The following is a 56,362-nucleotide window of genomic DNA, read 5'->3' as shown; positions in this document are numbered from 1 at the left end:
TATTAAGCATCACTGTTATCTGCAAATCATTGCAGTAATTGCGGTATTTGACGCGTCTTAAGCCGGGCAATTCGTGCTTACCAAATTTTCATTCGACTCAACTAAGTCGATTTTATGGACGCGATTTACAAAATTGAGGTCGATCCGGTAAACAATATTCTCCGGCAGTATCTCGCTGGTTTCTTCGAACCGGCGGATGTCGAGCGCTTTGTCGCAGACCGCAATGCCGCCTTTGGCCAGCTGACCTGCGGGCCGAACCAGCATCTGGCGCTGGTCGACGCGCGTCACGTGAAAATCCAGCAGCAGGATGTCGTCCAGGCCTTTCAGGCGGTGCTGTCCAATCCGCCGCTCCGGTCACGCAAACTGGCATTTGTCGTCTCCCGCTCGCTCGTCCGCAAGCAGTTGCAGCGCGCCGCCGCAGGACGTGATGCGCGCTTCTTCTACTCCGTCGCGGAGGCAGAGGCCTGGCTGCTGGGCAGGGATGCCGCGCCGTCGCGCAGCATGGGGGCGACTGCGCCGGAGCGATATCTGGCCTAACGATAGCCGACCGCTTTTGGCTCTCCGCGATCGATTACCAAATTTTCACGACCACGGGATATCCAGCCGATATGGGGGCAATTTTTCGAATCACAGTCGATCCATCGACCAACATGGTGCGGCAATATCTCGCTGGCTTTTTCGAGGCTGCGGACGTCGAGCGGTTCGTTGCGGCGCGCAACGCGGCGCATGAGCGGCTGACCTGCGGTCCCAACGAGCATGTGACCCTGGTCGATGTGCGCGACATGAAGATCCAGCCGCAGGAGATCGTGCAGGCGTTCGGCGCCGTGCTCGCAGGGCCGCGCTACCGCTCGCGCAAGCTGGCCTTTGTCTTCTCGCAATCGCTCGCCCGGATGCAGCTGATGCGCGCGAGCGAAGGGCGCGATGCGCGGATGTTCACCGATATCGACGAGGCCGAGACTTGGCTGCTTGCCGCGGACGATGCAGAAAGCAGCATCGCGGCCTGAGATCTAGTTGCCGGCCAGGAACGCGCGCGCTTCGTTGTGCGCGGTCGGATTCTCCTCGGCTTCCTCCGGCAGTTCCAGCGCGCGCTGATACAGGCGGCCCGCCGTTGCCCGGTCGGTCGCGGCGCTGGCAGGGACGGCTTCGGCGCGCTCGAGATGGTTGCTGGCGGCAGACGCGCAGATTTCGGCGCTGGGTCTGGCCAGGTTGAGACAGGCCTGATCGAAGGTTTCGACCAGCTGCGCGAGCTCGGTGCTGCTCAGCTTCGCGGCAGGCTCGTACAGCCGCCAGCAATGCTCTTCGGCTTCGGCGAGGCAGGCCTTGATGTCGGCAAGGAAGAGGAGCCCGCTGTCGACCGAGCGGATCGGCGGCGCGGCCCGCATCAGATCAGCCAGGCCGCTGCAATAGCCGAACTGGATCGCGCAGGCACGATCGAGAAACTCGTAACGCCTGTCCCAGCCTTCCGCGCTGCTGTCGGTGCCGCGGACGAGATCGGCCGCCAGTGCGCAACCGTGCACGGCGCCGCCGCTGCACGCCTTGTCAGCCAGTGCAGCGATGCGGGCGGTGTCCTTGGGGCCGAGCCGGGCGAGCAGCCATTCGCCGAGCATCGCGCATGCTCCGACCCGCTCCTCATCACAGGCGCTCGTAAGGGCCGGATCGACGGCAGCCTCGAACCGCGCCGCCAGCGCCGGGTCATGGACCGCAGAGGTGGAAAGCCCGGTCAGCGCGGCGCCCTCGATGCAGGAGGGACCGTATTTCAGCTCGAAACAGGCCTTTGCGAGCAGCGTCACCGCGCGGGGCTTGTCGATCATCGCGCTGTTGTTGGCCAGCATGTCCGCCAGGCGATGGCACGCAAGCGGGTTGCCGGCCTCGCAGCCGCTGGTGAAGATCGTCCGTGCCCTGGTCCAGCGCTCGGCGGCTAGCCTCAGGTCCTGGCGCTTGTCGTGCCGCCGCGCAGCGATATCGGCCTGATGCTCGCATCCCATGCCCAGCCCACCTTCGCAGGCCGAGCGAAAGGCGGCAGCAGCCAGATTGATCTCGATGGGTTCGCCTATACCGCGTTCCAGCGCGATTCCGCGGACCAGACAGGCATCGGCCTTGCCCGCCTGGCAGGCCGCGGCCGCAGAATCGACCTTGTCTCGAGCTATGACCGATCCATCGGGCATGGTGACCTGCCCCAGGGCCTGCGCCGGTGCGCACCACGCCAGAACGGTCACTGCCAGCCAGGTCAGAATGCGCATGATGCCCCTTTCGCGTCCGCCCCAGGTCAAAGGCGAACGCGCGCGGTTCGTCAAGATCGCGGAACGTCCCCTAACCATATGTTTGCGCTTGGCCGTCATGCTCGCGCGCGATGACCGCAGAGCAATGGCTGACCCGGATATTCGCAGATCGCGCGCCGCGCCGCTTCGGCAGCGGCTGGTGGAGCGGTGTGCTTTCGATCGCGCTCGGTCTGCTCAGCGTGGCGGCGGTGCTGTGCCTTCATTTCCCGCAATGGCTGACCATGCCCGAATTGCGCGGACGCTATCCGCTGCCGCTGGTGCGCGGTGCGATCGACAGTGCAATCCTGGTGACGCTGGGGCTGGCGGGACTGTCGATGCTGCTGAGGCAGCGCAAGGCGCTGGGCCTGGCGGGACTGGGGCTGGCCGCGCTCGCGCTGGCGCTGGGGGCAGGCGGAGTCGCCATTCCCAACGCCCGCCCGACCCGGGTGCATATCGGGCTCGACTGGTTCGTGCTCGGCACGCTCACCACAGCCGCCCTGTTCGTCCCGCTCGAGCGGGCCTTCGCGCTGCGGCGCGAGCAGGGGCCGTTCCGCAAGGGATGGCTGACCGACGCGACCTATTTCTTCATGAGCCATGCGCTGGTGCAACTGATGTCCCTGCTGGTGCTGGTGCCAGCGACCTGGGCGGGGCAGAAGCTGGCCGTCGTGCCGGTCCAGACGATTGTCCAGGCGCTGCCGCTGGCGGTGCAGTTCGCGCTGATCGTGCTGGTCGCCGATCTGGCGCAATATGCGGTGCACCGCGCCTTTCATGCGGTGCCGCTGCTGTGGCGCTTTCACCGCGTGCACCACTCGGTCACGCAGATGGACTGGCTCGCCGGATCGCGGCTGCATCTGGTCGATGTCATCGTCACCCGAGGCCTTGTGCTGCTGCCGATCGTGATGCTCGGCTTCGATCCCGTTGCCGTCTTTGCCTATCTGGGCTTCGTCTCGGTGCACGCGGTGTTCATCCATGCCAATTTCGCGCCGCGCAGCCCCTTGCTGGAACGCTGGATCGCCATGCCGCGCTATCACCACTGGCACCATGCCATCGAACCTGCGGCATCGGACAAGAATTTCGCGGTCCATCTGCCAATGATCGACCGCTGGTTCGGAACGCATTACATGCCGGACCAGATATGGCCGAATGGCTATGGTGTTGCCGGACTTGTTCTGCCCGACGGCTATGGCAAACAGTTTCTTTCACCGCTTGCAAATCCGCGCCCGACGGATGGCATTTGATTAACATGGATCAATTTGCAGAATAATGTCCAGATTTCGGCAGAATAGCCTGGCTCTGGCCTTGGTCTGCGGCTGCACATTTCATTGGACGTCATGCCATTTGGACGCATAGACCAGAACTGGAACGAACGGCGCTGTCATTGTCAGGCTGGTGACTGACGAGCGATTCGTGGAAGCGGGAGCATCTGGTGGATCAGGTTCGGGCTTCACGCGTGCAGGAGGCAACCGATGCCGCCGAACTCGATGCACTTTACGCCCGGGCGCCGCTGGGCCTCGGGCTGATCGACCGGGAACTGCGCTTTGTGCGCGTCAATCCGGCACTGGCGGACATGAACGGGTTTTCGCCCGAAGAGCATGTCGGCAAGAAAGTGTGGGATCTGGTTCCCGATCTGCGCGCGATCGCAGAGCCGATGCTGCTCAAGGTGATCGAGACCGGCGAACCGCTGCGCAATGTCGCCATCACCGGCACCACGCTGGCCCATCCCGGCGAAATCCGCGAATGGCGCGAGCAATTCTATCCGATCTTTGTTGGTGAAGGGCAGGTCAGCGGCATCGGCATCATCTGCGAGGATGTGACCGATCGCCGCCGCCAGGATCGCGAAATTCGCGAGCGCGAGGACAAGCTGCGGCGCGTGCTCGACCAGCTGTTCGCCTTTGTCGGCGTGCTGACGCTCGAGGGCCATGTCGATTATGCCAATCGCGCGCCGCTCGACGCGGCCGGATTGCAGCTTGCAGATGTCGCAGGCAAGCCCTTTTGGGAAGCGCCCTGGTGGTCCTATGACGCCGAAGTGCAGGCGCGGCTCAAGCTCGCGATCGAAGCCGCCCGCGCGGGCGAGCTGGTGCGCTATGACGTGCCGGTGATGCTCGGCGATGCGCCGGTAACGATCGATTTCCAGCTCGCCCCCTTACGCGATTCCTCCGGCGCGATCACCGGACTGATCCCTTCGGGCACCATCATCGAGGAACGGGTGCAGGCGCAAAGGGCGCTGCGCGCCTTGGCGGATGATCTCGAAATCACCGTCGCGCGGCGCACGGCGGCGCTGCATGCAGCGAACGCGCAGCTGAAAGAGGAAATCGCCCAGCGCGAGGCGGCGCAGGAGGCGCTGATCCGCAGCCAGAAGATGGAGGCGATGGGCCGGCTGGTCGCGGGCGTCGCGCATGATTTCAACAACATCCTGGCGGCGGTGCTGAGCGGCTTGTCGCTGGTCGGGCGGCGCCTCGACGACCCCGAGGCGCTGAAGCTGGTCGACATGAGCACCAATGCCGCGATGCGCGGCACGGGGCTGGTCAAGCAATTGCTTGCCTTTGCGCGGCAGCAGCGACTCGATCCCGAGCGGATCGACGTGTCGGCCTTTCTCAAGGAACTTGAGCCGCTGCTCGGGGTCTCGGCGGGGTCGGGGATCAGCGTTGCGATCGAGGACGATGGCTCCTGCGGTACCATCATCGCCGATGCCGCACAGCTCCAGTCGGCGCTGCTCAATCTTGTCATCAACGCGCGCGATGCCATGCCCGATGGCGGGGCGGTGCGCCTTGTCGCCCGTGCGGTACACGCGCCGGGCGACGAGGCGCTGCCCGAGATTGCAGAGGGCGACTATGCCGCGATCAGCGTGATCGATAATGGAACCGGCATGGCTCCCGAGACGCTTGCGCGGGTGGCTGAACCGTTCTTCACCACAAAGCAGGTCGGCAAGGGGACCGGCCTTGGCGTGCCGATGGTGCATGGCTTCACGCATCAGTCGGGCGGTGGCCTCAAGATCGAGAGCGAGCTCGGCAAGGGCACAGCGATGACGCTGTTCCTACCCCGCGGGACCGATGCCGATGCACGAGCGGACTTCCATATGCAATCAGGCGCTGCCGGGCTCCCCGACAGCGCCTGACCGTTCCCTCCCTCCCGGAAGTCAGAAATCGAAGCGGAATGAGGCGGAGATCGTCCGTCCATTGATCGCCCTGGCAAAGCCGATGCCATTGGCGGGCACGCTTGCCTGATTCACCTCGAAAATGCCCAATGTGTTGAACACGTTGTTGGCGTTGACCTGCAGGCTTCCGCCGTTGAACAGCTTGACCTGGCCGAAAAGGTCGACCGTGGTGAAGCCGGGCATCACCAGCAGGTTCGAATCCTGCGCGAAGCTCTTGGTCACGCCGACGATGCTGGCACCGATAACGGCGCGGCCCAGATCGACCGAAGGCGTCGCAAAGAACGTCCAGTCGGGCTGATGGCGCGGTTCCTTCCCGGTCAGCGTGGGATCGAGCAGGTCTCGGGTGATCTTGGCCTTGGTGTAGGTCGCGCCGATCATCAGGCTGAACGGACCCTTGTGCACCCCGCCTTCCATCTCGATGCCGGTGGCGCGGTAGCGCCGGTCGGTTCGGTTGGCCGCGCCGTTGATCACATTATGGTCGGCCGCCGTGACGCGGAACGCCGTGGCGTTGAAGGTGAAGCCGTCCTTGCGGAACTTGAAGCCGCCTTCAAGCTGCTTCACGTTGTCCTGCTTGTCGATGTTGCTGCGGATGCCGCCGGTGGCATTGTTGATCAGCGGCGTGAACAGCACCTTGTCGGCATTGGCGCGCGCGCCCTTGCTGTAGCGCGCAAACAGCGAGAAAGGCTCTGCCGCGCGATAGTTGATCCCGCCCGAATAGCTGAGATAGCCGTAATTGTAGTTCACCGCTCCGGGCTGGGTGAACGGCAGGAAGGCCACCCGTCGTTCGGCCGGGTTGATCGTCCCGTCGCGGTTGATATCCTGGGTGATCAGACCGACGCTGCCGTTGTTGAGGTCCGCGCCGACCAGCGAACCGCGTACGCGACCGGTATCGTAGCGCAGGCTCCCGCCGATCGCGAACTTGCCGAACTGGTAGTTGACCGATCCATAAGGTGCGAACACCCTGTAGTTCACGTCAAACGCACGCCGGAACAGGCTGGTCGCGCGGGCAAAGGCGAAATAGCCGTTGAGCGTCTGCGGCTGACCTGCCGCATTGAAGATATCGACCTGTGCGGTGCCATTATTGCCGTTGGCATCGATGTTCATCGCGGTGTGGAGCCAGGTGGTGTTGAGGTCCTGGGTTGCCAGATAGGCCCCGAGCGTGGTGGTCAGCTTGCCGTCGGGCAGTTCCCACACCTTCGAAGCGCGGACATCGTTGGTGAAATTGTCGAGCGAGCGCGCCCGCACGAACGAGAAGAAATAGAGCGACAGCAGACCGTTGCCGTTGATCAGGCCATTCGGGTTGATCAGTTGGCCTGCCAGCGGGCCACTCGCATAGCGCGCAAACGCTCCGACCCCGCCCTGGCCAGCTGCAAAGGCCGACACGGTATTGGCGGTGTTGGGGAAGCCGCGGCTGAAATCGCCGCCATTGGCCGCATAGCGCATGCGCTCGGTGATCGTCCAGCCGGCCACCTCGAACTGCGCCTCAAGCCCGATCGATTTGGATTCGGCGCTCTGGCCAGTGGCCACCGGGAAGGCGGCAGGGCTGTTGTTCTGGTCCAGCGTGATCACCGGGCCCAGGAACGAGGACAGGATGGTATCGTCGCGCAGGTCGAAGCCCGGGAAGCTGCGGATACGCGGATTGGCGTTGGTGCCGGTGATATTGGCGAAATAGGGCGCGAAGGTCGGCGAGCGGTCGTCGAGATATTTCAGGTACAGCCGGACATAGCCGTTCTCGAACTCGCGGGTGATGTTGAACTTGACCTGGCCGCCCTTCCAGCCATCGAAGCCGTTGTTGCGCGGGCCTTCGCCCTGGCGATAGAAGCCGCCGATATGGAAGCGGGTGTTCTCGCCGAGCTTGCCGCCATAGGTGAAATCGACGCGCTTGGTGTCGAAGTCGACCCCTGTGGTGAGCTGAACCGAGCCGCCCTCGACATCGCCGGTGCGCGACAGGATGTTGATCAGGCCGCCGGGTGAGTTCGAGGCAAAGGTGGAGGCCGAGCCGCCGCGGATCGTCTCGATCGCGTTCACGGTCAGGTCGTTGCGCAGGTAGACATCCGCGCCGACGTTGAACAGATCGGCAAATTCGAGCAGCGGCAAGCCGTCTTCCTGGATCTGCATGTATTTCGATCCACCGGCGGCGAGCGGAAGCCCGCGCACGGTATAGTTGTTGTTGCCTTCGCCGATGCTGGTCGCGACGCGAAGGCCGGCCATGGTGCGCAGCACCTCGCCGATCGGGCGCGGGCCAAGCAGCGTGATGTCATCGCCGCGCAGCGCGCTGGTCGAGGTCGCGCTATCGAGCCGGTCGCGGCCCTTGGCGACGCCAGTGGAGAAAAGTTCCTGCGCGGGTTTTGCGGCAGCGCCCCCCGATTGCTGCGCAGCATCGGCCTCTGCTGCCTTGGTCGCGGCGCTATCGGTGATCGCGCTCTCGGAAGCCGTGGCGGAGGCCGTTGCCGCCCATGCCGGCGCGGCCAGCGCGCAGTAAGATGTAACCAGCAGCAATGCTGTCTTGGACATGATGTATTTCCCCTGCTCAAGCCAGCGCCCTCACGCCGGCATCCTCTTGTCAGGGCTGCTCCCTTGCCCCGACGCTTCAACGGCTATGCGGGGTTGGTAAATTTTGTGTTTACTCCAAAATTGAGGGGTTTGCGTTCAAAGCGTTGAAAAATATATCATTTTCTTTGGCGGCTTTTGGAGGCAAAAATACAATTTAACGGCTTTGGGCTTTCTCTTCTGTGCTCTCACCCGCACAAATAAGCCGCCGCCGCGCCATTGCGAATCGAAGCAATCACCTTGGTGGACAGTCGCGAGGATGGGTCAGGGAACAGGCGATTTTGATATCCGCTACCCGCCCAAGCACTCGCCGTCCTTTTGCCGCCAACTCACATTTGTGCTAATGTGCGTATACCAGCCCGGAGTCCGGATCATGAGCCGTCTCACTATCGACATCACCGATCAGCAGCACCAGAGCCTGAAGGCCATGGCTGCGCTGGAAGGCAAGACCATCAAGCAATATGCACTTGAACGTTTGTTTCCCGCTGGCGCCGACGACCAGGCCTGGAGAGAACTGCAAACCCTGTTGAATGAACGGATCGCCAATGGTTTGGCTGGCAAGCTTTCACCCAAGACGTTCGAGCAGATTGTCGATGACGAGATGACGATAGATCGCAAGGCGTGACCAGCTATGTGCTGACAGCGGATGCCGAGCGCGATCTTCGCGAGATCGTTCGTTACACGCGCAATCAATGGAGCGAGACGCAGGCCCGCCATTACGTTGCCAAATTGTCGTCAGGGATCGAGAAACTCTGCGCTGGGAAAGGGGCCATCAAGCATTTGAGCACCATTCACCCACATTTGCGGATGGCGCGATGCGAACACCATTACGTTTTCTGCCTGGCAAGGGAGGAAAAGGTGCCGCTGGTAATTGCAATTCTGCACGAAAGGATGGACGTGATGGCGCGCTTGGCTGAGCGCGGTTTACTGTGAGCCAGCTTTCAGCGTCCGGACTGCGCTTGCCGGGGCACCAAAGCTCTATGTGCATCCATACCAGCGGATAAAAGCTGTGTCCGCCGATAGCGAACTGCCTGAGCAGCGATCGCATTCTCGATGAAACTATCCATTTCCCGATCATCCAGAGGCCGGAGGTTAGATATCGATAATGTATCCAACTTGAGCCCAAGTTCGCCGGAAGGGATGCAGATAGTGATTTCACCGCTAATGTCTGCGCGGCCAATAGCCTCATCGATCGATCTGCGATTCACTTCAACTAAGGTGCTGTCTAACACCTTCTGCGCGGAAAGACTGGTCTGGACGATCGGGTAGATCTCATCCGAGGCACCGGCAACTACGTACGCGTTGCCTGATATCAAGTGAATGTCCGCATGGTCCAGATTCACCGCCGATCAGCGGAACACCCCATTTGCATCCGGGCACTGGTTCGAGCCGAGTTCTAAACCGCAACCGCTCAACAGTACGGAAAAGCCAACCATCCAATGCTTCAAGCTGACGAACCGAGCGAGTTTGATAGGACTCCGCAGCCATGGATTGGATTCCATGATGCGGAGCGCCACCCTCACTGATCCAGAAAACTCCGCATCTTGCGTGACCGGCTCGGGTGCTTGAGCTTGCGCAGCGCTTTCGCCTCGATCTGGCGGATGCGTTCGCGGGTCACCGAGAATTGCTGGCCCACCTCTTCGAGCGTGTGGTCGGTGTTCATGCCGATGCCGAAGCGCATGCGCAGCACGCGTTCCTCGCGCGGGGTGAGCGAGGCGAGGACGCGGGTGACCGTTTCCTTGAGGTTCGCCTGGATCGCCGCGTCCACCGGGATGATCGCGTTCTTGTCCTCGATGAAATCGCCCAGGTGCGAATCCTCCTCGTCGCCGATCGGCGTTTCGAGGCTGATCGGCTCCTTGGCGATCTTCATCACCTTGCGGACCTTTTCGAGCGGCATCGAAAGGCGCTCGGCCATCTCTTCCGGCGTCGGTTCGCGGCCCTGTTCGTGCAGGAACTGGCGGCTGGTGCGCACCAGCTTGTTGATCGTCTCGATCATGTGCACCGGAATGCGGATGGTGCGCGCCTGATCGGCGATCGAGCGCGTGATCGCCTGACGGATCCACCAGGTCGCATAGGTCGAGAATTTGTAGCCGCGGCGATACTCGAACTTGTCCACCGCCTTCATCAGGCCGATATTGCCTTCCTGGATCAGGTCGAGGAACTGCAACCCGCGATTGGTATATTTCTTCGCGATCGAGATCACGAGGCGGAGGTTCGCCTCGACCATTTCCTTCTTGGCGATGCGCGCCTCGCGCTCGCCTTTCTGCACCATGTTGACGATGCGGCGGAACTCACCGAGCGACATGCCGGTGGCTGCCGCGATGTCCGAAATCTCGGCGCGGATGCGATCGACCGCGCTCGCCTCGTTGGCGACGAAATTCGCCCATTTCTTGTCGATGCCGGCCATGGATTCGAGCCAGGCCTCGTCCATCTCGTGCCCGACATAGCGGTCGAGGAAATCCTTGCGCGGCACCTTGTGACGCTCGGCCAGGCGCAGCATCTGCCCGCCCAGGGCGGTGAGGCGACGGTTGAACGAATAGAGCTGGTCGACCAGATATTCGATCTTGTTGGCATGGAACTGCACCGATTCCACCTCGGCGGTCAGGTCCTCACGCAGTTTCTGATACTGCTTTTCCTTCGCCGCCGGGAAATCGTCGCCGATGCTGAGCGCGTTCAGGCGCTCGCCCTGGATCTTCTCGAACTTGCGGAAGAGGGCGGTAATCTGCGCGAACTTCTCGAGCGCCGCGGGCTTCAGCTGCGCTTCCATCTGCGCGAGGCTGAGCGTGTTGTCTTCCTCGTCATCCTCTTCGGGACGACGCGTGCGACGCTCGGTCAGCTCGTCTTCCTCGTCCTCCGAATCGGTGACTTCCTCGACCTCGTCCTCGTCCTTGAAGCTGGGGCCTGCGGTCTTCTCGCTGATCTCGCCATCATCCTCGCCGTCCTCGGACAGGCTTTCGGGCGCGGGATCCTTGGAGAGCATCGCATCGAGATCGAGAATCTCGCGCAGCTGCATCTCGCCATCGTTGAGCGCGGTCGACCATTCGATGATCGCGTGAAAGGTGATCGGGCTCTCGCACAGGCCCAGGATCATCGTGTCGCGGCCGGCCTCGATGCGCTTGGCGATCGCGATTTCGCCCTCGCGGCTGAGCAGCTCGACGGCGCCCATCTCGCGCAGATACATGCGCACCGGATCATCGGTGCGGTCCATCGTCTCCTTCTTCTTTTCGGGAGAGATGTTGAGCTGTTCCGAACCGTCATCGACCGCGTCGCTGTCGTCGACCGGCTGTTCTTCCGCGCCTTCCTCGTCATTCTCGACGATGTTGACGCCCATTTCGGAGATCGCGGACATCACGTCCTCGATCTGTTCGGACGACATCTGGTCCTGCGGCAGCGCCTCGTTCAGCTCGTCATAGGTGATGTAGCCGCGCTTCTTGGCGCGCGCGAGCAGCTTCTTGACCGACGCTTCGTTGAGGTCGATCAGCGGGGCATCGGTGCCGTCGGTCTTGGGGTCTTTCGGTTCCTTGGCCAATTTGCGTACTTCCTGTCACCTGTGCCGCCGCGGGCTGCGTCCAAGCCTGCGGAGAATTTGCTTTGTTATCAGACCCAAAGGGTCCGTTTCAAATATTTCGCGCTCGTCCCGTGTCCGCCTTGATCGCATGGGGTCTGAACCGCGGCGAGGGCATGCAGCCCGTCCCGTGTCAGCCTCGCTCCGTCAATTCGATCAGGCGCTGGTCAAACGCTTCCTTTCTTGCCCTTAGCTGCTGCTGCTCCAAAAACAAACCGTCTTGCATGTCATTTTCGAATCGGCGCGTCACATCCTGCAACGCCGCCTCCAGCCTGGGGCGGGTAATCATCACTTCGATCGCCTCGGCAAAGTCTTCCGCAATCCGGGCCTCGCGCAGTTGATCGGGTGGCTCGATCGCCGGGATGCAGAAGGAAAACGGCGGCTTTCCGCCCGATTTCAGCCTGTCCACCGCGTCTGCCAGCCCCCTGGACTGCAATATGGTCATCAGCGTGGGCGGATCAAGACCATCTGCACCGGGCCGGTGCGACGCATCGAGCAGCGCATCGAGCAGGTCGGCCCAGTGGTCGGCAAGCGTGACGAATTCGCTCAGCGTCTCGCTGTGCCGCGCGATCAGCGCCGGACGGTGGATCAGCCCGATCAGCACCCCGCGCACGATCAGGTCGCTCATCGGCTGGCGGCTGAACGCGCGCAGCTCCTCGCTCGGCGGCACGGGCTCGTCGCGCCGCTGCCAGGTTTTGCCCGAAGCACCGCGCTGTTGCGGCGCGCGGGCAGGCGAGGGCGCGCGTGCGGCGAAGAACAGGTCGGAAAAGCGCTGGCCGATCTCGCGGCGATAGAGCGCCTTGATGTCGCCATCGGCAATCGTGTCGGCATGCGCGTTCAATCGCGCCTTGAACCCCGCGCGTGCCTCCGGACTTGTCAGCGGCTGCGCGTTCAGCTCGTGCGACCAGAGGTGATCGAGCAGCCCCGTGGCCTGCTCGAGGCACGCGGCAAAGGCCTGCGGGCCCGAGGCACGCACCAGATCGTCCGGGTCCTGTCCGCCGGGCAGCGAGACGAAGCCCAGCGACAGGCCCGGCTTGAGCAGCGGAAGGGCGCGCGTCGCGGCGCGCATCGCCGCCTTCTGCCCGGCATTATCGCCGTCGAAGCACAGCAGCGGGCGGTCGACCATCTTCCACAGCCGCTCGATCTGATGCTCGGTGAGCGCAGTGCCGAGCGGCGCGACGCATTCGCCGAACCCCACCTGGGCGAGCGCGATCACGTCCATATAGCCTTCGACCACCACCACACGCCCGCTCTGGCGCGAAGCGGGGGCGGCGAGGTGCAGGTTGTAGAGCGTGCGGCCCTTGTCGAACAAAGGCGTGTCGGGTGAGTTCAAATATTTGGGCTCGCCTTGGCCCAGGATGCGGCCACCAAAGGCGATGACGCGCCCGCGCGGATCGCGGATCGGGATCATGATGCGCCCGCGAAACCGATCATAGGGCGGTTTGTCGTCGACCTTGATCAGCAGCCCCGCCTCGATCAGCAACTCCTCGTCGAGATGGCCGAGCGCCGACCTGATGCCGGTGCGGCTGTCGGGCGCAAAGCCGATGCCGAACCGGGCGATTGTCTCCGCCGTCAACCCCCGGTTCTTCAGATAGGCGCGCGCTTCCTCGCCGGCGGCGCTGCCGAGCTGCGCGACAAACCAGTCCTGCGCCGCCTGACAGACATCGTGCAGCGTTGCGCGCGCCTCGGCCTGGCGCGCAGCACGCGGATCGGGCGCGGGCACGCTCATCCCCGCTTCGGCGGCGAGCTCCTTGACCGCGTCCATGAAGCCCAGGCCCTGATGATCGGTCATGAACCGGATCGCATCGCCATGCGCCCCGCAACCGAAACAATGGTAGAAGCCCTTGTCGTCGTTGATCGTGAAGCTGGGCGTCTTCTCGTTATGGAAGGGGCAGCACGCCTTGTACTCCCGCCCCGCGCGCTGCACCTTCACGTGCCGCCCGATCAGCGTGGACAGCGTGATCCGCGATCTGAGTTCGTCCAGCCATTGCGGGGATAGGGTCATCCTGCCTGGATCAGCCCGCCAGGGCCTCCTTCACCCAGGCGCTGGCCTTGCTCATGTCGAGTTCGCTGCCGTGGCGCGATTTCACTTCGGCCATGACGCGCCCCATGTCCTTGAGGCTGGCCGCGCCCGTATCGGCGACCACCTTGGCGATCGCGGCCCTGGCGGCGGCCTCGTCCATCTGCGCGGGCAGGAATTCCTCGATGACCGCAACCTCGGCGGCTTCCTGCGCAGCGAGTTCGGCTCTTCCGCCCTGTTCGTACATGGCGATCGATTCGCGGCGCTGCTTGATCATCTTCTGCAGCACTTCGGTGACCATCGCATCGTCATCGGCAGGGGCTGCCTGGGTGCGCAGTTCGATATCGCGGTCCTTGATCTTGGCGAGGATCAGCCGGACGGCCGCCGTGCGCTCCTTGTCGCCCGCCTTCATGGCAGAAACCTGCGCAGCTTTCAGCGAATCGCGAATCATGCGCGCGAACCTTTCTTTTCCCGTGGATTTTGGAACAAGCGTTCAACCTAGCCGGATAAAAATGTTTTTCATAGATTGACCGTGCAAGCCCCGCGCGCCTAGTGACCCGCCAATTTGGCCGCTGTCCGGCAGGAAGCGTCTCGGGGCTATGGCCCGGCCTTGTCCTGCCATATCCTGCGGCCCGGCACATTCGCGACTCATACCGCAAGGCAAGGAACACGATCCATGGCGCACGCCACCACCTCCGCTCAACCCCAAGGCGCGACCGGCCTGTTGCTGCTGGCCGATGGCACCGCGATCTGGGGCAGGGGCTTCGGGGCCGCCGGGGCCAAGGCGGGCGAGGTGTGCTTCAACACCTCGATCACCGGCTATCAGGAAATCCTGACCGATCCCAGCTATGCCGGGCAGATCATCACCTTCACCTTCCCGCATATCGGCAATGTCGGCGCGAACCCCGAGGATATCGAGGCGGACGTGCCGCATGCGCTGGGCTGCATCGTGCGGCAGGACGTGACCAACCCCAGCAGCTTCCGCTCCGCGCAGCATTTCAGCGACTGGCTGAGTGCCAATAACCAGATCGGCATTTCGGGTGTCGATACCCGCGCGCTCACCCGCCGCATCCGCGAGGCCGGCGCGCCCAATGCCGTGATCGCGCACGCGCCCGATGGCGTGTTCGACATGCCCGCGCTGCTGGCACTGGCGCAGGGCTGGCCGGGGCTCGAGGGCATGGATCTCGCCATCGAGGTCACGGGTGCCGAGACGCGCGGCTGGGATGGCGGCAAATGGACTTTGGGCCATGGCTATGCCGCGATGGGTGAGGGGGCACGCCCCCATGTCGTCGCGATCGATTATGGCGCCAAGCACAATATCTTCCGCTCGCTGGTAGAGGCGGGCGCGAAGGTGACCGTGGTCCCGGCCAAGACCTCGCTGGAGGACATCCTGGCGCTGGAACCGGCGGGCGTGTTCCTGTCGAACGGCCCCGGCGATCCCGCCGCGACCGGCGTCTATGCCGTGCCGGTGATCCAGGGCCTGCTCGAACGCGACATTCCGATCTTCGGCATCTGTCTCGGCCATCAGCTGCTCGGCCTCGCAGCCGGCGCGCGCACGATGAAGATGCACCAGGGCCATAGAGGCGCGAACCATCCGGTCAAGCGGCTCGAGACCGGGGTGGTCGAGATCACCAGCATGAACCACGGCTTCGCGGTCGACGCCGCGACACTGCCCGCCAATGTCGTCGAGACGCACGTGTCTCTGTTCGACGGCAGCAACTGCGGCATCGCCTTCACCGACAAGAACGCATTCGGTGTGCAATATCACCCCGAAGCCTCGCCGGGACCGCAGGACAGCTTCTATCTGTTCGAGAAGTTCGTGAGCGGCCTCACCGCTCCGGCGACCGCCGCGTGACCCTCAAACTCCCCCCCGTTGACCCCGCCCGCATGGAGCAGGAATGGGCCGCCGATCAGGACGTGCTGCGCAATCTGGCCGCCAATGGCGATCAGGCGAGCATCCGCCGGTCGGTGGACGTGAGCTTTCGCGGGTCCGAGGAAAACCTCGAGCGGTTGTCCGAGGCGGCGGAGGAGCTGGGGCTGACCGAACTGGGCCATGAGGACGATGCCGATGGCGGCGATCCGTGGTTGTTCCTGGAGCGGGTGCAGGCGGTGGACGAGAAATCGATCCGCGCGCTCACCGAGCTCTGCCTGCAGATCGAACAGCTGTTCGACCTCGAATATGACGGCTGGGGCTGCGAAGCCCAGACCGGCACGGTGCATTGATGATGCGGTCAATCCTGCCAGGGATTGATCAGGCGGATGCCCGTCCAGGCGAAATCCGTCGTATTGCGCGTGGCGACGGGAATGTTGCGGACAATGGCCTGCGCGGCGATCTGCGCATCGAGCGTGTTGCCGCCCAATGTGCGCTGCGCCGCAAGCTGGCCAAAGACATGCGCGTCGTGGCGGTCGAACGCGATGATGCGATCGACATAGTCGGTTTCCAGTTGCGCCAGCCAGCGTTCCAGACGCGACCGGAACGATTGGGCGCTGGGCTTTTCGAAGCCCGCGCGGATTTCGGCAATGACGAGCACGGACAGCAACAGGCGCGCATCATTGTCGGCGAGCCAGGCGATGACGCCGGGCTCGCCATTGCGGGACACCATCTCGCTCCAGACGTTGGTATCGACCAGGATCACGCAAAGTCTTTCGGATCGAACTCGAAGTTGGTCAGCGGCTCCGGCTTGCGCGGTTCGGGCTCCCAGTCGATGCCGCGGCCCAGTTCGATGAGCCGTTCGATACGCGCGCGGCTTTCGGCCTTGGCCTCGGGCGTCTGTTCGGGCGGGAAGCTCTGGAACGGCACCGATGCATCAGCGACCGTCGATGCAACAGGGGCCATGCCCGCCGCCTCGATCACCAGCTGGCGCAGATGTTCCTCCATCGAGCGACCATGCGCGGCAGCGACCTGGCGGAAGCGCAGCTTGGCCTCGTCGGGCAGATTACGAACGGTCAGGCTGGCCATCGCCGCCTCCTCGAAATGATTTCAATGCAATCAATGTATACAAAGAGAGCACGATAAACAATGCCCAAGCGCAGCGACATAGACAGCATCCTGATCATCGGCGCAGGCCCGATCATCATCGGCCAGGCGTGCGAGTTCGATTATTCGGGCACGCAGGCGTGCAAGGCGCTGAAGGAGGAGGGCTATCGCATCGTCCTCGTCAACTCCAACCCCGCGACGATCATGACCGACCCGGACATGGCCGACGCGACCTATGTCGAGCCGATCACGCCCGAGATCGTCGCCAAGATCATCGCCAAGGAACGCGCCGAGCGGCCCAATGAGAAGTTGGTGGTGCTGCCGACCATGGGCGGACAGACCGCGCTCAACACCGCGCTGGCGCTCGATGCCAATGGTACGCTGGCCAAATATGATGTCGAACTGATCGGCGCCAAGGCCGAGGCGATCGACAAGGCCGAGGACCGGCAGAAATTCCGCGAGGCGATGGACAAGATCGGGCTGGAATCGGCGCGCTCGGGCATCGCGCATACGGTGGAAGAGGCGCTCGCGGTGCTTGAACGCACCGGGCTGCCGTCGATCATCCGCCCCAGCTTCACCATGGGCGGCACCGGCGGCGGCATTGCCTATAATCGCGACGAGTTCGTCCAGATCGTCACCGGCGGGCTTGATGCATCGCCGACCACCGAAGTGCTGATCGAGGAATCGCTGCTCGGCTGGAAAGAATATGAGATGGAGGTCGTGCGCGACCGCAACGACAATGCCATCATCATCTGTTCGATCGAGAATGTCGATCCGATGGGCGTGCACACCGGCGATTCCATCACCGTCGCGCCCGCATTGACGCTGACCGACAAGGAATATCAGATCATGCGCTCGGCCAGCATCGCGGTGCTGCGCGAGATCGGCGTTGAGACGGGCGGATCGAACGTCCAGTTCGCGGTCAACCCCAAGGACGGCCGCCTGATCGTCATCGAGATGAACCCGCGCGTGTCGCGTTCGTCGGCGCTGGCGTCGAAGGCGACGGGCTTTCCGATCGCCAAGGTCGCGGCCAAGCTGGCGGTGGGCTATACGCTCGACGAGATCACCAACGACATTACCGGCGCGACGCCTGCCAGCTTCGAGCCGACCATTGACTACGTAGTCACCAAGATTCCGCGCTTCGCCTTCGAGAAGTTCAAGGGATCGAGCCCGTTGCTCGGCACCGCGATGAAGTCGGTCGGCGAAGTGATGGCGATCGGCCGCAATTTCCAGGAATCGGTGCAGAAGGCGCTGCGCGGACTGGAAACCGGCCTGTCGGGCTTCAACTTTGTCGATCATCTCGTCGGCGCACCGCACGAGGACATCGTTGCGGAACTCAGCCAGGCGACACCCGACCGGCTGCTGATCGCGGCGCAGGCGCTGCGCGAGGGGATGACGGTGGAGCAGATCCATGCCGTCGCCAAGTTCGACCCCTGGTTCCTCGAGCAGATCAAGCAGATCGTCGATGCCGAGGCCGAGGTGCTGGCCAATGGACTACCGCGCGATGCGGCGGGGATGCGCCGCCTCAAGTCGATGGGCTTTTCCGACAAGCGCCTCGCCTATCTCGCGCTCAAGTCGGCGAACCTGCGCCCCGGCATGGGGCATGCGCTGGCGCGCGGATCGGGCATGGTGCGCGATGCCGTGGTCGCAATGACCGGCGGCGTCACCGAAGAGGAGGTGCGCGCGCTGCGCCACAGGCTGGGCGTGCGCCCGGTGTTCAAGCGCATCGATACCTGCGCTGCCGAATTCGCGGCAAAGACGCCCTATATGTACTCCACCTATGAGGCTCCGACCTTTGGCGAGCCCGAATGCGAGAGCCAGCCGACAACGCGGCGCAAGGTCGTGATCCTGGGCGGCGGACCCAACCGCATCGGCCAGGGCATCGAGTTCGACTATTGCTGCTGCCATGCCTGTTTCGCGCTCGGCGACGCCGGGTTCGAGACGATCATGGTCAATTGCAACCCGGAAACCGTCTCGACCGATTACGACACCTCGGACCGGCTCTATTTCGAGCCGCTGACCGCAGAAGACGTGCTCGAGCTTCTCGATGTCGAGCGTTCGACCGGCGAGCTGGTCGGCGTGATCGTGCAGTTTGGCGGACAGACCCCGCTCAAGCTCGCGCAGGCGCTGGAGGATGCGGGCATCCCGATCCTCGGCACATCGCCTGACGCGATCGATCTCGCCGAAGACCGCGAGCGCTTTGCCAAGCTGGTCGACAAATTGGGCCTGAAGCAGCCCGCCAACGGCATTGCGCGCAGCCGCGAAGAGGCGATCGCGGTCGCCAACCGCATCGGCTATCCGGTGCTCATCCGTCCGTCCTATGTGCTGGGCGGCCGCGCGATGGAGATCGTCGACGGACAGGCGCAGCTCGAAAGCTATATCGCCACCGCCGTGCAGGTGTCGGGCGACAGCCCCGTGCTGATCGACCAGTATTTGCGCGATGCGATCGAGGTCGATGTCGATGCGATCTGCGACGGCAGGGATGTCGCGATTGCGGGCGTGATGCAGCATATCGAGGAGGCCGGTGTCCATTCGGGCGACAGCGCGTGCACCCTTCCGCCCTATAGCCTGAGCAACGACATCATCGCCGAGATGGAGCGGCAGACGAAACTGCTCGCCGAGGGGCTGAAGGTGCGAGGCCTCATGAACATCCAGTTCGCGGTCAAGAGCGGCCAGGTGTACCTGATCGAGGTGAACCCCCGCGCCAGCCGCACCGTGCCCTTCGTCGCCAAGGCGATCGGTCAGCCGGTGGCCAAATATGCCGCGCGGGTGATGGCGGGCGAGATGCTGGCGAACCTGCCGACCATCGACCGCAATATCGACCATATGGCGGTCAAGGAGGCGGTTTTCCCCTGGGCGCGCTTTGCCGGGGTCGACCCGGTGCTGAGCCCGGAAATGAAGTCCACCGGCGAGGTGATGGGCATCGACAAGGATTTCGCCACCGCATTTGCCAAGGCGCAGATCGGCGCAGGGCTGACGCTGCCGACCAGGGGCACCGTGTTCATCTCGGTCAAGGACAGCGACAAGCCCGTGATCCTGGAAGCCGCCCGCGGGCTGATCGCGCTCGGCATGGACATCGTCGCTACGGGAGGCACTGCGCGCTACCTTTCCGACAATGGCGTGACGCTGACCGAGGTCAACAAGGTTGCGCAGGGCCGCCCGCATATCGTCGACAAGATCAAGGACGGCGAGATCGCGCTGATCTTCAACACCACCGAGGGCTGGCAGAGTCTGAAGGACTCGCAATCGATCCGCGCCAGCGCGCTGACGGGGAAGATTCCGTATTTCACCACGGCGGCTGCCAGTGTCGCGGCGGTCAAGGCCATGGCGTCGCTTGCGGCGACAAGCCTTGAAGTAAAGCCGCTTCAGGCCTATAATATACGGCCTGACGCTTGAGCCCCCCGACAAGTCGTTACCCTGATGCGGCCCCGTTCGAGGGCCGCTAAAGGCATTATTGTCGGACGTTCGGCTTCGCGTCGGCCAAGGATGAAGGGATATGCCGAATGGCAACCGTCGATAAGCTGCCGATGCTGGCAGAAGGTTATGAAAAGCTCTCGCGCGAGCTGAAGGCGCTCAAGGAAGAACGTCCACTGATCGTCGAGGCGATCGAGGAAGCGCGCGCGCATGGCGATCTTTCGGAAAACGCCGAATATCACGCCGCCAAGGAGCGCCAGGGCCAGGTCGAGGCGACCATCGCCGATCTCGAAGGCAAGCTGAGCCGCGCGCAGATCATCGATCCGACCACGCTGTCGGGCGACAAGATCGTGTTCGGCGCGACCGTGACGCTGCTCGACGAGGACGACAAGCCGGTCAAGTACCAGATCGTCGGTGAGGCCGAAGCGGACGCGCGCAAGGGCCGGATCAGCTATTCGAGCCCGCTGGGCCGCGCGCTGATCGGCCGTCAGCTCGACGACGAGGTCGAGGTGAGCGTGCCTTCGGGCGACAAGTTCTACCTCGTGTCCAAGATCGAGTTCATCTGAACCATGCCTGCCGTGCCGCAGCGGTCGGCAACCAATTTTCTCGTGATCGCCAATGTGCTAGTCTGGCTGGTGGGCTTTACCACCGGCTGGACCGAGACGATGCAGATCGAGGGCGGCTTCTGGTCCGCGCGGCTGCATGACGCGCTGTACGGGCATTCGAGCGCGCTGCCGGTCGATTATCCATGGGTCGTGCCGGTCTGGCTGACGCCGTTCACCTCGGCCTTTCTGCATGCCGGGCTGTTTCACCTTGCCATGAACATGCTGGCGTTGATCGTGATCGGGCGGATCGTTGAGCTGGCGCTCGGCTGGGAGCGCTATCTGCTGCTTTATGGCGCAGGGATGATCGCCGCTGCGGCCATGCATTACGTGATCGACCCGGTATCGATGGTGCCGGTGGTCGGCGCGAGCGGCGCGATTTCGGCGCTGATGGCGGCCTATTTCCTGCTCTTCTCGCGCCGCAAGCCGCCCGCGATCGGCCCGGTCCCGCAGATCGTCGTGCACATGGCCTGGCTGATGGCGGCATGGACCGGCATCAATCTGCTCAGCCAGTTCGCCTTTGCGGGCAGTGCGCTGGGGATCGCCATCTGGGCGCATATCGGCGGTTTTGCCGCGGGCCTGCTGCTCGCGGTGCCGCTCGTGCGCAGCCACCAGGTCCGGCGGCCGCGTCACGATATTCCCTGATCCGCTAACTCAGCTCGCCGGCGTTTCTTCCGGATCGAGCAGACGGTGCAGATGCACGATCACATAGCGCATTTCGGCATCGTCGACGGTGGCCTGGGCCTTGCTGCGCCAGGCTTCCTCGGCGCTAGCATAATCGGGATAGACGCCGACAAGGTCCATCTTGTCCAGTTCGCAATAATCGAGGGTTTGGGGGTCGCTGACGCGTCCGCCCATGACGAGATGAAGTTTGCTCATGTGAATATGCGTCCCTGACAGATGAAACGGATGCCGGGCGGCATCCTCTCCCGTGCGACAGGGTGTTGCGTGCCATGCCCCATCGCGTTGCTGGGGGGCGCCATAATGCGGTTGCGCGGGATTTTCCAGCCCTGTTGCGCGCTGTCAGCGCTTGCCGGTGCTGCGCAGAGCGTCGCGAGCCTTCTCTGCTTGTTCCCTGGCCTTGTCGGCCAGCGGCGCGGCGGCCTTGGTGATCGGCTTGCGCGCCAGGAACAGCCCGCCTAGCAAACCGGCCAGCGCGATCTTCCAGCGGTGCGTCCAGGCCAGCCCCGCAGCCTGATCGGCGGCATTGCCGATCTTCTCGGCGGCAGTCTCGATCGCCTCGTCGCGCAGATTGGCAGGGGCAAAGCGATCCTTGGCGCGGGCCAGGGCTTTTTGCCACTGGCTGCGCGCAGCGAGACGGCGCGCGGAAACCTCGGCTAGGCTTTCGACGCCTTCGTCATCGTGATCGTGGTCCGCAGGGGCTAGTGGCTCGGTCATGCAGCGGCTTTCGTCTCTTCCTCGTCGCTCGAAAACAGCGCGCCGATCTTGCTGATGCGGCGCACCGCAAGCCAGAAGCAAAGCACGGCCAGCATCAGCGTGCCCGCCACCGTTGCGCCCATGGCTCCCCAAGCACCGAGATAGGGAATCAGAGCAATCATCGTGCCGACGACCAGCGCGATCAGGGCGCAACTGATCAGCACCAGCCCGACAAAGGCGAGCGCTGCCATCGCGCGGACTTGGCGTCCGGCCGCTCCAGCGCGGGCCTTTTGAAAGTCTATTTCTGCATCGATCAGTTCGCGGCCATCGGAATAGAGGCCGCGCAACTGTTCGACCAGGCCGGGCTTGTCCGCTGCTGCCTCATGAGGAGGCGGAAGATCGGGTGCACCCGGAACTGGCGCGCTATCGGGAATGGGTTGGGTCACGCGCTTTGCGGTCCGGACTGGGCGCTCAACGCCGCTTGCCGAACACCGACGAGAGGAGCTTGGCGACCAACAGGCTGGCGACCGCAGCGATACCTGCGGCAGCAACCGGCTTGGTGCGGACGAATTCGCGCGTATCCTCGGCGATTTCCTCGACCGGCTTGGCGCGCAGCCGCTCTGCCGCATCGGTGACGCTCTGCGCTGCGCTGCGGGCATAGTCGCCATATTTGGGCCCGATATTGTCGTCGATCGCGCCGGCGCTGTCGTTCAGGATCTGTGCGATGCTGTTGACCGCATCACAGGCCATGTCCTTGACGTCACTCGCCACATCCTTGGCCTTGCCGCCCATGTCTTCGGGGATCATTGCGCTCACCTTTTCGGAAACCTGTTGAAATGCGTTGCTCGACTGCGCGGCGACGGTCGCACCGGCGGCAGCGACGCCGCCCGACACCAGCACTGCGCTGTTTGGCGTGGGGGTGACGTCGGCGGGTTTTTCCGCAGCGGGCTTGGGAGCCGCCTTGCGCTTGGGGGCGGCGGGCTTCGCGGCACCGTCACCAGTTGCTGCCTTTTTCGCACGCGGCTTTTTCGGCGCGGCTGCGGCCTTGGTTTCTTCTTCGGACATGAATTCCTCCTCAAGCTTGAGGGCAGACGCATGAAGCGCCGCCACGGTTCCGCTTGCCCAAGTTATATTCTGGCCTCTCCCGGCATATTTTCAAGCGCTTTCGCGGCCGCAGCAAGGCGACTATACAGCGCCTCTGGGGATCACCTGCGCCTGTTGCAAAGACGCGGCCCACCGCCTAGAGGGGCGCCATCCTTCCACCCACCACATACCGGAAAGAGTGCCGCTTATGACCGCGATCATGGACATCCACGCCCGCCAGATTCTCGACAGCCGCGGCAACCCCACGGTCGAGGTCGACGTGCTGCTCGAAGACGGCAGTTTCGGTCGCGCCGGCGTGCCTTCCGGCGCATCGACCGGGGCCTATGAGGCGGTCGAGAAGCGCGACGGCGACACGTCCATGTATCTGGGCAAGGGCGTGACCCAGGCCGTCGACATGGTGAATAGCGAGATTTTCGAGGCAATCGTCGGCCTCGATGCCGAGGATCAGCGCGACATCGACATGGCGATGATCGCCCTGGACGGCACCGAGAACAAGTCGCGCCTGGGCGCCAACGCGATCCTGGGCGTCAGCCTGGCGGTCGCCAAGGCCGCTGCCGACGCGCGCGGCCTGCCGCTCTACAGCTATGTCGGCGGCGTTTCGGCGCACGTCCTGCCGGTTCCGATGATGAACATCATCAATGGCGGCGAACATGCTGACAACCCCATCGATTTTCAGGAATTCATGATCATGCCCGTCGGCGCGGACAGCCTGGCCGAGTCGGTGCGCTGGGGTTCGGAAATCTTCCACACGCTCAAGAAGGGCCTGCACGAAAAGGGCCTCGCAACGGCGGTGGGCGACGAGGGCGGTTTTGCCCCCAATCTCGCCTCGACCCGCGCCGCGCTCGACTTCATCATGGCCTCGGTCGAGAAGGCGGGCTTCAAGCCGGGTGAGAACGTGATGCTCGCGCTCGATTGCGCTGCGACCGAATTCTTCCGCGACGGCAAGTACGAGATCAGCGGCGAAGGGCTGTCGCTTTCGCCGACCGAAATGGCCGATTATCTGGGCAAGCTGTGCGCCGAGTACCCGATCCGCTCGATCGAGGACGGCATGAGCGAGGACGATTTCGAGGGCTGGCTCGCGGTCACCGAACTGCTCGGCAACAAGGTGCAGCTGGTCGGCGACGACCTGTTCGTCACCAATCCCGAGCGTCTGGCGATGGGCATCGAAAAGGGCCTGGCCAACAGCCTGCTGGTGAAGGTCAACCAGATCGGCACGCTCACCGAAACGCTGGAAGCGGTAAACATGGCGCATCGCGCAGGCTATACCGCGGTGATGTCGCACCGTTCGGGCGAGACCGAGGACGCGACGATCGCCGATCTCGCCGTCGCTACGAACTGCGGCCAGATCAAGACCGGCTCGCTCGCGCGCTCCGACCGGCTCGCCAAGTATAACCAGCTGATCCGCATCGAGGAAGAGCTGGGCGCATCGGCGCATTATGCCGGTGCTGCCATCTTCCGTTGAACAAAACCCGTTTTGTTCCGCGACTTGCAAGGCATTGATCGCATATTTGATTCGGGCTGGCCGTTTCGGCTTGCCAGCCCGAATCAATTGTGATTCAAGAGATTAATGTCGTCGCGCAAACCCGTCATAAAACCCGCAAAACAGGCGATCGCGCCGGGCATCTCGCTCGTCGCCCTGCTCGCCATTGCGGCCTATGCCCTGCTGGGGCCGACGGGTGTGCTCGCCTGGGGCGATTATCGCCAGCGGCTGGAGGTGCAGAAGGTCGAACTGGCGCGGCTGCAGAAGCAGCGCGACGCCCTGCGCAACCGGGTCGAGCTGCTCGATCCCAAGGCGGTCGATCCCGATCTGGTGAGCGAACTGGTGCGCCGCGAACTCAATGTCGCGCATCCCGACGAGGTGATCGTTCCGCTGAAATAAGCCGTGCCGCAAACGGCTCGATGCTGCGGGAATATTGCGCAAAAACCGCCTTGGCCGTTGCGTAAACCTTTGCTCTGCTTCTATAGGAAGGGGGTCAATCCTCCCCCTGCCGCATGGCACTGATCCATCAGCGTGAAAGGTTTTCCGTCTTGGTCAAGACACCCGCTGCAAAGCCCGTTCGCAAACCGCCCGCAAAGGCCTCGTCGAAAGCTCCGGTCCTGCCCGAGGAGGGCAGCAACCATCCGCGTCCGCGCAACCCTGAGCGCTATGAAGCCAGCCAGGAAGAGCTGCTGCATTTCTACAAGGAAATGCTGCTCATCCGCCGCTTCGAGGAGCGCGCGGGTCAGCTCTACGGCCTCGGCCTGATCGGCGGCTTCTGCCACCTGTATATCGGCCAGGAAGCGGTCGCGGTCGGCCTGCAATCGGCGCTCGAGCCGGGCAAGGACAGCGTTATCACCGGCTATCGCGACCATGGCCATATGCTGGCTTATGGCATCGACCCCAAGATCATCATGGCCGAGCTCACCGGACGCGGCGCGGGCATCTCGCGCGGCAAGGGCGGCTCGATGCACATGTTCTCGACCGAGCACAAATTCTATGGCGGCCATGGCATTGTCGGTGCGCAGGTGCCGCTGGGTGCTGGGCTCGCTTTCGGGCACAAATATTCCGAGGATGGCGGCGTGTGCATGGCCTATTTCGGCGATGGCGCGGCGAACCAGGGCCAGGTCTATGAAAGCTTCAACATGGCCGCCTTGTGGAAGCTGCCGATCATCTTCGTGATCGAGAATAACGGCTATGCCATGGGCACCAAGGTCGCGCGCAGCAGTGCCGAGACCGAATTCTACCGGCGCGGCGATTCCTTCCGAATTCCCGGCATGCAGGTCAACGGCATGGACGTGCTCGAGGTGCGCGGTGCGGCCGAGGCGGCGCTCGAATATGTCCGCGGCGGCAACGGCCCGCTGCTGATGGAGCTCAAGACCTATCGCTATCGCGGCCATTCGATGTCCGACCCGGCCAAATATCGCAGCCGCGAGGAGGTGCAGAACGTCAAGGAAAAGTCCGACCCGATCGAGGCTGCCAAGGCCGAGCTGCTGAAAATGGGCGTGAGCGAAGACGCGATGAAGGCGATCGACAAGGAAATCCGCACGGTCGTCAGCGAAGCGGCAGACTTTGCCGAAACCTCGCCCGAGCCGGATCCGTCCGAACTGTATACCGATGTGCTGGTGGAGCAATATTGATGGCCATCGAACTGAAAATGCCTGCTTTGTCCCCCACGATGGAAGAGGGGACGCTGGCCAAGTGGCTGGTCAAGGAAGGCGATACCGTGTCGTCCGGCGACATTCTCGCCGAAATCGAGACCGACAAGGCGACCATGGAATTCGAGGCGGTCGATGAAGGCACGATCTCGAAGATCCTGATCGCCGAGGGCACCGACAATGTGAAGGTCGGCGCAGTGATCGCGCTGATCGCGGGCGAAGGCGAGGACGCGTCGTCGGCTGAAGCCACACCGGCACCCGCTCGGACCCCTGCGTCCGAGCCCGAAGCCAAGGCCCCGACTGAGAACGCTGAGATCGTCCCCGAAACGCCCAAGCGCGCGCAGGTCAGTGATCCGGCGATCCCCGAAGGCACTGAGATGGTGCCGACCACGGTGCGCGAGGCGCTGCGCGATGCGATGGCGGAGGAAATGCGCCGCGACGAGCGCGTGTTCGTGATGGGCGAGGAAGTCGCCGAATATCAGGGCGCGTACAAGGTGACGCAGGGCCTGCTCGAGGAATTCGGGCCGCGCCGCGTGATCGATACGCCGATCACCGAATATGGCTTTGCCGGCATCGGTGCGGGTGCGGCGATGGGCGGCCTGCGCCCGGTCATCGAGTTCATGACCTTCAACTTCGCGATGCAGGCGATCGACCATATCATCAACTCGGCGGCCAAGACCAACTACATGTCGGGCGGCCAGATGCGCTGCCCGGTGGTGTTCCGCGGCCCCAATGGCGCGGCGAGCCGTGTCGGCGCGCAGCACAGCCAGAATTTCGGTCCCTGGTATGCCAATGTCCCAGGCCTGATCGTCATCGCGCCCTATGACAGTGCCGATGCCAAGGGGCTGCTCAAGGCGGCGATCCGCACCGAGGACCCGGTCGTGTTCCTGGAGAACGAGCTGGTCTATGGCCGCACCTTCGATGTGCCCAAGCTCGACGACCATGTCCTGCCGATCGGCAAGGCGCGGATCATGCGCGAAGGCAAGGACGTCACCATCGTCAGCTATTCGATCGGCGTCGGCGTTGCGCTCGAGGCGGCGGAGAAGCTGGCCGCCGAGGGCATCGAGGCCGAGGTGGTCGATCTGCGCACGCTGCGTCCGCTCGACACCGCGACCGTGCTCGAAAGCCTGAAAAAGACCAACCGCATGGTCGTGGTCGAAGAAGGCTGGCCGGTCTGCTCGATCGCGTCGGAAATCTGCGCGGTCGCGATGGAGCAGGGATTTGACGATCTCGACGCGCCGGTGCTGCGCGTGACCAACGAGGATGTGCCGCTGCCTTATGCCGCCAACCTCGAAAAGCTTGCGCTGGTCGATAGCGCCCGCGTGATCGCGGCGGTGAAGAAGGTCACCTACAAGGGCTGAGCGCGACCGTTATGATACGATCGGCCGGGCAGCACGGCCCGGCCGATTTCATATCCTGATGCAGATCAGACTGGCGCTGCAAATACCCTTGTTGTCGCCGCTGCCGGCATTGCCGTCGAGCACGCCGTCCTTCATGTCGTTGGCTCTGGCGGCATCCGCTGCGGCCTGGGCCGAAGCAATCTGTGCGTCGCTGGTCTGCGGCAACACGGCATCATATTTGTCACACGTCGACTTGCGCGTGGCGGACACATTGTCGGACGGCGGCTTGCCGATCTCGCGTGCGTCGCGCACGGTATAGGCCGCCTCCTGGTGCAGTTCCTTCGGCTCCATGAACATGCTGCCGAACAGCGGATCATAGACATAGGTCAGCTCGACATACATCACCGCCGTGCCGGTGCTAGCGGCGATTTTCTCCCCCGGCGGGCCCATTCCGACAAAGCTGGTTCCGGTCTTGCCGGTACCTTCCGGGCCATAATCCGAATCATCGAACAATATGCCCTTGCAGCGCTGCCACATGATCGTCTGGCCGCCATCGGCGTTGAGTTCTAGACTGGACAATACCGTGCGGCCATCCTGATAGATGCCCGCCGCGCCCGCCTGGATCGCCGCCGCCTGGAACACGTCGTTGATCTGTTCTTCGCTGATCACCTTGGCGCCTAGCGTCGCGTTGAGCGTTCCGATGCGCGAGGCGTTGTCGGCCATGTTGAGCGCGATCTGGCTCATCTTCATCTGGGTGATGGCAAGGTTCGATACCTCGACGCCGTAAAAGCCGAGGCCGATGAAGATCGGCAGCGAAAAGGCGAACTCGATCAGCGCAAGGCCCGAACGATCGCGTTTCAGCCGCCGCGCAAGGCTGCGGGTGCGGGCGATGAAGCCGGGGCGGGCGTCGGCGGCGGCAATGGGCGTGGTCATCATGTGCAGATCACCTGCTTGGTCTCGGCATTCTGGCTTGCATAAGGCTGGTTGCGCAGAACGGTGGCGGACTTGATCGCTGTCCGTCGGGACATGCCGATCAGCGCATAGAGCGGGAACTTGCGGTCGTACGACATCAGCACCTCGTACATCACCACGTCGCGCGCGCCGCCGACCCCGTCCTTGCCAAGGTCGCGGTCCCATACCGCATTGGCATTCTCGTTGGTGAAGCACTCGCCCGGATCACGTTGGCCGTTGCTGTTCTTGTCCTCGAAATCCTCGGGCAGGCCGACCTTGGCAAAGTCCCGATAATTGCGGCGGGTATAGGTGAAGGTGGCATCGGCGCCCAGCACGCCGAGATTTTCCTTCACCTTCGCGTCCAGGTTCGCGACATTGGTCGTCCCCGTCTCCAGCGCGGCATCGCGTCCGGCCTTCTGCACCGCGCCATCCAGGATCGCACGCGCATAGACGGTATAGCCGAGGTCGAACACGCCGAGCAGCAGCATGAGAAAGGTGGGCGCGATCAGCCCGAATTCGGTCACGGTCACGCCGCGCCGATCCTGGCCGACCCGGCGGATGAAGGCAGGGGCGCGCATCACTGGGTCAACCTCAATTCGGAAATCTGCTTGGCGATGTTCTGGAATGCGGAGTTGAGCTGCGAGCTGTTCGATGCGGTAAACGAGCTACCACTGCTCGAACAGGTCGTCATGTCGGTGGTCAGCGTCGTGCCGAATGCGATCACCCACAGACGGATCCCCTTGGACTTGATCGCCTCGCAGATCGCCAGATACCGCCGGCGCTGGCGCTCGAGCTGCGTCGGATCGGTGCTGCCGCCGGTCACGCGCCGGTCGTACATCTCGACGCCGTACATGCTGGCGACAAAGTCATAGCTGGTCAGCTGACCGTCCGTCATGAAGATCATGTGGCGGCTGACCGATCCGGGATTGCCCGGATTGGCGTTTACCGTCGACTGGAAGATCCCCTGCGGCGACGCCAGGCGCGCGCCCCAGAGCAGGCCGACATCGTGATAGGTGCCGCCGACTGCGACCAGATTGTTGACATAGGTCTGCACCTGGTCGCGCGTCATGGTCGACAGCAGCGTGGCCTTGCTGGGACAGGCGGTATAGCCGCCGCCCTTGTTCTTGATGCTGGTCGCATCGTCGCGGAAGAAATAGACCTCTTCCCAATAGGGTCGCCACTTGGTTTCCATGCTGTTGGGCACGGCATCGATGTTGAGATCGTGCGCGCCCAGGCTGCCATCGGCGGTGATGCCGCTCGACGTGCTGGCAAAGTTCGCCGCCGCGATCGTGTCGCGCTCCTCGATGCATCCGCCCCAGCGGCTGGTGCTGCCGTCGACTTCGCTCGGCGTGGTGACTGCCGGATTGGCCGACTTGATCGAGCGAATGAAATTGTGCGTCGCAAGGCTGCGCTGTTCATAGATCCACACGACGGTGGCGCCGCTCACCGGCACGGTTGAATCGACCTGCGTCGTGCGCTGCCTCACGCATTGCCTGCTGTCCGAACCGCTCCAGCCCGGAGCTGCGCCGCCCCAGCTGTAGCGGACAAAGGAGACGGTCGTCGTGCTGGTGCCCGAGACAACCGGCGGCAGCGGCGTGCCCGCGGGGTTGGGACTGAAGCCGGTGAAGCTCGAGTTGCTGCCATAGCTGGTGCAATTCTGACGCGATATGTTGGTGCCGCCGCCCGAGATCGTCGAATGCGAACGGTTGGGGCACGAGAACGACTGGTTGCCGCCATAGACCTGGCAATCGACGGTCGTCGTCCGCCAGATCGGACGTCTCGACTGATAGGTCCAGGTATCGGCGACATTGCCCCCGTTCAGCCATTGCGGATTGGCATCGTACAGCAGTTCGCCGACATTCACGTTGGTCGAATAGGGCACGAACGAATAACGGATGCGCGCGTTGCTGCCCGACGAGGCATTGGCAAGCGTATCGTAGAAGCTCATCACCGAATTGCGCAGCGCGCTGATCTTGACGATCGAACCGCCCGAGCCGTTGGGAATCGAATCCAGCATCGACCCGGTCACGTCGAGCACGAAGGTCGTGTCGGTATTCGTGAGGTTGAGCTCGGCCTGGCAGGCGACGTCGATGTTGAGCGTCTTCTTGCCGAACATGCCCATGATCGTGGTCGGCATCACCGCAGACGCCGTACCGGTGACCTGGCTGGTGCCCGACACGTTGTTGGTGTCGAACGTCACGTTGGTGGTGTCGTTATAGCCCGGCTGATAGTTGACGTCGAAAAAGTCGCGCGCCTGGGCCTTGGCGGCGTCGGTGTACGTGCTGGCGGCCATCGCGCGGCGACCCGCGAGTACACCGGCATCGCAGGCGTGCTGCAGTCGCGACTTGACCATATAGGCGCGGCTCATATCGACGGCGCCGCCGATCATCGCCGCCATCGGCAGCACGCTGGCGGCCAGGATGGGCAGCACGTTGCCGCGCTTCGATGCCAGCAGCCGGTTGAGCCACGGGCGCGCATCAGCCTTCGCGGCATCGGCCCGCGCGCTGGTGCCAAAGCGCTGATCTTCGGTGTGGCGGATGGTCATGATGTGGTTAATGCCCCTTAGACGCAGCGTGCCTTGTATCTGCGCAATGGTAAGCAGCCCTCAAAGGGAGATGGTTAAGCCCAAGTTTACCTTGATTTGCCCCGGAAATTGGGGGACTGCGCGCGCCATGGCTCCTCCAGAACCCCCTGTTTCTCCGCTCGTCACGCTGGCGGTCGGCTATGGCGACCGGCAGGTCCGCGACTGGGCCCGGGCGCTGTTTGCCTTCGATGCGCAGATGGCGGGCATTGTGCTGCAGGCGCGCGAGCCGATGCTGGCGCAGATCCGCCTGCAATGGTGGCACGATGTGCTGGCCAAGCCGGTGGCATCGCGTCCTTCGGCCAATCCGGTGCTCGCTGCCCTCGCACCGATCGAGGCGGATGGGCTGGCGCTGGCCGATGCACTGGGACCGGTCATCCGTGGCTGGGAAGCGGCGCTCGAATGCGAGGAGATCGAGGCGATCGCCGATTTCGCAGCGGGCCGGGGGCAGTTGTTCGCGGCCTTTGCGGGGCAGGGGGGCGATGCCGCCGATCTGCAGCGCATCGGCCAGGCCTGGGCACTGTGGGATATGGTGCGCTTCCACCGCCGTACGCCTGCGCTCGATGCCGCCTTCGCGGCGGTCGATACGCGGGCGCTGGAGCGCATCGCGCTCCCCGCGCAGCTGCGCCCGTTGTCGATCATCAACCGCGCGGTGCGGCTTGACATCGCCAAGGGTCGGCTGGATCGTCCATGGGCCGGGCCCGGCCTGTTCGCGCGCCTGGTCTGGCACGGGGTAACCGGACGGTGACCGGCTGACGAGAGGGGGAAGGGCGATGCGGATCCTGTTCGGCGGATTGGGGGCCATCGCCTTGCTGGTCGGCGGTTTCTTCCTCATACGCGCGCAGCAGCAGGACGACGAGCTGGCCGAGATCGTGGCTCCTCCGCCCGAGCCTCAGGACACCGGCCTGCCGATGGCCGATCCGGGCCAGCTGCGTGGTCCGGAACCGCCGCAAGCGACCGAAATGACTCGCGAGGAACGCCGCTTTGCCCGGTTCGATCGCAATGGCGACCGCATCATCACGCGCGAGGAACTGCTCGCCAGCCGCACCAAGGCGTTCAAGGCGCTCGACAAGGACGGCAACAACCTGCTGACCTTCGAGGAATGGGCGGTGGCGACATCGGATCGCTTCGCCAAGGCCGATGAAGACCGCAATGGCCGCCTGTCGCCCGAGGAGTTCGCGACAACCCGGCCCAAGCGCCCGCTACAGCGCTGCAAATGCTGACTATTCGGCGGCGATGACCTTGCCCGCGCCATTGAGCCAGCCCTGCAGATCGGCGCGCGCGCGCGCGGTATAGGCTTCCTTGCGCTGCTTCTTGTGCACCTTGTCCTCGGGCGGCGGGAACAGGCCGAAATTGACGTTCATTGGCTGGAAGTCGCTTGCTTCCGCGCCGCCGGTGATATGGCCCAGCAGCGCGCCGAGTGCCGTCGTGACCGGCGGCGTTGCCAGCTTGCGGCCCTGCAGTTCGGCAGCGGCAAATCGCCCCGCCATCAGCCCGACGCTGGCGCTTTCGACATAGCCCTCGCAGCCGGTAATCTGCCCGGCAAAGCGGATATGCGGCGCCTTGCGCAACCTCAGCTGGCCATCGAGCAGGCGCGGCGAGTTGATGAAGGTGTTGCGGTGCAGTCCGCCGAGCCGCGCGAACTCGGCCCTTTGCAGCCCCGGAATGGTGCGGAACAGCTCCACCTGCGCCCCGTGCTTGAGCTTGGTCTGGAAGCCGACCATGTTCCACAGCGTGCCCAGCTTGTTGTCCTGGCGCAGCTGCACCACCGCATAGGGCCAGCGCCCGGTGCGCGGATTATCGAGGCCGACAGGCTTCATCGGGCCGAAACGCAGCGTGTCCACGCCGCGCGCCGCCATCACCTCGATCGGCATGCAGCCCTCGAAATAGGGCGTGTTCTTCTCCCACTCCTTGAACTCGGTCTTCTCGCCCTCGATCAGGCCGCGATGGAAGGCGAGATACTGGTCCTTGTCCATCGGGCAGTTGATATAGTCCTTGCCGTCGCCTTCGGGCCCCACCTTGTCCCAGCGGCTGGCCATCCAGCAGATGTCCATGTCGATGCTGTCGCGGTGGACGATCGGCGCGATGGCGTCGAAAAAGGCCAGCGCGTCTTCGCCGGTGGCTGCGCCGATCGACTGGGCGAGCGACATGGCGGTGAGCGGGCCAGTCGCGACGATCGTCGGGCCTTCGCTGGGCAGCGTGTCGATCCGCTCGCGCACGATGCGGATATTCGGATGCTCGCTCAGGGCCTTGGTGACGATATCGGAGAAGATGTCGCGGTCCACCGCCAGCGCGGAACCCGCCGGCACCTTGGCCTTGTCGGCGGCTGCCATGATCAGCGAGTCCAGCGTGCGCATTTCCTGGTGGAGCAGGCCGACGGCGTTGCGATCGGCATCGTCGGAGCGGAAGCTGTTCGAGCAGACGAGCTCGGCCAGGCCCTCGGTCTGGTGCGCGGGCGTCATGTCGCCGCTGCCGCGCATCTCGGACAGGCGGACCTTCACGCCTGCCTGGGCGAGCTGCCATGCCGCTTCGGATCCGGCCAGGCCGCCGCCGATGATATGAATCTGGTGTTGGAAATCGTTGCTGTTGCTCATGCGCGTGCAGATAGCGTGTGCGAGGGCATTTGCCCAGCTTGCGCATGATTGGCCTTCGGTGCCATCAGGGGTACGGACGCAAACCGGGGGAAGATACATGGTCGTAAAGCGCGCACTGGCGGAATCGCGGCCCTGGCTGCTGCTGAGCCTCGTGGCGGCGATCAGCTATTATTTCGTCAGCGATGCGCCGATTCCGGGCCTGTATCTCATGCTGTGGAAAGGGCTGGGTGTCGGCTTTCTCGCCGTTTTTGCACTTGCGCGCCACCATTCGCGCGACGGGCAGTTGATCGGCGCGGTGATGGCACTAGGCGCGATCGGTGACATGCTGATTGAGATCGACATGATCTATGGCGCGGTTGCCTTCCTGCTTGGGCATCTGGTGGCGATCTGGCTCTATGCGCGCCACCGCCGGCCACGCGTCACTTTCAGCCAGCGATTGTTCGCGCTGCTGCTGGTGCCGGGTGTCGTCCTGATCGCCTGGGCGCTGCCGATCGATCGCAGCGGAGCAGGGGGCATCGCGTTCTACAGTCTGTTCCTTGCCGTCATGGCGGCGATGGCCTGGATCAGCGATTTCCCGCGCTATCGCGTTGGCACCGGCGCGCTGCTGTTCGTGGTGTCCGATCTGCTGATCTTCGCGCGGCTGGGACCGCTGGAAGGCTCTGCCATCCCCGAATGGCTGATCTGGCCGCTCTATTATTTCGGCCAGTTCCTGATCTGCACCGGCGTGATCCAGAGCCTGCGCCACAAGGACCCGCGCGTCGCCGGTTGATGGAGCGGGGCCAAAGTGTTATAACATCCGTATGAACAAGCCGCTGAAGCTCATCAAGATCGGCAACTCGACCGGCGTCATCCTGCCCAAGGACGTGCTGGCGCATCTGAACCTGTCGCAAGGCGATGAGGTGTCGGTGGTCAAGCAGGCCGATGGCATTGCACTCAAATCTGCGGATCCGGATTTCGACAAGCAGATGTCGGCTGCCCGCGATGTGATGGCGCGTTACCGCAACGCACTTCGCGAACTGGCCAAGTGAGGTGGCCGATTGGATCTGGGTGCGGCACGATGTCGTCCTCGCGCTGCACGATGAACAGATAGCCGAACATGGTGGGCTGAGCGGCATTCGCGATGCTGCTCTGGTCGAAAGCGCGCTCGCTCGACCATTGAACCTCGCCGCTTATGGAGAGCCGGATGCCGCTGATCTGGCGGCAGCTTATGCGTTTGGCCTCGCGCGCAACCACCTGTTCGCTGATGGCAACAAGCGCAGTGCGGCGGTGGTCGCGCTGACCTTTCTGCTGCTCAACGGTATCGAGTTTGAAATCACCGAAGCCGAGCTTGTCGTCATGACGTTAGCGCTCGCCGCAGGCGACCTCACCGAGGATGAGGTCGCCCGCTGGTTTCGCGATCATATCGTGCCGCAAAGCTGAGCCTTATTCGCTCGCGGGCTCGGGATTTTCTGCCGCCTCGTCGCCATTCTCTTCTTCGGCGATGCGCGCGGCGCTGACCACATGCTCGTTATCGGCCACGTTGAACAGCCGCACGCCGGCAGAGTTGCGGCCGATCACGCGCATGGTCGAGAGGCTCAATCGGATGAGCTTGGCCTGATCGGTGACGAGCATCAGCTGGTCCGACTGGTGCGCCGGGAAGCTCGCCAGCACCGGGCCGTTGCGATCGATATTGTCGATATTGGTGATGCCCTGGCCACCGCGTCCGGTGCGGCGATATTCATAGGCGGAGGACAGCTTGCCATAGCCATTGGCGCAGACCGTGAGGATGAACTGTTCTGCCTCGGCGAACTGCGCCATCCGCTCGGGCGAGAGCGTCGGCTGCGCCTCGTTGCCCTTCCAGGGCGCGGCGCGCAGATATTCGTCGCGTTCCTCGGTGGTGGCATCGAAGCCGCCCAGAATCGACAGCGAGATCACCTCGTCGCCTTCGCGCAAGCTCATGCCGCGCACCCCGGTAGAGGTGCGGCTCTGGAACTCGCGCACATCGGTCGCGGCAAAGCGGATCGCCTTGCCCTGGCGCGTGGCGAGCAGCACGTCGTCGCCCTCGGTGAGCAGCGCGACGCCGATCAGCCGGTCGTCCGATCCCTCGTCGAAGCGCATCGCGATCTTGCCGTTCGAGGGGATGTTGGTGAACGCATCCATCGAGTTGCGGCGCACAGTGCCGTTGGCGGTAGCGAACATCACGTGCAGATCGGCCCAGGTATTCTCGTCCTCGGGCAGCGGCAGCACGGTCTGGATGGTCTCGCCCTGCGCCAGCGGTAGCAGGTTGACCATCGGCCGTCCGCGTGTCGCCGGACCGCCCTCGGGCAGGCGCCACACCTTCTGGCGATAGACCTTGCCGTGCGTGGAGAAGAACAGCACCGGCGTGTGCGTCGAGGTGACGAACATGCTGGTGACGGCATCCTCGTCCTTGGTCGCCATGCCGGACCGGCCCTTGCCGCCGCGGCCCTGGGCGCGGAAGGCATCGAGCGGGGTGCGCTTGATATAGCCCTGCAGCGTGACGGTGACGACCATCTCCTCGCGTTCGATCAGGTCCTCGTCGTCGATGCCGTCGGCCGCCGGCGCGATCTCTGACAGGCGCGGCGTGGCGAACTCGCTCTTCACCGCGATCAGCTCGTCGCGCAGCACCTGGTAAAGCTTGGCTCGGTCACCCAAGATAGCCAGATATTCCTCGATGCTCGCGGCAAGCGCCTTCAGCTCGTTGCCGATCTCGTCGCGGCCCAGCGCGGTCAGCCTGTGCAGGCGCAGGTCGAGGATCGCGCGGACCTGAATGTCGCTGAGCGTGTAGGTATCGCCTTCGATCTCCGCCTCGATCGCCTCGACCAGCCGGATATAGGGGGCGATTTCCTCGATCGGCCATTGCCGTGCGATCAGCGCCGCGCGGGCTTCGGCGGGCGAGGCGGACGAGCGGATGATCCGCACCACCTCGTCCATATTGGTCACTGCGACCACGAGGCCGAGCAGGATATGCGCACGGTCGCGCGCCTTGGCGAGTTCGAACTTGGTGCGGCGGGTGATCACCTGCTCGCGGAAGCGGACGAACGCCTCGATGATCTCCTTGAGCGGCAGCACCTCGGGGCGGCCGCCGCGGATCGCGAGCATGTTCGCCGGGAAGCTCGACTGGGCCGGGCTGTGCCGCCAGATCTGATTGAGCACGACTTCGGGCGTTGCGTCGCGCTTGAGGTCGATGACAACGCGTACGCCTTCGCGGTTCGATTCATCGCGAATGTCGCTGACGCCCTCGATCCGCTTGTCCTTGGCGGCTTCGGCGAGCTTTTCGACCAGGCTGTTCTTGCCGAGCTGGAACGGGATCGAGGTCAGCACGATCGAGCGGCGGTCGTTTCGGCCTTCCTCGATCTTGTGCCGTGCGCGCATGATGATCGACCCGCGACCGGTCGAATAGGCGTTGCGCACGCCTGCCTGGCCCAGGATCAGCGGCGCGGTGGGGAAGTCGGGGCCGGGCACGATCTTCATCAGATCTTCCAGCTCTATCATCGGATTGTCGATCCACGCGAGGCACGCGTCGATCACTTCGCCGAGGTTGTGCGGCGGAATGTTGGTCGCCATGCCGACCGCGATGCCGCCAGCGCCGTTGACGAGCAGGTTGGGGAAGCGCGCGGGAAGCACCTGCGGCTCGTCGCGCGAACCATCATAGTTGGGCGTGAAGTCGACGGTGTCCTTGTCGAGATCGTCGAGCAGGCTGTTGGCGACCTTGGCGAGGCGTGCCTCGGTGTAACGCATCGAGGCTGGCGGATCCGGGTCCATCGATCCGAAATTGCCCTGGCCGTCGATCAGCGGCACGCGCATCGACCAGTCCTGGGTCATGCGCGCCAGGGCGTCGTAGATCGCGCTGTCGCCATGCGGGTGATAGTTACCCATGACGTCGCCGACGATCTTGGCGGACTTGCGATAGGGTCGGCCAGCGACGAAGCCGCCTTCCTGGCTGGCGAAGAGAATGCGGCGGTGGACGGGCTTCAGCCCGTCGCGGACATCGGGCAGGGCGCGGCTGACGATGACCGACATGGCATAGTCGAGATAGCTCGACCGCATCTCGTCGACGATGTCGATGCGTTCGATTTCATTGGGTTCCGCGGTTGCGGTGGTATCGTTCATTCCATGCGCCTTTTATGCCTTTTGTGACGCTTTCGCGTCAGCATCGGCTCTAGGCGACAGAGTGCGGAAAAGCCAGCTTTTGCGGGCGTTTTACGGGTATTTTTCAACAGGAAAAACAGGCGCTTGGCAGCGCGCCAAAGTCAGGGCTGAATGGCGCTGCCGTCAAAGGCGAAGATACCGCCCGAATCGGCCGCAGAAAGCCCGTCGAGCACGTCCAGCATCATGCCCGCGCTGCGGTCCGCATCGAACAGCTTGCCGTCTGCGACATTGGCCTGGAAGGGCTTGCTCAAGGCGGTGTCGACCGTTCCGGGGTGCAGGGCGACCGCGATCGACTGGTCGTTGCGACGCCCCCATTCGATCGCGATGTTGCGGATCGTCATGTGCAGCGCCGCCTTGGCCGCGCGATAGCCGTACCAGCCGCCCAGCCGATTGTCCGAGATGCTGCCGACGCGCGCGCCGATCGCGGCGAACATGGCAGGGGCCTTGCGCGGCATCAGCGGCACGAAATGCTTGGCGACGAGCGCCGGGCCGATGGTGTTGACCGCAAAGTTGCGCGCCATCCAGGCCGCATCGAGATCCTTCATGCTCTTTTCCGGCCCGCGTCCGTCTGCGTGAAGCAGGCCTGTGGCGACGATCACCCGGTCGGGGGCTAGGCCCCGGTCAGCAAGACGCGCTGCCGCCGCAGCGATGCTCGCCTCGTCCTCGAGATCGATATGACCTTCGCCGGAAAGGCTGCGGGCAAGCGCGATCACCGTATCGCCGCGCGCCCCAGCCTGCCGGACGAAGGCCGCGCCGATGCCGCCCGACGCGCCGATGATGACCGTGGTGCGGCTCATGCGCGCACGAAGCGCCAGATGTCGTTGTCGCTCGCCTCGGCATCGAAGCGATAGCCGTCGCTGTCGAAGCCCTTGAGCGCCTCCGGCTCGGCATGCCGGTTCTCGCACAGGAAACGCGCCGCCATGCCGCGTGCGCGCTTGGCATCGAAGCTGACGAAACGCGGCCCCTTGGGCCCCTGCTGGCGGAAATCGGCGGTGATGACGCGGATGCCGCGCTTGGCCAGCCCCTTGCCGGCAGCAGCGAAATATTCCTGGCTGGCAAGGTTGATCACGGTGTCGCCGCCGCTCGCGCTCAGGTCCTCGGCGATCGCGGCGGCAATCCGGTCACCCCAGAAGGCGACCAGCGAATTGTGTCGCGGTGCCCAGCGCGTCCCCATTTCAAGACGATAGGGGCGGATGCTGTCGAATGGTCGCAGCAGGCCATACAGGCCCGACAGGATGCGCACATGGGTTTGCGCAAAGTCGAGCGCGGGCTCTTCGAGCGTCTTGGCCTCCAGCCCGGTATAGACATCGCCGTTGAACGCGAAGGCTGCAGGCCGCTCGGGCTGGTCGTAAAAACCGCGATAGCGCGCATAGTTGAGATCGATCAGCGCATCGGACACCGGCATGATCTGCTTCATCTTCGCCTTGCTCAGCCGCGCGGCGGATTTCACCAGCCGTTCGGTCTCCGGCTCGAAGCGGGGCTCGCTCGGGCTGATGGCAGGGGCGGGCGAATCGAAATCCAGCGATTTGGCGGGGGAAAGCAGGATGATCATGATGGCCAGCGCATAGACGAGCGACGAACCGATGCAAAGGCCATCGAACATAGTCGGACGAGCAGGGCTTGCGCCCGCTTGTCACCGCCGCCATCGGCTTTTTGGACCGGAACCGCAAAGGTCGTTGTCCGTTCCAGCCAGAGCCATTAAGGACGGCTTCATCAACCAGCCGCCAAAGGCTGACAGGTGATCGGCAGCTCAGGCTTTGCCGTGTTTTAGTTCGGAGGATAACATGCGTCGCATTTCCCGTTTCAACATGGCCCTGATGCTGGCGCTGGCCGGAACCACCGCGGTTTCGCTGGCGCTGCCGGTCGATGGAGCCTTTGCCCAGCGCGCCGAAAAGAAGGGCAAGAAAGGCAAGGATGAAGCGCCGCAGATGGAACTGAGCGCCGAGTTCCGCAACGCCTTCTCGGCTGCCCAGACCGCCTTTGGCGCCAGCGATTTCGTCACGGCAGAAGCCAAGCTGAACGAAGCCGCCGCGGTCGCCGCGAGCGCCGACGAGAAATATCTGACCGGCAAGCTGACGCTGCAGATCGGCCTCAAGAAGAATGACGAGGCGATGCAGATGAAGGGCATCGAACAGGCGCTGGCGAGCGGCAAGTCGACCGACGCCGAGAAGAAGACCTTCAACAGCTTCATCGGCGAAAAGGCGCTGCTGAAGAACGATTTCGCGCGCGCCCGCCAGTATCTGACGGCTGCGGTCGAGGCGGGTCAGAATGGTCCGGTGAACCTGTTCCAGCTGGCCGAAGCGCATTTCGGCGAGGCGATCGCCAAGTCGGGCGGCCGCAGCATCGATGCGACCAACGCGCCGATCGCTGCCGCAGGCCTGCCGTATCTGCAGCGCGCGGTGGAAGCGGACCTTGCCGGTACCAAGCAATATTCGGCAAGCTGGGCCAAGCGCGGCTTCCAGATCGCGCGGGCGACCAAGACCGACAGCAGCGTCTTTGCCAACCTGCTGCTCCGCGCCGACGCGGGCAAGGGTGCGTGGCACGAGGTGGTGCAGGCCGTGCAGGCCGATAACCGCAACTTCACCAGCGAGCAGAATCTCGATGCGATGCGCCTGCTGCGCATGGCGGGCGGCATGACCAGCGCCAGCGATTATCAGGAATATATCGAAGCCGCCGGCGCCGCGCGTCGTCCGACCGAAGTCATCGCGCTGATCGAGGAAGGCAAGGCCGCGGGCATCATCACCGACGGCAATGCCTATTTCAAGGATGCGCTGGCTACCGCCAGTGGCGCGCGCGGCGAATATGTCGCGACGCTCCCTGAGTCCGTGCGCGATTCGCGTGGCAAGGCGACCGCCACCGTCACGCTGGCAACCGCGGACGCGCTGCTTGCGAACAAGCAATATGCCGAGGCCGAAGAGCTGGCGGGCATCGCCGTGACCAAGGGCGCGACCGACAAGGAACGCGCGCTGATGGTCCAGGCGATCGCGCAGGTGGCGCAGGGCAAGTACGAACCCGCGCGTCAGACGCTGGCTGGCGTCACCGGCGTGCGCGCTCCGCTCGCCAAGCTGTGGACGCTGTACATCGACCAGAAGGCAGGCGCTGGCGCGACTGCTCCCGCCGCCTGATCACGCGCAAGCCGATCAGCAAAAAGGCAGGCCAGGCAATCCGCCCGGCCTGCCTTTTTCGCGTCCGGCAAAGGCGATCATTCCTCGAGCGGCACGCCCGGCTGCTGCTTGCTGGTGCGGATGGTCAGCGATGTCTTGACGCTGGCGACATTGGCTGCGGGTGTCAGCTTCGACGTCAAGAACGCCTGGAATTCCTGCAGGTCGCGCGCCACGATCTTGAGGATGAAGTCGATCTCGCCGTTGAGCATATGGCATTCGCGCACCTGGGGCAGGGTGCTGACATGCTCCTCGAAGGCCTTGAGATCGCTCTCCGCCTGGCTCTTCAGGCTGACCATCGCGAACACGGTGATCGCAAAGCCCAGTTTCTGCGGGTCGATATCGGCATGATAGCCGCGAATGATGCCGGCTTCCTCCAGCGCCCGCACGCGGCGCAGACAGGGCGGCGCGGTCAGCCCGACGCGGCTCGCGAGCTCGACATTGGTGATCCGCCCCTCATCCTGGAGCCGGGTCAGCAGCTGCCGGTCGATATGGTCCAGACTTGACACGATTTTTCCCCTGGCTTTGCTAGGCAACCGCCGGTGCCGACGGTGGGTTGCCATCGTCGGCCGCGTGCAAGCTGCGGTATTTGGGCGTGAAGCAGAAATAATCCGCAACATCACGCCACCTACCTATAATATAATTATTCGGTAACGCAATTGTCCCACATTGCGACGCGATAAAAAGCGCCCTTTCGCAGGCGAGCCGACGGAGCTATCCCTTGTGCCGATCGGTCGGCTGCGTGTAACGAACACGGCCCGCCGATCCAACAAATCGTGCTGTTCCAAGGACCTTGCCCAAGCCGATGCGCTACGACGACCGCCTTTCCACCGTCCTGGCCGGTAGCGTCCCCACTGGCGGAGCGGCAGTGGCGCAATATCGCCAGCTGGTGGACCTGCTCGGGCAAATCGGCGGCAATGATCTCGACGCGCGCCACGCGCCTGCGCTGGCGCGGATCCACGAACTGCGCACCAGTGTGAGCGATGCCGATCGGCTGCTGACCGTGCAGTGCCTTTCCGGGCGGCTGGTGTCGCCGGTGCTGGTGCAGTATCTCGCATCGGAGCGTCCCGAAATCGCCAGCGCGGCGATCCGCGCCGCACGGCTGGACGACGAAAGCTGGGCGACGCTCGTCCCCGCGCTCCCCACGCGCGCGCGCGGTTTCCTGCGCCATCGCCGCGATATCGGCCCGCGCACGCAGGCCCTGCTCGACCAGCTGGGGCTCTACGATACCGCGCTTCCCGCCGCAGAGGTTCAGGTGGCGGCCGAAACTGCGGCACCCACCGAGCACGACCCGGTGGCCCAGGCCCCCGAAGCCGAACCTGCCGCGCCGCCACCGGTCGACACCGAAACGATCCTCGAACCCGAGGCCGCGGCCGAGCCGGTTGCCGCGCCCGAGCCTGCCGCTTTGCCGATTGTCGATCCCGAACCGGTGGTCGAACCCGAACCCGCACCGGTCGCCGCCAGTCCGCAGAGCATCGGCGAAATCGTCAAGCGGATCGAGGCGCTGCAGGAGGTCCGCATCCGTCAGGCGATGGAGCAGGAGCCCCCCAGCCGCGATGGCTGGCAGCAGCTCGAACAGACGCTCGGCACGCCGGAAAGCCCTGCCGCCGAACCGGTCGAGACGGCTAGCGCCCTGCCCGAGGGGCATCAGCATTTCCAGTTCGCCACCGGCATCGACGGCAGCATCAGCAGCACGCGCGGCATGCTGCTTGGCATGGTGCACGGGCTTTCGCTCGCTCAGCCGGCGCTGAGCGGCTTTCGCGGCGTCGATGCCTCGGTCGCGACGGCGTTCAGTCGTCGCATGCCGATCCGCGGGGGGCGGGCCGATCTGGGCAGTGCCGCGTCGCTGGCGGGCGAATGGCGCGTCGATGCCGATCCGTGCTTCGACCGCGCGACCGGCCGTTTCACCGGCTATAGCGGAACGCTGCGGCGCCCGATGCCCTGGGAAAGTGCGGGGCCGGATGCGGCAGCATCGGGGCTGACCGGGCGCGATGGCCTGCGCCAGATCGTGCATGAACTGCGCACACCACTCAATGCGATCATGGGCTTTTCCGAGATTATCGAGCAGCAGCTGTTCGGCCCCGTGCTCAGCGAATATCGCGAGATGGCGCAGCGCATCCGCCAGGACGCGCGGCAATTGCTGAACGGCTTTGACGATCTGGACACCGCGCTCAGGCTCGACCGCAACGCGATCGACGATCCCGATGGCCATGTCGCGCTGAGTGAGCTCGCCGAACGCCTGTCTGCTCGGGTGCAGCCACTGCTCGACTATGCGGGGGCATCGCTGGTTCTGGGTCCGGTTCCGCAGGCTTCGGTGATTGCCATGTCGGCCCAGGCGCTCGACCGCATCGTTCCGCGCCTAGCCGGTGCGCTGATCGGCAGCTGCGAGGCGGGCGAGACCCTGCACGTGCAGTTCGTCGATCACAGCTCGACCGTCGACATCCTGTTCAGCCGCCCGAAAACGCTCGCCGGGCTCGATGAAGCGGCGCTGTTCGATGTCGACCGCACCGATGCCGGGCCGCGCGACGGCGGTCCGCTGCTTGGCCTGGGCTTCTGTCTCAGGCTGGTGCGCAACCTGCTCGCCAGCCATGGCGGCGCGCTCGCGATCGAGGACGAAGCTCTGCGCTTGACCTTGCCCGAGGCGGGGATTAGCGCAGAAGCCGCACGATCCTAGGCGGGAGGAGCGAGCACGGAGTGGCGACCGGGGGGGGCCAGGCCGATCATTTGCGACGCTGCGAGACATGAGCGCATGACCTTTGCAAGATTGCCGGGCAAGGATGACTTTGTTCGCTTTTCGCCCGAATTCGGCCAGCGTTATCTGGTGACGGTCGATGTCGAGGAAGAGTTTGACTGGACCCGGCCGATCGAGCGCGAGGGCTATTCGCTCGAAGCGGTCGAGGCGATCACCGATTTCCAGAAACTGTGCGAGGATTATGGCGTAACGCCCTTGTATCTCGTCGACTGGCCGGTGATTTCGGACCCGCGCGGGCGCGAGATTTATGGCGCTCTGGTGCGCGAAGGGCGGGCCGAGGTCGGCATCCAGCTGCACCCCTGGGTCAATCCGCCATTCGAGGAAGAGGTCAACCAGCGCAACACTTATGCTGGCAACCTGCCCAAGGAGCTCGAGCGCGCCAAGTTTTTCAAGCTGCGCGATGCGATTGCCGAGGTGACCGGCAAGCAGCCGATTGCCTATCGCGCCGGTCGCTATGGCATTGGCGGCGAAACGCTCAACCTGCTGCGCGAGGCGGGGGTGCTCTACGACACCTCGGTGCGCGCCAATTTCGATTACAGCAAGGCGGAAGGACCCGATTTCTCGCAATATCCGCTCGAGCCCTATTGGCTTGACCGCAAGCTGGGTATTGTCGAGCTGCCGGTAACCTCGGTCTATTGGGGCCTGTTGCGCCGTCAGGGAACGCTGTTCCCGCTGGCCCAGATGGCAGGTGTCACGAAATCGCTGATGGCACGTGGGCGGCTGCTCGAGCGGATCTCGCTGACGCCCGAGGGCATCTCGATCGACGAGGTGGTGCGCGGTATCGACATTGCGCTCGACGATGGGCTGCCGGTGCTCAATTTCTCGTTCCATTCACCGTCGCTCAAGCCGGGCTATACGCCCTATGTCCGCAAGGACGAGGATGTGACCGCGTTCTACGACTGGTGGCATCACGTGCTGTCCTATCTCGCGCAGCGCGGGGTGAAGCCGACCAGCATTGCGGATATCGACGCCAATATCCTGAGATGATGCCGGTGCGCGTTGTGCGCTAAAACCCATGCCGAGGCTTTTCGCGCTTGCCATCCAGCCCCGCGCTGGGCTAACCGCGCCTCTGGCACAGCCGGGACGGGCCTGTAGCTCAGTTGGTTAGAGCTGGCCGCTCATAACGGCTAGGTCGGGGGTTCGAGTCCCTCCGGGCCCACCAGTCCGTCCGGAAAGACACCGCCAGGAGCCGACCAGAACTGGCCGGATCGGGGAGTAGCGCAGCCTGGTAGCGCATCTGCTTTGGGAGCAGAGGGTCGCAGGTTCGAATCCTGTCTCCCCGACCAATTTTTATTTTCTGTTTTGAGACAGATACTTGGTCGGATGGCTTGTGTTTTGAATATACAGAAAAATATACAGTCGTGCGAGCGTGCGTCCGGCTTGCCCATGTGTGGCCAACCAGCGACGAGGCAGCAAAGCAGATCGTCATTCCGATGAAGGACGATTCGGACGGGTCCTCGGGCGATCATGTCTAAGGCAAAGGTCATTGCGCCTTCTCGGTGTTGTCGATGGCTTCGCTAGGCGGGGCGCAACCCGATCTGCGCGCCGATCCCTTGGTGCTCATTCTGGCGACCGGTTTCGCGCAGCCTATTGCGCCGGTCCTGCAACCCTATTTCGATCTCAGGCCGCCGCTGCGCGGCCAACCGGCAGTGCTCCTGACAATCTGAACCGATTTGTCGGACCCGCCGGGGTGTAACTCTATCCTATGCGCTTGGCTCCGGCCCTGTCGGAGCTTTTCACCGTGCATCAATTGCAGAATGTCTGCGCGGACGCCTGTCCGGCGGCCGCGCCCCATATCGATACCCTCGTCGATCCTGCCCAGCGGCCGCCGGTCATACTGCTAATGCAGGAGAACCAATCGCACCTCTCGCGCGATGCGAGCCTGTGCTTCAGCGTCATCGGCTTCCTGTTCATGATCACCAGCACCGCGCCCGCGCGCGAGCGGCTCGAGCTGGTCGAGGCCGCGCTCGCCGAAGCGAGGGGACGCTGATCGTAACGTCTTCAACGAACACGTCGCCGTGCATCGCATACCTGCGCCGCACCCATCACCGTGTCTGGGCAGCGATGCGCCCCGTGATGCGCTGCGTCGAGCGTAAGCGGCTGATGGCATAAAAACCCACATGGCATCTTTATGGATTGAGCGGTTTCGGGACCCGTCCTCGCGCACAACGTTCTGATCCGGCAGCTGAACATCACCAGCAAATGCAGGACGCAGATCAAGGAGCATCGATCAAAAGGCACCCCGGGACCGCCATTCTTGTCGGCCCCGGGGTGCGAGTTTCGACGAGTCTGGCGGGACAATTCTCGTCAGGGCAAGACGCATCTTGCCGGCCGCCGGATGACGCATGACGCCGTAAAATATCCATGTGCCTCAACGCCTTGCGGCATGAAATCCTCGTGAAACCCGCGCTCGGTGCCGAGTGATGAAAGCGATTTTCATGCGTTTTTCATGCCGCTCGCCGCTTTTGCACCGCGCATTTTCACGGGTCTCAGGCGCACCTGACGCTCCGCCAACCAAGGAGCTCCTATGTCCTTCGATCTTGCGCTTGCCGGCGTCGTCGCCGTCGGCCTGCTGGTGTATCTTGTCGTCGTTCTGATGACCCCGGAGCGCTTCTGATGGAGCGCGCGTCCCTTTTCGAACGCAAGCTCGTCGTTCCGGCCCTGCGCGACTCCTTCGTCAAGCTCGACCCGCGCACGCTGGTCCGCAATCCGGTGATGTTCACGACCGCCGTGGTAGCTGCCGTCGCCACCGTGGTGATGGTTCGCAACCTGGCTACGGGCAGCGGCGATCCGCTGTTCGAGGGCCAGCTAGTCTTCTGGCTCTGGCTCACGGTGCTGTTCGGCAACTTTGCCGAAGCGCTGGCCGAAGGGCGTGGCAAGGCGCAGGCACAGTCGCTGCGCTCCACCAAGGACCAGCTCATTGCCTTCCGCATCGGGCAGGATGGCAAGCTTGCCGAAATCCCTGCCACGCAGCTCCACGCGGGTGATGTAGTGCGGGTTATCCAGGGGCAGCCGATTCCCGCCGATGGCGAGGTCGTGGCCGGTGTGGCCTCGGTCAACGAGGCGGCGATCACCGGCGAAAGTGCGCCGGTCATTCGCGAAGCGGGTGGCGATCGGTCTGCTGTAACCGCCGGCACCATGGTCATTGCCGACCAGATCGACGTGAAGGTCACGGCAGAACCCGGCAGCGGGTTTCTCGATCGCATGATCGCACTCGTCGAAGGCGCCAGCCGCCAGAAGACGCCGAACGAGATCGCGCTCACGGTTCTGCTCACCGGCCTGACACTGATCTTCCTGATCGCCGTCGGCACCCTTCCTGCCTTTGCCGCTTATGCCGGGGGCGAGATTGCGGTGCCCGTGCTGATCGCGCTGTTCGTCGCGCTCATCCCCACCACGATTTCGGGGCTGCTTTCAGCGATCGGCATTGCGGGCATGGACCGGCTGATCCGCTTCAACGTGCTCGCCAAGTCGGGCCGCGCGGTTGAGGCGGCGGGCGATATCAGCACGCTGCTGCTCGACAAGACCGGGACGATCACCATCGGCGACCGTCAGGCCAGCGAGTTCGTGCCGCTGCCCGGCGTGGCCCTGGCCGATCTGGTCGCGGCTGCGCGCCTCTCGAGCCTTGCCGATACGACGCCCGAGGGCCGGTCGATCGTGGCTCTGGCCGGCGACGGAGATGCGATGCCTGAAGGGGCTGAACCGATCGCGTTCACCTCGCAGACGCGTGTCAGCGGACTGATGATCGGCGAACGCGCGCTGATCAAGGGTGCGGTCGATGCCGTGCTGCGGCGACTGGGCGACAAGGCTGATCCGACCGCTGCTGCCGCGCTCCATCAAGCCTCCGAGGGCATTGCCCGGTCGGGCGGCACGCCGCTGGCCGTCGCCGATGGCAACCGGCTGCTCGGCGTCATCCACCTCAAGGACATCGTCAAGGCGGGGATTCGCGAGCGCTTTGCCGAACTCCGCCGCATGGGCATCCGCACGGTCATGATCACCGGCGACAATCCGCTCACCGCCGCGTCGATCGCGGCCGAAAGCGGCGTGGACGATTTCCTCGCCGAGGCGACTCCCGAAGACAAGCTGGCGCTGATCCGCAAGGAACAGGCGGGCGGCAAGCTGGTCGCGATGTGCGGCGATGGCACCAATGACGCGCCCGCGCTGGCGCAATCGGATGTCGGCGTCGCGATGAACACCGGCACCCAGGCCGCGCGCGAAGCGGGCAACATGGTCGATCTCGACAGCGATCCGACCAAGCTGATCGAGATCGTCGGCATCGGCAAGCAGTTGCTGATGACGCGTGGGGCGCTCACCACCTTCTCGATCGCCAATGACGTGGCGAAATATTTCGCCATCCTGCCTGCCATCTTCGTCGTGCTCTACCCCTCGCTGGGCGTGCTCAACGTGATGGGACTGGCAACGCCGTCGAGCGCGATCCTGTCGGCGATCATCTTCAACGCGATCATCATCCCGCTGCTCGTGCCACTGGCGCTCAAGGGCGTCGCCTATCGTCCGATGCCCGCCGCCAGGCAGTTGCTGCGCAATCTGGGCATCTATGGCCTGGGCGGCGTGATCGCGCCGTTCATCGGCATCAAGCTCATCGACATCGCCGTCGCCGGCCTCGGCCTGGCCTGAGCGAGAGGACCTAACATCATGCTTGCATCCCTACTTACCGTCGCCATCGTCGTCGGCGGTTCGATACTGCTCTCCTGGCCGCTCGGCCGCTATATGGCTGCGCTGTTTTCGGGGCGCTTTGCCAGCGCGGACGGCACTTTCGCCAAGCTTGGCGGGTCCTCGGCCGATCAGGACGGGAAGGCCTATTCGATCGCGCTGCTGGCGTTCAACGCCGTCATGTTCGCGTTCGTGTTCGCGCTGCTGTCGCTCCAGCACCTGCTGCCGCTCAACCCGGACGGCCAGGGACCAGCCTCGATCCATCTCATCTTCAACACCACGGCCTCGTTCGTCACCAACACCAATCTCCAGCATTATTCGGGCGAGAGCACCTGGAGCTATCTCGCCCAGCTTGCCGGGCTGATGTGGTTGCAGTTCGTTTCGGCAGCGACCGGCATCGCCGCGCTGGCAGCGCTCGCGCGCGGGATTGGCGGCCAGAAGAGCATGGGCAATTTCTTCATCGACCTGCAGCGCGCTTCGTTCGGGGTGCTGCTGCCGTTGGCGATTGCCGTTGCGCTTGTTCTCGCGATTTCCGGTGTGCCGATGACGTTCAACGGTGCTGCCGAGGTGACGACGCTCGAAGGCGCGGTCCAGACGATCGCGCGCGGCCCTGCGGCGGCATTCGTCGCGATCAAGCAGCTCGGCACCAATGGCGGCGGCTTTTTCGGCCCCAATTCGACGCATCCGCTCGAGAATCCGACCTTCTGGGCCAATCTGGTCGAGATGGCGTCGCTCATCCTCATTCCGATGGCTTGCGTCTGGATGTTTGGTCGCATGATCGGACGGACCAAGCACGCCGTTGTCATTTTCGGCGTGATGGCAGCCTTGCTGCTGGTCAAGATCACCGCCGTCATGGCGTTTGAATCGACGCCGACCCAGGCCTTTGCCCAGCTGCCGGTGGTGCAGGATGTCGGCAATCTTGAAGGCAAGGAACTGCGGCTTGGGGCGACCACCGGTCCGCTCTGGGCGGCGCTGACCACCTCCACCAGCAACGGCTCGGTCGGCGCGATGCACGACAGCCTCAACCCGCTTGCTGGCCTCGTCCCCATGGCGGGCATGTGGCTCAACGAGACCTTTGGCGGCGTGGGCGTCGGCATGATCAACATGTTCCTGTACATCGTCGTCGCGGTGTTCGTCGCGGGCATGATGGTCGGCCGCACGCCCGAATATCTGGGCCACCGGATCGAGGGGCGCGAGATGCGGCTCGCGGTGCTGGCGCTGATCAGCCATCCGCTGCTGATCCTGGGCGGCACGGCGCTGTTCGCCGCTACCCCCTGGGGCACCGACACGCTCGCCAATGTTGGCGCGCATGGATTTTCGGAGATCCTGTACGAGTTCAGCTCGTCGGCGGCGAACAATGGTTCGGGCTTCGAGGGGCTTGGCGACAATACTGGCCCGTGGAACTGGGCGACGGGTATCGTGATGCTGATCGCGCGCTTCCTGCCCATCCTGGTGCCGCTGGCGATCGTCGGTTCGCTGATGAGCAAGCGCCGCAGCGCGGAAAGCGCAGGTACGCTGAGCGTCGAGAGCAGCACCTTCGGCATCATGCTGCTGATCACGATCCTGATCTTCGGCGCGCTCACCTTCTTGCCGGCGGCTGCCCTGGGCCCGATTGCCGAACACGTCACGCTGATGCGCTGAACCGGACCAAAGCAAAGGACATAAGGACATGACGACCTATCTTCTCCCCTCGCTCCGGCTCTGGATCGTGAGCCTTCTGGTGTGCGCGCTCGGTTATTCGGCGCTGGTGTACGGCTTCGCGCAGACGGTGGCACCGTTCCAGGCCGAAGGCTCGATCCTGATGCGCGACGGCAAGCCGGTGGGCAGCGCGCTGATCGCGCAGAATTTCGCGCAGGAGCGCTATTTCTGGCCGCGCCCGTCTGCTGCCGATTATAACGGGGTGGGAGCGGCGGGCAGCAACCTGTCGCCGACCAGCGACAAGCTCAAGCAGCGCGCGTCCGAGACGGTATCGCGTTACGCGGCCGCCGACGACAATCCGCTGCCGGCGGATCTGGTGGCGGCATCGGGCGGCGGGCTCGACCCGCATATCTCGCTCGCGGGCGCGCGCTATCAGGCGGGGCGCGTCGCCGCTGCCCGCGCGCTGCCGGTGGCCGATGTCGAGACGCTGATCGACCGGATGGCCTTTGCTCCCGGTGGCCCGGCCGCACCCGACCGGATCGTCAATGTGCTCGAGCTCAATCTGGCTCTCGACCGGCTTGCGCGCTAAGCGGGAGCGACGATGACCGACAGCTCTCCCTCCAACGATGCCGAACGGTACCTCAGAATCGCCAAGGCCGAACAGCGCGGCCGATTGACGGTCTATCTCGGCGCAGCTCCGGGGGGCGGCAAGACCTACCGGATGCTGCAGGAAGCGGCGCGGCGCAGGGCAGAGGGCGAGGATGTCGTTGTCGGGGTCGCCGAAACACACGGGCGAGGCGAGACGGCAGCGCTGCTCGCCCCGTTCGAGATCCTGCCGCGCCGCGCGGTCGATCATCAGGGGCACCGGCTGGAGGAATTCGATCTCGATGCCGCGCTGGCCCGGCGACCCGGACTGATCCTGGTCGATGAACTTGCGCACACCAATGCGCCAGGAAGCCGCCACCCCAAGCGGTGGCAGGATGTCGCCGAACTGCTCGCCGAGGGGATTGACGTCGCCTCGACGGTCAACATCCAGCATATCGAGAGCCTGAACGATCTCGTTGCCGGGTTCACGCATGTCCGGGTGCGCGAGACCATTCCCGACAGCTTTCTGGAAGACGCCGAACTGATCGTTATCGATCTGCCGCCCGAGGCGCTGATCGAGCGACTACGCGCGGGCAAGGTCTATCTGCCTGACACGGCGGGCCGCGCGCTCGCCAATTTCTTCACCCCCAACAAGCTGGCCGCATTGCGCGAACTGGCGCTGCGCTTTGCCGCGCACAACGTCGATCGCCGGCTCAGCAGCCAGCTCGAACTGAGCGGCGAGCGGGCCGATTTCGTCTCCGGCGAACGGCTGCTGGTGGCGGTCAGTCCCGGGCGTGGCGGCGCGCGTGTCGTACGCCATGCCAAGCGCCTTGCCGATCTGCTCCACGCGCCCTGGACCGCAGTGGTGGTGGAGAGTGCCGGCGCGCGTGCGGTATCCGGTAGCCAGCGAGAGCAGCTCGCCGACAATCTCGCGCTGGCGGCGTCGCTAGGTGCATCGCTGATGACCATCGCGGCGCAGGATGTCGGCCAGGCGCTGGTCGATCAGGCCAAGGACCTGCGCGCCAGCCAGATCGTGATCGGCAAGAGCAGGCGCAGCCGCTGGTTCGAATGGCGGCATGGGTCGATCGTGCAGGACGTCATCCGCCGCGCGCGCTCCATCCCGGTGCATGTCGTCCCGCTCGACGAGGCCGACGAGAAACCGCTCCGCCCCTATGACCCCTATGACCAGCGCGACAATGTCATCGCGTTCGTCTCCATCGGGGCGGTGGTGGGTTTGCTGTTTCTGCTCAAGGACTGGATCGCGCCGGGGGCCATCGACATGCTGCTGCTGGTGCCGGTCACGGTATCGGCCATGTTCCTGCGGATGCGCGCTGCCTTGTGGGCCGCGCTCTGGGCGGCGCTGGCCTATAATTTCTTCTTCATTCCGCCGCTCTACACGCTTTCGATCAGCAGCCCTTCGGACGTCGTGACCTTTATCGTGCTCGCCGGTGTGGCCGCAGTGATCGGCGTTCTGGCCGGCAAGGTCCGGCAGCAGGCCCAGATCAGCGCTGGGGTCGCGCGGCTCAACGCCTCGCTTGCCCGCTTTGCCGGCCTGATGGGCGCATTGTCCGACCGCGATGAGACTGCAAACGTCGCCTGCCGTGAAATCGGTATGCTACTCGACGTCGAAGCGGTCATCGTCTCGCTCGAAGACGGAAACGTCGTCGTTCGCGGCAACCCGACCTTTGCCGAGCTCGACATGGTGGACGAGACGGCGGCGCGCTGGGCGCTGGAACATGGACAGGCTGCCGGGCGAGACACAGGCACGCTTGCATCGGCAGACTGGCAGTTCCATCCGCTCAAGACGGCATTGGGCACCATGGGCGCGCTGGGCGTGGCGCGTTCGTCGAAGGAGCGGGTGATCCGCCCCGACGATGCGACGTTGCTCGCGTCGCTGGTCGATCAGACCGCGCTGGCGCACGAGCGGCTGGTGCTGGAGGCCGAAGCGCGGCAGGTCGAGGGTCTGCGCGAGCGCGACCGGCTGCGCGGGGCGCTGCTCGGCAGCATCGCGCATGACCTGCGCACGCCGCTGACGGCGGTGATCGCCGCGACCGAGGCCATTCCTGCCGAAGGTGCCTATGCTGATGAAGTGCGGATCGCGCGCAGCGAGACGCGCCGGTTGCAGCGGTTTCTCAACGATCTGCTCGAAGCCTCGCGGATCGAGGACGGGTCGATCGAACCGAGATGGGAAAGCCTCGACCTGACCGACATCATCCATGCCGTGCTGCGCGATCTGAGGCAGGATCGGCCCGGCAGCCGCGTGGTGGCCAGCATCGATCCCGATTGCCCGATCATCCAGAGCGACCCGCTGCTGCTGCGGCACGTGCTCATCAACCTGATCGACAATGCACTCAAATTCTCGCCCGCCGGTTCGCGCGTCGATGTCGAGCTGCTTTGCGGCCCCGATGCGGCCTTGTGCCGAGTGGCAGACCGTGGACCCGGCCTGCCAGCCGATCGCGACGGACTGTTCGACCGCTTCCATCGCCTCGAGGGCAGCGACCGCGTGGGCGGATCGGGCCTCGGTCTGTGGATTGCCAAGAACTTCATCGAGGCGGTAAGGGGCAGCATCACGGCGTCGAACCGGGAAGGCGGCGGGGCCGTGTTCGAGATAAGCCTGCCACTGACCGCGCCCGCACCGGAACAAGACCATGAGCAGAATGCGTAGCGATGTGCTCATCATCGACGATGAGGCCGCTATCCGTCGCCTCTTGACCGGTGCGCTGGATCGTAGCGGCCTCACGCATGTCGAGGCGGGCACAGCCGGCGAGGCGCTTCGCCTCGCCATTGCCGAACCTGCGCCGCTGGTCGCGCTGCTGGACCTGGGGCTGCCTGATCGCGATGGGCTGGAGATCGTGCCCCAGCTTGCGGGCCATGGGCTGGCTGTCATCGTGCTCACCGCGCGCGATGCGACTGGGGAGAAGGTCGCTGCGCTCGACCTTGGTGCCGACGATTTCGTCACCAAGCCTTTCGACACAGAGGAACTGCTCGCGCGCGTCCGATCGGCCATTCGGCGGAAGAGTGGCCCCGTCGCCGATCCGGCTGTCCGCCAGTTTCAGGAAGGCATGATCGATCGGTCCGCGCATCGCGTCACCATACGCGGTAGCCAGATCGATCTTACCCCGCGCGAGTTCAACCTGCTCTGGGCCTTGTGCGACCATCCCGGTCGCGTCTTCACGCATGACAAGCTGCTGACCGATGTCTGGGGACCGGCGCATCGCGAGGATCTCGATTATTTGCGCGTTGCGGTGCGGGCGTTGCGCCGAAAGCTCGAACTCGACCCGGCGCACCCGAAGCTGATCATCAACGAACCCGGCATAGGCTATCGCGTGGCGGTCGGCTGATCCCTGCCTTTGGGCAGAGGTTGATCGCTAGCATTCTCCTGAGCGAGGCAGCGGCACCCAGGCAGCCAACCGCTCTTTCTGCGGCTTATCGCAGCGATGGCAGCGCCCGGCCAAGCCCATCCAGCGCCGCTTGCAGGGTCGCACGGTGCTTGGCGAAGCAGAAGCGGACCAGATGGTTGGGGGCATTTTCGGCATAGAAGGCCGAGATCGGGATCGCGGCGACGCCGGCCTGTCCGATGATTGCCTCGCAGAACGCGACATCGTCCATCGGCACCTCCGATGCGGCCAGGTCCACGGTCACGAAATAGGTCGCGGCCGATGGGATGGTGGCAAGGCCGATGGCGGCCAGGCCGGCGCAGAAAAAGTCACGACTGGCCTGGTGCGCGTCGCGCGCCATCGCGATCCAGGCGTCCTGGCTGTCCAACCCTTCGGCTACCGCCCATTGCAGGTGCGGCGGGCTGGTGAAGGTGAGGAACTGGTGGGCCTTGGCCAGCACGCGTGCAATCGGCGGCGCGGCGCACATCCAGCCCAGCTTCCACCCGGTCAGTCCGAAGATCTTCCCCGCAGAGCCGATCTTCACCGTGCGCTCGCGCATGCCGGGCTGCTGCATCAGCGACCGATGCTGCGCTCCGTCATAGACCAGCGCCTCCCACACCTCATCGCAGATCGCGATTAGGTCATGTTCCACACACGCCTGCGCGAGCAAGGCCAGATCGTCGGGATGCGCGCAGGTGCCCAGCGGGTTCATCGGATCGTTGAACACGATGAGCCGCGTGCGCGGGCCGATCGCGCGGGCGAGGCTGGCAGGGTCGATGCGCCAGCTCGTCCGGTCCATGTCGACGATCCGCGCGGTGCCGCCGGCACGCTGCACCAGCGGCAGATAGGCGTCGTAGAGCGGCTGGAACAGCAGCACCTCGTCGCCCGGCACGATCAGCGCGAGCAATGCGGCGGCGATCGCCTCGGTCGCGCCCGAGGTTACGACCACTTCCTCTGCGGTCAGATCGAGCGCCTGGTGCCGCGCGTACCAGCCTGCCACCGCTTCGCGCAATTCGGGCAGGCCGATCATCGGAGGATATTGGTTGGACCGCTGGTGCATCGCATCGCAGGCCGCCGCGATCACCGCCGCGTTGATCGGACCATCGGGAAAGCCCTGGCCCAGATTGATCGCGCCCGTCTCGCGCGCACGCATCGACATGGCCTCGAAGATCGTGGTTGGCATGTCGCGATAGAGGGGATTCATGGCATCTCCGGCTCGGCAGGGCAGGGGGGATGGCGATGGCTTGGCATCCGATGGCTGCCTCTGTCCAGAGCCGTGGCGCCGAAATCGATCGTTGCGGCCGGGCCTCGCCTCTGGATCGGCTTGCTGCTTTGCGTCAGACTGGGCCAGCAGATGCAAATAAGGGATCGCCAGTGCCACGAACAGCCAAGCCGGGAATGCCCGTCCATGCCGAAAGCCACCAGATCGCGCGGATCGGCTGGCTGCGCGCCGCGGTGCTGGGGGCGAATGACGGAATCGTCTCGACCGCCAGCCTGATTCTGGGCGTCGCGGCTTCGGGGGCGGATCGGCAGGCGCTGCTGGTCGCGGGCGCGGCAGGGCTGGTGGCGGGCGCGATGTCGATGGCGGCGGGCGAATATGTCTCGGTCAGCAGCCAGTCGGATACCGAGGCGGCGGATCTGGCGCGCGAGCGGGCGGAACTGGCGGACGATCCCGAGTTCGAACGCGCCGAGCTGGCCGCGATCTATGTCGGGCGCGGGGTCGATCCGGCGACGGCGGATCGGGTCGCGGTGCAGATGATGGCGCATGACGCGCTGGGCAGCCATGCGCGCGACGAGCTGCACATCAATGATCTGACGGCTGCCAGGCCGCTCCAGGCGGCGCTCGCTTCGGCGCTGACCTTCACGGTCGGCGCGGCGCTGCCGCTGCTGCTTGCGGCGTTGCTGCCGATGGGGGCGATGGTGGTGGGCGAGGCGGCAGGATCGATCCTGTTCCTCGCGCTCTTGGGGGCGGTGAGCGCCCGGGCGGGGGGTGCTCCGGTGGCACGTCCCGTGATCCGCGTCGTTTTCTGGGGGGCGCTGGCCATGGCGCTGACGGCGGGGATTGGCAGGATGGTCGGCGCTGCGGTCTAACAGGGCCTCAATTCGGTCAGACGATGACGCCGGGGCCGATGCTGGCGGCGATGAAGACGATCGAGGAGATGGCGGCGAGAGCGGTGGCGATGACGTTCATGATGGTGTTTCCTGTGTCGAAGATGGTTGAAGCGGTGTGGATCAGACGATCATGCCAGGGCCGACGCTGGTGGCGATGAGGATGACCGAGCAGATCGAAGCGAGAGCGGTGGCGAGAATGTTCATGGGGAAGGTCCTTTCGAGTTCGGTGCGAGGGAAGCGGTGGGGGATCAGGCGACGACGCCGGGAGCGACGCTGGCGGCGATGAACAGGCTGGAGG

Annotated in this window: 54 protein-coding genes and 2 tRNA genes (1 of these 56 cut by a window edge); 34 read left to right on the top strand and 22 right to left on the bottom strand. The window is 64.3% G+C overall.

Translation table 11 applies throughout. The features are described 5' to 3' along the window. From AX725_RS03165 to AX725_RS03155, 3 genes are all read left to right on the top strand, one after another. On the top strand, window positions 1-6 hold the 3' end of the coding sequence (locus AX725_RS03165) for an exo-beta-N-acetylmuramidase NamZ family protein (RefSeq protein WP_060979181.1). The gene continues 1,191 nt to the left of window position 1, outside the view; only the last 6 of its 1,197 coding nucleotides appear in the window; the start codon falls outside the window, past its left edge; the stop codon is at window positions 4-6. A 108-nt stretch (window positions 7-114) separates the two neighbouring features. Further along, a complete protein-coding gene (locus tag AX725_RS03160; RefSeq protein WP_060979180.1) occupies window positions 115-537 on the top strand; it encodes a hypothetical protein in 423 nt (140 codons plus the stop codon). 71 nt (window positions 538-608) lie between these two features. Next, a complete protein-coding gene (locus tag AX725_RS03155; protein ID WP_066112475.1) occupies window positions 609-1,004 on the top strand; it encodes a hypothetical protein in 396 nt (131 codons plus the stop codon). Between the two features lie 3 nt (window positions 1,005-1,007). Here the strand turns inward: AX725_RS03155 and AX725_RS03150 are convergent, their stop codons facing one another. Continuing rightward, window positions 1,008-2,240 carry an SEL1-like repeat protein gene (locus AX725_RS03150; protein WP_060979178.1) on the bottom strand — a complete coding sequence of 411 codons (1,233 nt, stop codon included), beginning with the start codon at window positions 2,238-2,240 and terminating at the stop codon, window positions 1,008-1,010. Window positions 2,241-2,350: 110 nt separating this feature from the next. Between AX725_RS03150 and AX725_RS03145 the strand changes: the two genes are divergently transcribed. Beyond that, window positions 2,351-3,496, top strand: coding sequence for a sterol desaturase family protein (locus AX725_RS03145; protein ID WP_066113991.1), 1,146 nt, complete (start codon window positions 2,351-2,353; stop codon window positions 3,494-3,496). A 188-nt stretch (window positions 3,497-3,684) separates the two neighbouring features. Next, window positions 3,685-5,373, top strand: coding sequence for a PAS domain-containing sensor histidine kinase (locus AX725_RS03140; RefSeq protein ID WP_082730748.1), 1,689 nt, complete (start codon window positions 3,685-3,687; stop codon window positions 5,371-5,373). Between the two features lie 21 nt (window positions 5,374-5,394). On the opposite strand, the gene AX725_RS03135 is transcribed toward AX725_RS03140, so the two are convergent. After that, window positions 5,395-7,926 carry a TonB-dependent receptor domain-containing protein gene (locus AX725_RS03135; protein ID WP_060979175.1) on the bottom strand — a complete coding sequence of 844 codons (2,532 nt, stop codon included), beginning with the start codon at window positions 7,924-7,926 and terminating at the stop codon, window positions 5,395-5,397. Window positions 7,927-8,335: 409 nt separating this feature from the next. Between AX725_RS03135 and AX725_RS03130 the strand changes: the two genes are divergently transcribed. Both AX725_RS03130 and AX725_RS03125 read left to right on the top strand, forming a co-directional pair. Continuing rightward, window positions 8,336-8,587 (top strand): type II TA system antitoxin, ParD family, encoded by a 252-nt coding sequence (locus tag AX725_RS03130; RefSeq protein WP_060979174.1) that lies wholly within the window; start codon window positions 8,336-8,338, stop codon window positions 8,585-8,587. After that, the gene (locus tag AX725_RS03125) at window positions 8,584-8,895 is read left to right on the top strand and encodes a type II toxin-antitoxin system RelE/ParE family toxin (RefSeq protein ID WP_066113988.1); all 312 of its coding nucleotides are present in this window, start codon (window positions 8,584-8,586) and stop codon (window positions 8,893-8,895) included. The genes AX725_RS03130 and AX725_RS03125 overlap by 4 nt, the downstream gene beginning before the upstream one ends. 8 nt (window positions 8,896-8,903) lie before the next feature. On the opposite strand, the gene AX725_RS03120 is transcribed toward AX725_RS03125, so the two are convergent. The 4 genes from AX725_RS03120 to AX725_RS03105 form a co-directional block, all read right to left on the bottom strand. Beyond that, a complete protein-coding gene (locus tag AX725_RS03120) occupies window positions 8,904-9,278 on the bottom strand; it encodes a hypothetical protein (RefSeq protein ID WP_156440446.1) in 375 nt (124 codons plus the stop codon). A gap of 203 nt (window positions 9,279-9,481) precedes the next feature. Beyond that, on the bottom strand, window positions 9,482-11,491 hold the full coding sequence (gene rpoD / locus AX725_RS03115) for an RNA polymerase sigma factor RpoD (RefSeq protein ID WP_066044448.1): 2,010 nt from the start codon (window positions 11,489-11,491) through the stop codon (window positions 9,482-9,484). 169 nt (window positions 11,492-11,660) lie between these two features. Continuing rightward, a complete protein-coding gene (gene dnaG / locus AX725_RS03110; protein WP_060979170.1) occupies window positions 11,661-13,532 on the bottom strand; it encodes a DNA primase in 1,872 nt (623 codons plus the stop codon). 10 nt (window positions 13,533-13,542) lie between these two features. Then, window positions 13,543-13,998, bottom strand: a complete 456-nt coding sequence (locus tag AX725_RS03105; protein ID WP_060979169.1) for a GatB/YqeY domain-containing protein — start codon at window positions 13,996-13,998, stop codon at window positions 13,543-13,545. Window positions 13,999-14,223: 225 nt separating this feature from the next. Between AX725_RS03105 and carA the strand changes: the two genes are divergently transcribed. After that, a complete protein-coding gene (gene carA / locus AX725_RS03100; protein ID WP_066044446.1) occupies window positions 14,224-15,402 on the top strand; it encodes a glutamine-hydrolyzing carbamoyl-phosphate synthase small subunit in 1,179 nt (392 codons plus the stop codon). Then, window positions 15,399-15,770 (top strand): ribonuclease E inhibitor RraB, encoded by a 372-nt coding sequence (locus AX725_RS03095; RefSeq protein WP_060979072.1) that lies wholly within the window; start codon window positions 15,399-15,401, stop codon window positions 15,768-15,770. Before carA ends, AX725_RS03095 begins: the two co-directional genes overlap by 4 nt. Window positions 15,771-15,778: 8 nt before the next feature. Here AX725_RS03095 and AX725_RS03090 read toward each other — a convergent pair whose 3' ends face one another. Beyond that, entirely contained in the window at window positions 15,779-16,183 is a 405-nt protein-coding gene (locus AX725_RS03090; RefSeq protein ID WP_060979071.1) for a PIN domain-containing protein, read from the bottom strand. Next, window positions 16,180-16,506 carry a FitA-like ribbon-helix-helix domain-containing protein gene (locus tag AX725_RS03085; protein WP_060979070.1) on the bottom strand — a complete coding sequence of 109 codons (327 nt, stop codon included), beginning with the start codon at window positions 16,504-16,506 and terminating at the stop codon, window positions 16,180-16,182. The genes AX725_RS03090 and AX725_RS03085 overlap by 4 nt, the downstream gene beginning before the upstream one ends. Before the next feature lie 60 nt (window positions 16,507-16,566). Between AX725_RS03085 and carB the strand changes: the two genes are divergently transcribed. The 3 genes from carB (at window position 16,567) to AX725_RS03070 (ending at window position 21,185) form a co-directional block, all read left to right on the top strand. After that, entirely contained in the window at window positions 16,567-19,920 is a 3,354-nt protein-coding gene (carB, locus tag AX725_RS03080; protein ID WP_060979069.1) for a carbamoyl-phosphate synthase large subunit, read from the top strand. A 107-nt stretch (window positions 19,921-20,027) separates the two neighbouring features. Continuing rightward, the gene (greA, locus tag AX725_RS03075; RefSeq protein WP_023836660.1) at window positions 20,028-20,504 is read left to right on the top strand and encodes a transcription elongation factor GreA; all 477 of its coding nucleotides are present in this window, start codon (window positions 20,028-20,030) and stop codon (window positions 20,502-20,504) included. A gap of 3 nt (window positions 20,505-20,507) precedes the next feature. Next, complete coding sequence (locus AX725_RS03070) at window positions 20,508-21,185, top strand: rhomboid family intramembrane serine protease (RefSeq protein ID WP_060979068.1); 678 nt, start codon at window positions 20,508-20,510, stop codon at window positions 21,183-21,185. A gap of 9 nt (window positions 21,186-21,194) precedes the next feature. Here the strand turns inward: AX725_RS03070 and AX725_RS03065 are convergent, their stop codons facing one another. The 4 genes from AX725_RS03065 to AX725_RS21125 form a co-directional block, all read right to left on the bottom strand. Beyond that, complete coding sequence (locus AX725_RS03065; RefSeq protein ID WP_060979067.1) at window positions 21,195-21,419, bottom strand: DUF4170 domain-containing protein; 225 nt, start codon at window positions 21,417-21,419, stop codon at window positions 21,195-21,197. Between the two features lie 144 nt (window positions 21,420-21,563). Continuing rightward, window positions 21,564-21,938: a hypothetical protein gene (locus AX725_RS03060; protein ID WP_060979066.1), complete on the bottom strand. Its 375-nt coding sequence runs from the start codon at window positions 21,936-21,938 to the stop codon at window positions 21,564-21,566. Beyond that, window positions 21,935-22,363: a phage holin family protein gene (locus AX725_RS20325; protein WP_066046273.1), complete on the bottom strand. Its 429-nt coding sequence runs from the start codon at window positions 22,361-22,363 to the stop codon at window positions 21,935-21,937. Before AX725_RS20325 ends, AX725_RS03060 begins: the two co-directional genes overlap by 4 nt. 25 nt (window positions 22,364-22,388) lie before the next feature. After that, window positions 22,389-22,982, bottom strand: a complete 594-nt coding sequence (locus AX725_RS21125) for a hypothetical protein (RefSeq protein WP_060979064.1) — start codon at window positions 22,980-22,982, stop codon at window positions 22,389-22,391. A gap of 226 nt (window positions 22,983-23,208) precedes the next feature. Here AX725_RS21125 and eno point away from each other — a divergent pair, with 226 nt between their 5' ends. From eno to AX725_RS03030, 4 genes are all read left to right on the top strand, one after another. Next, window positions 23,209-24,483 (top strand): phosphopyruvate hydratase, encoded by a 1,275-nt coding sequence (eno, locus tag AX725_RS03045; protein ID WP_060979063.1) that lies wholly within the window; start codon window positions 23,209-23,211, stop codon window positions 24,481-24,483. A gap of 105 nt (window positions 24,484-24,588) precedes the next feature. Next, the gene (locus tag AX725_RS03040) at window positions 24,589-24,900 is read left to right on the top strand and encodes an FtsB family cell division protein (RefSeq protein WP_060979062.1); all 312 of its coding nucleotides are present in this window, start codon (window positions 24,589-24,591) and stop codon (window positions 24,898-24,900) included. A 218-nt stretch (window positions 24,901-25,118) separates the two neighbouring features. Then, on the top strand, window positions 25,119-26,138 hold the full coding sequence (gene pdhA / locus AX725_RS03035; RefSeq protein ID WP_060979075.1) for a pyruvate dehydrogenase (acetyl-transferring) E1 component subunit alpha: 1,020 nt from the start codon (window positions 25,119-25,121) through the stop codon (window positions 26,136-26,138). After that, window positions 26,138-27,517, top strand: a complete 1,380-nt coding sequence (locus tag AX725_RS03030; RefSeq protein WP_060979061.1) for a pyruvate dehydrogenase complex E1 component subunit beta — start codon at window positions 26,138-26,140, stop codon at window positions 27,515-27,517. The genes pdhA and AX725_RS03030 overlap by 1 nt, the downstream gene beginning before the upstream one ends. Before the next feature lie 48 nt (window positions 27,518-27,565). On the opposite strand, the gene AX725_RS03025 is transcribed toward AX725_RS03030, so the two are convergent. Genes AX725_RS03025 through AX725_RS03015 form a run of 3 tightly spaced genes read right to left on the bottom strand, consistent with a single transcriptional unit; the run spans window position 27,566 to window position 30,992 of the window. Further along, window positions 27,566-28,432 carry a TadE/TadG family type IV pilus assembly protein gene (locus AX725_RS03025; RefSeq protein ID WP_060979060.1) on the bottom strand — a complete coding sequence of 289 codons (867 nt, stop codon included), beginning with the start codon at window positions 28,430-28,432 and terminating at the stop codon, window positions 27,566-27,568. Then, window positions 28,429-29,025 (bottom strand): TadE/TadG family type IV pilus assembly protein, encoded by a 597-nt coding sequence (locus AX725_RS03020; RefSeq protein ID WP_066113982.1) that lies wholly within the window; start codon window positions 29,023-29,025, stop codon window positions 28,429-28,431. The genes AX725_RS03025 and AX725_RS03020 overlap by 4 nt, the downstream gene beginning before the upstream one ends. Beyond that, the gene (locus tag AX725_RS03015; RefSeq protein WP_066113979.1) at window positions 29,025-30,992 is read right to left on the bottom strand and encodes a TadE/TadG family type IV pilus assembly protein; all 1,968 of its coding nucleotides are present in this window, start codon (window positions 30,990-30,992) and stop codon (window positions 29,025-29,027) included. Before AX725_RS03015 ends, AX725_RS03020 begins: the two co-directional genes overlap by 1 nt. Before the next feature lie 127 nt (window positions 30,993-31,119). Between AX725_RS03015 and AX725_RS03010 the strand changes: the two genes are divergently transcribed. Next, window positions 31,120-31,776 carry a squalene/phytoene synthase family protein gene (locus AX725_RS03010; protein ID WP_060979057.1) on the top strand — a complete coding sequence of 219 codons (657 nt, stop codon included), beginning with the start codon at window positions 31,120-31,122 and terminating at the stop codon, window positions 31,774-31,776. A 25-nt stretch (window positions 31,777-31,801) separates the two neighbouring features. Beyond that, on the top strand, window positions 31,802-32,251 hold the full coding sequence (locus AX725_RS03005; RefSeq protein WP_060979056.1) for an EF-hand domain-containing protein: 450 nt from the start codon (window positions 31,802-31,804) through the stop codon (window positions 32,249-32,251). On the opposite strand, the gene trmFO is transcribed toward AX725_RS03005, so the two are convergent. Then, window positions 32,252-33,622, bottom strand: a complete 1,371-nt coding sequence (trmFO, locus tag AX725_RS03000) for a methylenetetrahydrofolate--tRNA-(uracil(54)-C(5))-methyltransferase (FADH(2)-oxidizing) TrmFO (RefSeq protein ID WP_060979055.1) — start codon at window positions 33,620-33,622, stop codon at window positions 32,252-32,254. A 97-nt stretch (window positions 33,623-33,719) separates the two neighbouring features. Here trmFO and AX725_RS02995 point away from each other — a divergent pair, with 97 nt between their 5' ends. Genes AX725_RS02995 through AX725_RS02985 form a run of 3 tightly spaced genes read left to right on the top strand, consistent with a single transcriptional unit; the run spans window position 33,720 to window position 35,041 of the window. Continuing rightward, window positions 33,720-34,391 carry a lysoplasmalogenase gene (locus AX725_RS02995; RefSeq protein WP_060979054.1) on the top strand — a complete coding sequence of 224 codons (672 nt, stop codon included), beginning with the start codon at window positions 33,720-33,722 and terminating at the stop codon, window positions 34,389-34,391. Between the two features lie 31 nt (window positions 34,392-34,422). After that, entirely contained in the window at window positions 34,423-34,650 is a 228-nt protein-coding gene (locus AX725_RS02990) for an AbrB/MazE/SpoVT family DNA-binding domain-containing protein (protein WP_060979053.1), read from the top strand. A 1-nt stretch (window position 34,651) separates the two neighbouring features. Then, window positions 34,652-35,041 carry a type II toxin-antitoxin system death-on-curing family toxin gene (locus AX725_RS02985; protein WP_060979052.1) on the top strand — a complete coding sequence of 130 codons (390 nt, stop codon included), beginning with the start codon at window positions 34,652-34,654 and terminating at the stop codon, window positions 35,039-35,041. 3 nt (window positions 35,042-35,044) lie between these two features. Here AX725_RS02985 and gyrA read toward each other — a convergent pair whose 3' ends face one another. From gyrA to AX725_RS02970, 3 genes are all read right to left on the bottom strand, one after another. Further along, the gene (gene gyrA / locus AX725_RS02980) at window positions 35,045-37,732 is read right to left on the bottom strand and encodes a DNA gyrase subunit A (RefSeq protein WP_060979051.1); all 2,688 of its coding nucleotides are present in this window, start codon (window positions 37,730-37,732) and stop codon (window positions 35,045-35,047) included. A gap of 140 nt (window positions 37,733-37,872) precedes the next feature. Further along, the gene (locus AX725_RS02975; protein ID WP_060979050.1) at window positions 37,873-38,568 is read right to left on the bottom strand and encodes an SDR family NAD(P)-dependent oxidoreductase; all 696 of its coding nucleotides are present in this window, start codon (window positions 38,566-38,568) and stop codon (window positions 37,873-37,875) included. After that, the gene (locus tag AX725_RS02970) at window positions 38,565-39,323 is read right to left on the bottom strand and encodes a YaaA family protein (protein ID WP_060979074.1); all 759 of its coding nucleotides are present in this window, start codon (window positions 39,321-39,323) and stop codon (window positions 38,565-38,567) included. The genes AX725_RS02975 and AX725_RS02970 overlap by 4 nt, the downstream gene beginning before the upstream one ends. A 232-nt stretch (window positions 39,324-39,555) precedes the next feature. Here AX725_RS02970 and AX725_RS02965 point away from each other — a divergent pair, with 232 nt between their 5' ends. Further along, entirely contained in the window at window positions 39,556-40,896 is a 1,341-nt protein-coding gene (locus AX725_RS02965; RefSeq protein ID WP_060979049.1) for a hypothetical protein, read from the top strand. 77 nt (window positions 40,897-40,973) lie between these two features. On the opposite strand, the gene AX725_RS02960 is transcribed toward AX725_RS02965, so the two are convergent. Next, window positions 40,974-41,441, bottom strand: coding sequence for an Lrp/AsnC family transcriptional regulator (locus AX725_RS02960; RefSeq protein WP_060979048.1), 468 nt, complete (start codon window positions 41,439-41,441; stop codon window positions 40,974-40,976). 296 nt (window positions 41,442-41,737) lie between these two features. Here AX725_RS02960 and AX725_RS02955 point away from each other — a divergent pair, with 296 nt between their 5' ends. The 11 genes from AX725_RS02955 to AX725_RS02910 all read left to right on the top strand — a co-directional run bounded on the left by AX725_RS02955 (window position 41,738) and on the right by AX725_RS02910 (window position 53,916). Continuing rightward, a complete protein-coding gene (locus tag AX725_RS02955) occupies window positions 41,738-43,606 on the top strand; it encodes a sensor histidine kinase (RefSeq protein ID WP_066113975.1) in 1,869 nt (622 codons plus the stop codon). Between the two features lie 75 nt (window positions 43,607-43,681). Beyond that, window positions 43,682-44,671: a polysaccharide deacetylase family protein gene (locus tag AX725_RS02950; protein WP_060979046.1), complete on the top strand. Its 990-nt coding sequence runs from the start codon at window positions 43,682-43,684 to the stop codon at window positions 44,669-44,671. Window positions 44,672-44,769: 98 nt separating this feature from the next. Next, window positions 44,770-44,846: transfer RNA gene (locus tag AX725_RS02945), tRNA-Ile, on the top strand. A gap of 47 nt (window positions 44,847-44,893) precedes the next feature. Next, window positions 44,894-44,970 (top strand) — tRNA-Pro (locus AX725_RS02940). A 455-nt stretch (window positions 44,971-45,425) separates the two neighbouring features. After that, the gene (locus tag AX725_RS02935; protein WP_155645705.1) at window positions 45,426-45,674 is read left to right on the top strand and encodes a hypothetical protein; all 249 of its coding nucleotides are present in this window, start codon (window positions 45,426-45,428) and stop codon (window positions 45,672-45,674) included. 537 nt (window positions 45,675-46,211) lie between these two features. Next, window positions 46,212-46,301, top strand: a complete 90-nt coding sequence (gene kdpF, locus AX725_RS20320) for a K(+)-transporting ATPase subunit F (RefSeq protein WP_067513113.1) — start codon at window positions 46,212-46,214, stop codon at window positions 46,299-46,301. Then, on the top strand, window positions 46,301-48,316 hold the full coding sequence (gene kdpB / locus AX725_RS02930; protein WP_060979044.1) for a potassium-transporting ATPase subunit KdpB: 2,016 nt from the start codon (window positions 46,301-46,303) through the stop codon (window positions 48,314-48,316). The genes kdpF and kdpB overlap by 1 nt, the downstream gene beginning before the upstream one ends. 18 nt (window positions 48,317-48,334) lie before the next feature. Next, complete coding sequence (gene kdpA / locus AX725_RS02925; protein WP_060979043.1) at window positions 48,335-49,993, top strand: potassium-transporting ATPase subunit KdpA; 1,659 nt, start codon at window positions 48,335-48,337, stop codon at window positions 49,991-49,993. 28 nt (window positions 49,994-50,021) lie between these two features. Next, window positions 50,022-50,579: a potassium-transporting ATPase subunit KdpC gene (gene kdpC / locus AX725_RS02920; RefSeq protein WP_060979042.1), complete on the top strand. Its 558-nt coding sequence runs from the start codon at window positions 50,022-50,024 to the stop codon at window positions 50,577-50,579. A 12-nt stretch (window positions 50,580-50,591) separates the two neighbouring features. Beyond that, a complete protein-coding gene (locus AX725_RS02915; protein ID WP_066113972.1) occupies window positions 50,592-53,240 on the top strand; it encodes a DUF4118 domain-containing protein in 2,649 nt (882 codons plus the stop codon). Further along, the gene (locus AX725_RS02910; protein WP_060979040.1) at window positions 53,233-53,916 is read left to right on the top strand and encodes a response regulator; all 684 of its coding nucleotides are present in this window, start codon (window positions 53,233-53,235) and stop codon (window positions 53,914-53,916) included. Before AX725_RS02915 ends, AX725_RS02910 begins: the two co-directional genes overlap by 8 nt. An 85-nt stretch (window positions 53,917-54,001) precedes the next feature. Here the strand turns inward: AX725_RS02910 and AX725_RS02905 are convergent, their stop codons facing one another. After that, window positions 54,002-55,156: an aminotransferase gene (locus AX725_RS02905; RefSeq protein ID WP_060979039.1), complete on the bottom strand. Its 1,155-nt coding sequence runs from the start codon at window positions 55,154-55,156 to the stop codon at window positions 54,002-54,004. A gap of 194 nt (window positions 55,157-55,350) precedes the next feature. Between AX725_RS02905 and AX725_RS02900 the strand changes: the two genes are divergently transcribed. Continuing rightward, window positions 55,351-56,043, top strand: a complete 693-nt coding sequence (locus AX725_RS02900) for a VIT1/CCC1 transporter family protein (RefSeq protein ID WP_060979038.1) — start codon at window positions 55,351-55,353, stop codon at window positions 56,041-56,043. Between the two features lie 16 nt (window positions 56,044-56,059). Here the strand turns inward: AX725_RS02900 and AX725_RS21120 are convergent. Continuing rightward, a partial coding sequence (locus AX725_RS21120) for a hypothetical protein (RefSeq protein ID WP_202185039.1) occupies window positions 56,060-56,362 on the bottom strand: 303 nt, incomplete at its 5' end.

The sequence above is a fragment of the Blastomonas sp. CCH9-A1 genome, from assembly GCF_001557175.1.
Classification (GTDB): domain Bacteria; phylum Pseudomonadota; class Alphaproteobacteria; order Sphingomonadales; family Sphingomonadaceae; genus Blastomonas; species Blastomonas delafieldii_A.
This window is presented reverse-complemented; position numbering and strand designations above follow the sequence as displayed.

Bases quoted from the DNA above. Each gene is read 5' to 3' on its own strand.
- AX725_RS03160 (WP_060979180.1), top strand. From the start codon at position 115: ATGGACGCGATTTACAAAATTGAGGTCGATCCGGTAAACAATATTCTC.
- AX725_RS03155 (WP_066112475.1), top strand. From the start codon at position 609: ATGGGGGCAATTTTTCGAATCACAGTCGATCCATCGACCAACATGGTG.
- AX725_RS03150 (WP_060979178.1), bottom strand. From the start codon at position 2,240: ATGCGCATTCTGACCTGGCTGGCAGTGACCGTTCTGGCGTGGTGCGCA.
- AX725_RS03145 (WP_066113991.1), top strand. From the start codon at position 2,351: ATGACCGCAGAGCAATGGCTGACCCGGATATTCGCAGATCGCGCGCCG.
- AX725_RS03135 (WP_060979175.1), bottom strand. From the start codon at position 7,926: ATGTCCAAGACAGCATTGCTGCTGGTTACATCTTACTGCGCGCTGGCC.
- AX725_RS03130 (WP_060979174.1), top strand. From the start codon at position 8,336: ATGAGCCGTCTCACTATCGACATCACCGATCAGCAGCACCAGAGCCTG.
- dnaG (WP_060979170.1), bottom strand. From the start codon at position 13,532: ATGACCCTATCCCCGCAATGGCTGGACGAACTCAGATCGCGGATCACG.
- AX725_RS03105 (WP_060979169.1), bottom strand. From the start codon at position 13,998: ATGATTCGCGATTCGCTGAAAGCTGCGCAGGTTTCTGCCATGAAGGCG.
- carA (WP_066044446.1), top strand. From the start codon at position 14,224: ATGGCGCACGCCACCACCTCCGCTCAACCCCAAGGCGCGACCGGCCTG.
- AX725_RS03085 (WP_060979070.1), bottom strand. From the start codon at position 16,506: ATGGCCAGCCTGACCGTTCGTAATCTGCCCGACGAGGCCAAGCTGCGC.
- carB (WP_060979069.1), top strand. From the start codon at position 16,567: ATGCCCAAGCGCAGCGACATAGACAGCATCCTGATCATCGGCGCAGGC.
- greA (WP_023836660.1), top strand. From the start codon at position 20,028: ATGGCAACCGTCGATAAGCTGCCGATGCTGGCAGAAGGTTATGAAAAG.
- AX725_RS03070 (WP_060979068.1), top strand. From the start codon at position 20,508: ATGCCTGCCGTGCCGCAGCGGTCGGCAACCAATTTTCTCGTGATCGCC.
- AX725_RS03065 (WP_060979067.1), bottom strand. From the start codon at position 21,419: ATGAGCAAACTTCATCTCGTCATGGGCGGACGCGTCAGCGACCCCCAA.
- AX725_RS03060 (WP_060979066.1), bottom strand. From the start codon at position 21,938: ATGACCGAGCCACTAGCCCCTGCGGACCACGATCACGATGACGAAGGC.
- AX725_RS21125 (WP_060979064.1), bottom strand. From the start codon at position 22,982: ATGTCCGAAGAAGAAACCAAGGCCGCAGCCGCGCCGAAAAAGCCGCGT.
- eno (WP_060979063.1), top strand. From the start codon at position 23,209: ATGACCGCGATCATGGACATCCACGCCCGCCAGATTCTCGACAGCCGC.
- AX725_RS03040 (WP_060979062.1), top strand. From the start codon at position 24,589: ATGTCGTCGCGCAAACCCGTCATAAAACCCGCAAAACAGGCGATCGCG.
- AX725_RS03030 (WP_060979061.1), top strand. From the start codon at position 26,138: ATGGCCATCGAACTGAAAATGCCTGCTTTGTCCCCCACGATGGAAGAG.
- AX725_RS03025 (WP_060979060.1), bottom strand. From the start codon at position 28,432: ATGATGACCACGCCCATTGCCGCCGCCGACGCCCGCCCCGGCTTCATC.
- AX725_RS03020 (WP_066113982.1), bottom strand. From the start codon at position 29,025: ATGCGCGCCCCTGCCTTCATCCGCCGGGTCGGCCAGGATCGGCGCGGC.
- AX725_RS03015 (WP_066113979.1), bottom strand. From the start codon at position 30,992: ATGACCATCCGCCACACCGAAGATCAGCGCTTTGGCACCAGCGCGCGG.
- AX725_RS03010 (WP_060979057.1), top strand. From the start codon at position 31,120: ATGGCTCCTCCAGAACCCCCTGTTTCTCCGCTCGTCACGCTGGCGGTC.
- AX725_RS03005 (WP_060979056.1), top strand. From the start codon at position 31,802: ATGCGGATCCTGTTCGGCGGATTGGGGGCCATCGCCTTGCTGGTCGGC.
- trmFO (WP_060979055.1), bottom strand. From the start codon at position 33,622: ATGAGCAACAGCAACGATTTCCAACACCAGATTCATATCATCGGCGGC.
- AX725_RS02995 (WP_060979054.1), top strand. From the start codon at position 33,720: ATGGTCGTAAAGCGCGCACTGGCGGAATCGCGGCCCTGGCTGCTGCTG.
- AX725_RS02990 (WP_060979053.1), top strand. From the start codon at position 34,423: ATGAACAAGCCGCTGAAGCTCATCAAGATCGGCAACTCGACCGGCGTC.
- gyrA (WP_060979051.1), bottom strand. From the start codon at position 37,732: ATGAACGATACCACCGCAACCGCGGAACCCAATGAAATCGAACGCATC.
- AX725_RS02975 (WP_060979050.1), bottom strand. From the start codon at position 38,568: ATGAGCCGCACCACGGTCATCATCGGCGCGTCGGGCGGCATCGGCGCG.
- AX725_RS02970 (WP_060979074.1), bottom strand. From the start codon at position 39,323: ATGATCATCCTGCTTTCCCCCGCCAAATCGCTGGATTTCGATTCGCCC.
- AX725_RS02965 (WP_060979049.1), top strand. From the start codon at position 39,556: ATGCGTCGCATTTCCCGTTTCAACATGGCCCTGATGCTGGCGCTGGCC.
- AX725_RS02955 (WP_066113975.1), top strand. From the start codon at position 41,738: ATGCGCTACGACGACCGCCTTTCCACCGTCCTGGCCGGTAGCGTCCCC.
- AX725_RS02950 (WP_060979046.1), top strand. From the start codon at position 43,682: ATGACCTTTGCAAGATTGCCGGGCAAGGATGACTTTGTTCGCTTTTCG.
- kdpF (WP_067513113.1), top strand. From the start codon at position 46,212: ATGTCCTTCGATCTTGCGCTTGCCGGCGTCGTCGCCGTCGGCCTGCTG.
- kdpB (WP_060979044.1), top strand. From the start codon at position 46,301: ATGGAGCGCGCGTCCCTTTTCGAACGCAAGCTCGTCGTTCCGGCCCTG.
- kdpA (WP_060979043.1), top strand. From the start codon at position 48,335: ATGCTTGCATCCCTACTTACCGTCGCCATCGTCGTCGGCGGTTCGATA.
- kdpC (WP_060979042.1), top strand. From the start codon at position 50,022: ATGACGACCTATCTTCTCCCCTCGCTCCGGCTCTGGATCGTGAGCCTT.
- AX725_RS02915 (WP_066113972.1), top strand. From the start codon at position 50,592: ATGACCGACAGCTCTCCCTCCAACGATGCCGAACGGTACCTCAGAATC.
- AX725_RS02910 (WP_060979040.1), top strand. From the start codon at position 53,233: ATGCGTAGCGATGTGCTCATCATCGACGATGAGGCCGCTATCCGTCGC.
- AX725_RS02905 (WP_060979039.1), bottom strand. From the start codon at position 55,156: ATGAATCCCCTCTATCGCGACATGCCAACCACGATCTTCGAGGCCATG.
- AX725_RS02900 (WP_060979038.1), top strand. From the start codon at position 55,351: ATGCCCGTCCATGCCGAAAGCCACCAGATCGCGCGGATCGGCTGGCTG.